Below are 56,429 nucleotides of genomic sequence, written 5' to 3'. Positions count from 1 at the left end.
CTTCTTCAACCGGCACGAACCCTCGCGCCGCCACGTGGTGTGGGACGGGCGCGCCTATGTGGGCAGCTGCAAGTATTGCGGGAGGCCGATCCAGCGGCATGGCAAGCAGCACTGGCGCAAGCGAACGGTCGACGAAGCCGGCCTGCCGCCCGCTTCCTGACGCGCAAAGCGCGCCGCTCAGCCTGCCGCCGTCAGCTGGACGAAGACATCCTCGAGATCGGCCTCGCGGGTGGTGACATCGGCGATCACCAGCCCCTGCGACTGGAGAATGCCGAGCACCTGCCCGGCGTTGAGGCGGTCCTTGTCATAGGTCACCTCGACCGCGCGGGCGCCGTCCCATTCGACCTTGCCGAAAGCCTCGTGCGCGGGCGCGACGGCGAGATCGTCGGCGGCGGTGATCACCACCACCTTCTCGCGCGCCATGCCGACGAGTTCACGGGTCGGCTTGTCGGCGATCACGCGGCCGTGGTTGATGATCGCGATCCGGTCGCACAGCTCCTCGGCCTCTTCGAGGTAGTGGGTGGTGAGCACCACGGTCACGCCCTCGCGGTTGAGCTCGCTGACGAGCTCCCACAGCTGCCGGCGCAGATCGACGTCGACGCCGGCGGTGGGCTCGTCGAGCACCAGGATCGGCGGGGAATGGACCATCGCCTTGGCGACCAGCAGCCGCCGCTTCATGCCCCCCGACAGCGTGCGGGCATAGGCATCGCGCTTGTCGGAGAGCCGAACCGCCTCCAGCAGGGCCTCGGAGCGGCGTAGCGCGGCGGGGATGCCGTAGAAGCCAGCCTGGTTCTCCAGCACCTCGAAGGGGGTGAAGAAGGGGTCGAAGACGATTTCCTGCGGGACGATCCCGATCGAGCGGCTGGCGTTGCGACGGTGCGCATCGATGTCGAAGCCCCAGATGTCGACGCTGCCGGAGGTCTTGTTGACCAGCCCGGCAAGGATGTTGATCAGCGTCGACTTGCCCGCGCCGTTGGGGCCGAGCAGACCGAAGATCGAGCCTTGCGGCACGTCGAAGCTGACCCCGCCCAGCGCCAGCTTGCCCTCGGTCACGGTGCCCTTCGCGCCCTTGGCGGGGGCATAGCGCTTGACGAGGTTGTCGATGCGGATCGCAGGCTCTGTGGACATGGCGCTGACCTAGGCAAGCCCACGAGCAAAGGCAATTGAACTCGTGGCCCGGCGCCTGTATCGGCTGGGGCCATGAGCATTCCCCCACCCGAAACCCTGCTGGTCGAGACCCACCGCGTTTCCTGCGACGGGTCCAGCGGCATCCGCGGCGGCGCGGGCTATCGCCCGGCGGCGCTCGGCCACCCGCGCGTGTTCCTCGAGATCGACGAGCGCGGCTATGTCGATTGCGGCTATTGCGACCGGCGCTTCGTGCTGAAGGGCGGCCCGGCCGACGGCGCGGATCAGGCGAGCCTGCCCGACGTCGCCTCGGGTGCGAGCCCGGCCCACCCGTGACCAGTCCCCATCCCGCTCAGCGCCGGTTAAGGCGACGCGGGGCAGGAAGCGGTCAGGTTGTTCGTGAGGAGAAGTCCGCATGATTCGTCTGACCCACCGCAAGCGCGCGATCATCGGCTGCGCGGCCGCCGCGCTCGCCATTGCCGCCTCGTCCTCGCTCTCGGCGCAGATCCAGGCCGCCGCGCAGGGCGATCTCGAAGCTGACGCGCCCGAAGCGCTGGAAGCTCCCAGTCAGACCCGCGGCGAACAGCGCCTCGCGCGCCTGCTCGAAGGCCGGGTCGCGGGCGAGCCGACGCAATGCATCCGCTCGCTGCCGAGCCAGCGGATGCAGACCATCGACGGCGCGGCCTATGTCTATGGTTCGGGCAACACGATCTGGGTGCAGCGCACCCTCGACCCCGAGCAGATCAGCGACACCGACACGCTGGTGGTGCGCCGCTACAGCGGCTCGCAGCTGTGCCGGTCGGATTTCATGACCACGGTCGACCGCTACAACGGCTTCTTCACCGGCGCGGTGTTCTTCGGCGACTTCGTGCCCTACACCCGCGTCAAGCCCGACGCGAAGGGCGAAGGCTGAACCGCAATCCCGGCGCGCGGCGGGGCCGAGGCCCTGCCGCAGCCAGTTGCCGTGCCGCAGGCGCAGGCTTCGCGCAGGGTTTCCGAGATGCCGCAGGTCGGCTCTCCCATGACGCCGAGATAACGGCACGCCCCGCCTGTCTCGCGCTGCGGATGCAAGGGGCCTAGGACTTCGCCCTCGACCCGCGAGAGCACCTGTTCGGCACGGCGATAGGCAGTGATTTCGGCATGGAGTTCACCCAGCGAGGCCGCACCGGCCAGCGCAACATGGCGCTCCTCGCGCGCGGCCTGCTGGCACGGAGCGGCGGGGGCCGCTGCCGGACGTAGTCGCACAGTGCCATGCGGCACGGCATCAGGACCGGCGAGGTCACCGCTGCCCGGTTCGTCCAGCGCCACCACGCCGCCCTGCCAGCGACCGAGCGCCCACGAGGCGAGCGCCACGCACATCATCATTCCGCCCAGCGCCGCCGGGCCTGCCGAAACATCCATCGTCACCTCCCCGTCCAATTCCGTCCGGGGGAGCCTCCCGTAGCCGCCCCGAAGCACACAGCCTCACGCACGCCACCGATCCCCTCCAGAATCGGTGTCGCACATTTACAAGTGTGCCGTAGTGCGACGGCCCGGAGAATGCGGGGTGTTACCTAGGGATTTTCCCTAGGTGCCGCTTACGGGATTGTCACAGACCGGAAAGGTTTGGGCCCCGGCCTCAAGTAGCGAAGCGGTAGGCCGCCAGCATGCCTCAGGCCCGCGCCATCGCCTGCATCCGGGCGATGATCTCCTCGGCCTGGAGCATGATGCGGTCGATCAGTTCCTGGCAGGTCGGGATGTCGTGGATCAGGCCGGCGACCATGCCGCAGCTCCATGCGCCCTCGTCCATCGCGCCTTCGGTCATGATCTTGGGGTATACCCCGGCGACCTCGGGCAGGATGTCCTGGATGGTGATGGCATCGCCCAGCTCCTTCTCCTTCTGGATCAGACGCTCGACCGCGGCGTTGTTGAGCACGCGCTCGGTGTTCCGCAAGGGCCGCATCACAAGGCGGGTGTCGAGTTCGCTCGCGGCGAGGATCGCCTGCTTCACGTTCTCGTGCACCGGGGCCTCCTTGGTGGCGATGAAGCGGGTGCCCATGTTCATCCCCTGCGCGCCCATCGCGAGGCTGGCGACAAGGCTGCGCCCGTCGGCCATGCCGCCGCTCGAGACGAAGGGGATTTCCAGCTCGTCCGCCGCGCGGGGGAGCAGGATGAAGTTGGGCACATCATCCTCGCCCGGGTGGCCGCCGCATTCGAACCCGTCGACGCTCACCGCGTCGCAGCCGATCTCCTGCGCCTTGAGGCTGTGGCGCACCGAGGTGCACTTGTGGATCACCTTGATCCCGGCATCCTTGAGCGGCGGCAGCAACTCGACCGGGTTGCGCCCGGCGGTCTCGACCACCTTCACCCCGCCATCGATCACCGCCTTCACCAGTCCCGGGTAGTCGGGCGGGGTCAGGGTCGGCAGGATGGTGAGGTTCACGCCGAAGGGCTTGTCGGTCATGTCCTTGCAGCGCGCGATCTCGTTCGCCAGCTTCTCGGGCGTGCCCTGCGTCAGCCCGGTGATGATCCCGAGCCCGCCCGCGTTGGAGACCGCCGCAGCCATCTCGGCAAAGCCGACATAGTGCATGCCCCCCTGGATGATCGGGTGCTGGATGCCGAACATTTCGGTGATCGCGGTCTTCATGGCGTGTCTCTCCCCTCGTGGATGCGTGTTTGCGGCCGAGACAAGCCCACTTGGCGCGCGCTTTCAAGCCCGCTTTTGGGGAGGCGCCCGACCGCGCGCGTGCGCCGTAGCGTCAGGAGCGGGACAAATTTCGCGCGGAGGCGGAAGGGGGGGAACCGGACGGCGGTGATGCGGTGGGATCGGTTCGCTCGCCGGCCGTCCGGCAGGATCGGCAATGCACCCGCGAGCGGCCTATCGCATTGATTCAGAGCAAAGCGCGCCGCCTCAGCCGCGCTTGAACACCAGCGTGAAGGTAACCGGCACCGCCGGCGTGATCGAGGGAAGCTGCGCCAAGGCGCGCAATTCGCCCAGCTCGTCGGTCAGGCCGAACATGTCGGTCGAGATTATGACGGGCGCAGTCGGCACCACCAGCACGCGGTCTTCGGCGGTGCGCGTGACGAGGACGTCGGTCTCGACATCGCTCGATGCGCCCTTGATCGTGACGTTCGCCTTGAGCGGGCGGGTGATGGACTGGCCCACCGCAAGGCCCGCAAAGGCCTTGGGATCGATGGTGGCGGTGACCGTCGCGGTGGGATTGTCGGCGACCGCGAAGAAGATCTCGCGCATCCGTTCGTTGCGGATTTCGACCCCGGTGTTGACCGAGGCCAGGTCGATCTCGAGGCTCGCGGTGCCATCGGCGGTGACCGTGCCGCGCAGCGTGTCGAAGCGGTTGTTCTCGGCCACCTCGCCCGCCTTGATGCTGACATAGCCGAGGCGCGAGGCGGCAGGATCGAGGGTCCAGGCGCTCTCGGTCACCGGCGCGGGCGAGGCCGTGGCATCGGCGACCGGCGCGTCCGCCTCGGGCCCGGCGCAGGCGGCGAGGCCCAGCATGAGGACAGCGGCGAGAGCGAGCGTGCGACGTTTCGGCATGGGATAGGCGATATGCGATTTGCGGGGGCTGCGGAAGAGGCCGATGCACGCAAAGCCCGCTAGAGGCGCTTCCCGATCGTCACCACGTCCTGCAACTCGTATCCCAGCGCATCATAGAAGCCGCGCGCACCCGCGTTGTCGCCGCGCACCATCAGCTGGATCTTCGGGCTGCCGATGGCCGATAGCCACTCCTCGGCGGCGCGCATCAGGCGCCGGCCGATGCCCTGCAGGCGCGATTCCGGTGCGGTGGCGAGGTAATAGACCCAGCCGCGGTGTCCGTCGAAGCCGACCATGACGCTAGCAATGATCGCGCCCTCCTGTTCGGCGAGCAGAACGGCAGAGGTCGCAGTCGCAAGGGCCAAGTCGAAATCGGCGCGCGGATCATTCCACGGGCGCGTCAGTCCGGCAGCCTCCCACAGGGCGACCACGGCCTCGCGGTCCCCTGCCAGTGCTGCGCGCAGGCTTACTCCCACTCGATCGTGCCCGGCGGCTTGCTGGTGTAGTCATAGACCACGCGGTTGATGCCCTTCACCTCGTTGACGATGCGGGTCGCCACGCGGGTGAGGAAGCCGGCGTCGAAGGGGAAGACGTCCGCGGTCATGCCGTCGGTCGAGGTCACGGCGCGCAGGGCGCAGACCGAATCGTAGGTGCGCCCGTCGCCCATCACGCCGACGGTCTTGACCGGCAGCAGCACCGCGAAGGCCTGCCAGATCGCGTCATAGAGGCCCGCATTGCGGATTTCCTCGAGGTAGATCGCGTCGGCCTTCCTCAGGATGTCGCAGCGTTCCTTGGTGACTTCACCGGGAATTCGGATCGCGAGGCCGGGGCCGGGGAAAGGATGGCGGCCGACGAAGGCATCAGGCAGGCCCAGCTCGCGGCCAAGATCACGGACCTCGTCCTTGAACAGTTCGCGCAAGGGCTCGACCAGCGCCATGTTCATGCGCTCGGGCAGGCCGCCGACATTGTGGTGGCTCTTGATCGTGACGCTCGGCCCGCCGGTAAAGGAGACAGACTCGATCACGTCAGGATAGAGCGTCCCCTGCGCGAGGAAATCGGCCCCGCCGATCTTCGCGGCCTCGGCCTCGAACACATCGATGAAGGTCTTGCCGATGAACTTGCGCTTGGCCTCGGGGTCGGTGAGGCCCGCAAGCCCGCCGAGGAACAGCGCCTCGGCCTCCACGTGGACGAGCGGGATGTTGTAGTGGTTCTTGAACAGGCTCACGACCTGTTCGGCCTCGCCCATGCGCATCAGCCCGTGGTCGACGAAGACACAGGTGAGCTGGTCGCCGATCGCCTCGTGGATCAGCACCGCGGCAACCGCCGAATCGACCCCGCCGGAAAGGCCGCAGATCACCCGCTTGTCGCCGACCTGCGCGCGGATCTCGGCGATCTTGGTCTGGCGGAACTCGGCCATCGTCCAGTCACCGCGCAACCCGCAGACATGGCGCACGAAGTTGGCGATCAGCTTCGCGCCATCGGGGGTGTGGACCACCTCGGGGTGGAACTGGGTGCCGTAGAACTTGCGCGCCTCGTCCGCGATCACCGCGAAGGGCGCGCCGTCGGAGGTGGCGACGATCTCGAAACCGGGGGCAAAGGCGGTGACCTTGTCGCCGTGGCTCATCCAGACCTGGTGCCGCTCGCCCACTTCCCAGAGGCCGTTGAACAGCGTGCACTCGGCGGTGACGGTAAGGAAGGCGCGGCCGAATTCGCCGCCCTCGCCGGTCTCGTGGCCGGGCCTGACCTCGCCGCCGAGCTGATGGGTCATCACCTGCTGGCCATAGCAGATGCCGAGGATCGGCAGCCCCGCCTCGAACAGCGCCTGCGGGGCGCGCGGGCTGCCGTCGTCGGGCACGCTCGCGGGGGAGCCGGACAGAATGATGCCCTTGGGCTGCATCCGCCGGAATGCGGCCTCGGCCTGGGTGAAGGGGGCGATCTCGGAATAGACCCCCGCCTCGCGCACCCGCCGGGCGATCAACTGGGTCACCTGCGACCCGAAGTCGATAATCAGGATGGAATCGGTGGCAGCGGACTCGCCGCTTGTGGGGTGCGCGCTCATGGCGGCGGATTAAGGAGCGCGCCCCCGCCTGTCCAGCATCGCCGCGCCCGCATCCGCAATTTTGCGGTGCAGCAGAAAATGCCGCGAGGGATTTCAGCGGGTTCCCGGAAAATCGCATGCATGCCGTTGCAATGATTGGAACCATTTTCGCGCTTTTCGCATTTGCACATCATTCTTGTGCACTGCACCAGAGTTTCAAACAGCAACCGAATGCCGGACAACGGCATCGATTTCCCGAAACCCTCTCTCAACTTTCGGAGTTTTCCCATGCGTTTCACTCTTCCGCTTATCGCTCTCGCCGCGCTTGCCAGTCCCGCCCTGGCCGATGACGTCGTCACCGTCCGCGTCGGTTACGGCGATGTCGACGTGACCACCCCCGAAGGTCGCGCCGCGCTCGAAGCGCGCATCGAGGCGCGCCTGAAGAAGGCCTGCAAGCTCGAAGCCGCCTCGCGCTACACCCACACCCGCAGCGCGGTGGACAGCAAGTGCGTCGCCGACGCTCGCGTGGCCGCCCGCGCCGAGATCGAGCGCGTCGCCGCTACCGAAGCGCGCAGCGGCCGCGAGGTTGCCGCCAACTGAGGCGCCAACCCGTTGATAAACAAGGCGGCCGCCGGAGCGATCCGGCGGCCGTTTTTGCGTCTCATGCATGCTTAATTGTTGCGTTTCATGCAATCGGGGATGGTGTTTTCGCATTTGAAATAGAGCCGCGGCAATACCACTTGGCCCCTTGAGCGATGCGGTGCCGGGCCCTCCTCTCCAACCCGGCAATTCCTAACCGACGCGTCGCCGGCGACACGGGCCGAAAACGGTCTTGTTGCCCGCCTGCCGACCGGTAGGACTGGCCAGCTCCCCCCTGCTTGGCCCTCCTGCCCCGTCACTGTCCGGCCCTGTGCCGGACATGCAGCGAAAGAGACGCGGCCACCGCCCTCCCCCCCCCTGAACTGGTGGCCGCGTCTTGAGCTGTTCCTGCCGATACAGCGCCTGCCCCGACCGCGCGCCGCCGCGCGGTGATTGCCTTTTTCGATTGCGCTGATGAATTATTTTCAGTCTTGTCGAGGATTGATTATTGCGCGCACGTGTTTATATGCTGCGCAGGCCGGAGCGGTCTCCTCTCTCTCCCCCTCCCCAGCGGATCGCTCCGGCTCCCCAACCACAACAAAACAGGGAAACAGAACCATGCGTATGATCAGCGAAAAGGCCGTTGCCTTGCTGCTCGCCGTTGTCATGAGCGGCACCGCGTTCCAGACGTTCATCGTCTAATCGCGCGAGCAGGCACACGCCTCGACCGGCCCGGTTCCTCACCAGAGGAGCCGGGCCGAGCTGTATCTGGAGCGTGATGACAAAAAGCGGGAACCGGTTTTTGTCGGCCGATCGCGCGACCACAAAGACCTAGTCGATCCCGCCGATCCGCTCGGCCTCGGCGCGCAGATCGGTCTTGAGGAGCTTGCCGATATGGCTGCGGGGCATCTCCGCGATCGGGTGCAGCGCCGCGAGCCGCTGGGTCTTGCCGAGCCGCGCGTTGACCGCCGCCAGGATCGCCGCGGGCTCCGCCGCGCCGTCCTTCAGCACCACGAAGCCCACCGGCGTCTCGCCCCAGGCGCGCGAGGGCACGCCGACCACCGCGGCCTCGGCCACGCCCGCCTCCTTCAGCAATTCGGCCTCGAGGTCGCTGGGATAGATGTTGAATCCCCCCGAGATGATCATGTCCTTGGCGCGGCCGACCAGCTCGACGAAACCCTCGGCATCGACGCGGCCGATATCGCCCATGCGCATCCACACCTCGCCCGTCGCGGGATCGGTCCACTGCGCCTCGGCGGTCTTGTCGGGGCGGTTCTTGTAGCCGCTCATCATGGTGAGGCTGCGGCCGACGAGGTTGCCGGGGGTGCCGGGCGGCACCTCGCGGTCCTCGTCGTCGAGCACCTTCAGCTCGCTCCCGGGCGCGGGGCGGCCGACGGTGTGGAGCTTGTCGGGGAATTCGTGGCACGCGAGCAGGCACACCACGCCGCCCTCGGTCATCGAATAGATCTCGATCAGCCCGCCCGGCATCCGCTTGAGCACTTCGCGCTTCAATTCGGCCGAGAAGGGCGCAGAGGTGCAGTATTTGAGCTTGAGGCTGGAGAGGTCGAAGTCGTCGAACCCTGCGAAATCCATCAGCCGCTGGTATTGCACCGGCACCAGCATGGTGATCGTCGTGCGATCGGCCTCGGCATGGGCGAGCCACTTGGCGCAGTCGAACTTGCCCATCACCCGCACGCATCCGCCCGCCAGCAGCACCGGCAGGAAGGCGACCATCGTGGTGTTCGAATAGAGCGGCGTCGAGGCGAGCGAGCGCACTTCGAGGCCTGCGCCGACATAGGACAGCGCGGTTGTCGCGAATTGCCGCCAGCGCATCTGGTGCGAATGGACGATGCCCTTGGGGATACCGGTCGTGCCGGAGGAGTAGATGATGTTGAACGGGTCTTTCGGCCCGGGAACGAAGTCCGGCGCGCGGCTGCCCGGAGGGGCCATCCACTGATCGATGCTTTCCAGCGGCACACGCTGGAGGTGGGCCATGAAATCCGGCCCCAGCTCCGCCGCCTTGGCCGCGTCGATGAAGAGGTGAATCGCCCCCGAATCCTTCGCCATGCCTTCGAGCTGTTCGGGCGACGCGCTGGTGGTGAGCGGCGCCGCCACGCCCCCGGCCCGCACTGCGGCGAGGAACACCAGCGCATATTCGACGGTCGAAGTGCCGAGGATCGCCACCGATTGCCCGCGCTGCAATCCCGTCTCGACCATCCGCGCCGCCAGCCGCTCGACGAGGCCGACCAGCTCGGCCCAGTAAACCTCGCGCTTCTCGTCAACGAGGGCGAGTTCGTCGCCCTTCACGCGGGACCATTGCATCAGGATGTCGGGGAAGTTGCCGAAAGGCTCGGCCAGCGCGGCTTGCGGATCGAAGGTCGTCATGGCGGCGCACTTTATGGCGGCCTGCGCGGTTGTCGAGCCTCAACTCCCGCCCAATGCTCCCAGCCCGAAGGCGAGCACGACGCCCAGAGCGGTCGCGACGCCGGCGAGGTTGTGATCCTCGCGATAGGCCTTGGGGAAGACTTCGGTCGCAAGGCTCGCGACCACGGCGCCTGCGGCAAAGCAGCGGATCGCCGCCAGCACATGCTCGCTCACGCCTTCGAGCGCGAGGTTGCCGATCAGGGCGGCGGCCGAGAGCAGCAGCGCGGTGCCCGCCCACAGCAGCATGATCCTACCCCTGCTCTCCCCCGACCCCGCCATGTCGCGCGCGCTGCCGGCGGCTTCGGGGAGGTTCGAGAGCAGGATCGATCCCGCGAGCGCCGCCACTTCCAAGGGCTGCGCCCCGATCAGCGCGACGCCGAGCGCGAGGTTCTCCGGCACCCCGTCCAACGTGATCGCGGCGAGCAGCCCCCCGCCCGATTGCCCGCCCCATTTCTCGTCGATCAGGTAGTCGATCCCCGCAAAGGTGACCGCCCCCGCCAGCACGCCGAGCATCGCCACCATCACCGAACTGCGCTCGATCGAGGGCTCGATCAGCTCGCTTACGACCGACAGCAGCAGCGCCCCGCCTGCGAGCGCGACGACGAAGCCCTCGGTCTTGCGGCCGAGCTTGCCGTAGAGGCCCCACGCCGCCCCCGCGAGCAGCGCGCCCGACACCACGGCAATCACGATCAGCGTCAGCATCATGGCGGGGTTACACGCGGGCACGCGCAAATGTTGCATGGCCGCGCTCACCCGTGGCAGGAGCCTTGGCGAGGGAGAGAGCCATGATGATCCGCCGTGCCTGCCTGTCCGCGCTTGCTGCGCTGACCGCGTCGCAACCTGCTGCCGCGGATGGCGATGCGCCGAAATCGCACGTGGTGGTGGCCGTCGCCCATCCCGATGACGAGCTGTTCATGGCCCCCGCCATCGCCGCGCTTGCGAGAGAGGGACACCGCGTGACGATCGTCCAGGCGACACCGGGCGATGCCGGGCCCGGGGTTTCCGACTTCTCCAAGGGCGAGGCGCTCGCCGCCGTGCGCCGCGGCGAGGCGCAATGCTCGGGCACGGCGCTCGGGGCGGCCGAGGTCGTCAACCTCGGCTTCGGCGACGGCAAGCTGGCCGAGCACGTGCGCGACGGATCGCTGGCGAAGGCGCTGGCCCCGCATGTGACGGGAGCCGCGACCGTGCTGACATGGGGCCCGGACGGCGGCTATGGCCATGCCGACCACCGCCTCGTGAGCGCCATCGCAACCCAGATCCTGCAGGCCCGCCCCGCCGGCGAGCGCCCCGCGCTGCTCTATGTCGGCATCGCGTCAGGCGCTCTCCCGCAGGTGGCCGAAATGGCCGACTGGGCGGTGACCGATCCGGCGCTGCTGACGCAGACCATCGCCTACACCCCCGCCGATCTCGCCGCCGCCAAGGCCGCCGCGCTGTGCCACGTCACCCAGTTTCCCGAGGCGAGCCGCCAGGGCATGATGGGCCTGTTCGATGCGACCATGTGGCGCGGCAAGGTGCATTTCCGCCCCGCCTTCTAAACCACTCGTCGACCCCTCCCGAACTCCCGTGGAAAAGCGGCCCTCGGGGGCGTCCCGCAGTTGGGTTTCCCTCCTCAAGCCCCTATATGATGGGCCATGGACGAGAACACCAACCAACCCCCCGCAAAGCTGCCCAACGCCAACGAATATGGCGCGGATTCCATCAAGGTTTTGAAGGGCCTCGACGCGGTCCGCAAGCGGCCGGGGATGTATATCGGCGACACCGACGACGGCAGCGGCCTGCACCACATGGTGTTCGAGGTCAGCGACAACGCGATCGACGAGGCGCTGGCGGGGCATTGCGACCTCGTTCTGATCGAATTGAACCCCGACGGCTCGGTCTCGGTCGAAGATAACGGGCGCGGCATTCCGACCGGCATGCACTCGGAAGAGGGGGTCTCGGCGGCCGAGGTCATCATGACCCAGCTCCACGCGGGCGGGAAGTTCGAGAACACCTCGGACGACAATGCCTACAAGGTTTCGGGCGGCCTCCACGGCGTGGGCGTGTCGGTGGTGAATGCGCTGTCCGAATGGCTCGAGCTCACCATCTGGCGCGATGGGCAGGAACACTGGATGCGCTTCGAGCATGGCGACGCCGTCGGTCCGCTCAAGGTCGTCGCCGATGCGCCCAAGTCGGATCGCAATGCAGACGCCAACGGCTTCAAGAAGGGCACCCGCGTCACCTTCAAGGCCAGCCACGAGACCTTCAAGAACGTCACAGAGTTCGATTTCGAGAAGCTCGAGCACCGCTACCGCGAGCTTGCCTTCCTCAACTCCGGCGTGCGCATCAAGCTGCGCGACAAGCGCCATGAAGAGCCGCTGGAACACGATCTCTATTACGAGGGCGGGATCGCCGCCTTCGTGAAGTATCTCGATCGCAACAAGCAGCCGCTGATCCCCGAGCCGATCGCCGTCTCGGCGGAAAAGGACGGGATCGGGATCGACGTCGCGCTCGAATGGAACGATTCCTACTACGAGAACGTCCTCGCCTTCACCAACAACATCCCCCAGCGCGACGGGGGCACGCACCTTGCGGCCTTCCGCGCCGCGCTGACCCGCACGCTCAACAACTATGCCGAGCGGTCGGGGATGCTGAAGAAGGAAAAGGTCAGCCTCTCGGGCGAGGACATGCGCGAAGGTCTCACCGCCATCGTCAGCGTCAAGCTGCCCGACCCCAAGTTCTCCAGCCAGACCAAGGACAAGCTGGTCAGCTCGGAAGTGCGCTCGCCGCTCGAGACGCTGATGGGCGAGAAGATGACCGAGTGGCTGGAGGAAAACCCCAACGAGGCCCGCGCGATCATCCAGAAGATCATCGACGCCGCCGCCGCCCGCGAAGCCGCGCGCCGCGCGCGCGAGATGAGCCGCAAGGGCGCGATGAGCGTCGCCTCGCTGCCGGGCAAGCTCGCCGATTGTCAGGAACGCGATCCGGCCAAGTCCGAACTGTTCCTGGTCGAGGGCGATTCCGCAGGCGGCTCGGCCAAGCAGGGGCGTGACCGCAAGACGCAGGCGATCCTGCCGCTGAAGGGCAAGATCCTCAACGTCGAGCGTGCGCGGTTCGACCGGATCATCTCCTCGAAGGAAGTCGGCACCCTGATCCAGGCGATGGGCACCGGCATCCGCGACGAGTTCAACCTCGAGAAGCTGCGCTACCACAAGATCGTCATCATGACCGACGCGGACGTGGACGGGGCGCATATCCGCACGCTGCTGCTGACCTTCTTCCATCGCCAGATGCCCGAGATCATCAAGGGCGGGCACCTGTTCATCGCCCAGCCGCCGCTGTTCAAGGTCTCGAAGGGCCGCAGCGAGGTCTATCTCAAGGATCAGGCCGCGCTCGATCGCTATCTGGTCGATGCCGGGCTGCAGGGCCGCGTGCTGGAGACGTCCGGCGGCACCCGCGGCGCGGAAGAGCTGCGTTCGCTGGTCGACGGGGCGCTGCGCCTCAAGAACCTCCTCGCCTTCGTGCCGCGCCGCTATGACAGCGGGATCGTGGAGCAGATGGCGCTGGTCGGCGCGCTCGAGCCGGGTCTGGCGGGCGAAGCGCTCGCCGCAGCGCTGAACCGTGCCGCCGGGCGTCTGGGCGCCGGCGACCGCGAGGCACGCTGGTCGGCCTCGCAGCGTGAGGATGGCACCGTGGTGTTCGAGCGCCTATGGCGCGGCGTCACCGACGTCCACGAAATCGACGCGCGCTTCCTCTCCAGTACCGAGGCGCACAAGCTCCACGGTCTCGCCGCCGCGCAGGCCGAAGCCTATGCCGAGCCGGTCAAGCTGGTGCGCGCCGGTGCCGAGGCCGAAGAGCCCGAGCCCGAGGCCGCGCCTGCCTCCGGCGATCCGCTCGCCGGCGAGGTCGAGGAAGCGGCTCCCGCGCCCGTCGCCACCGTCGACGGCACGATCAGCCGCCCGAGCCAGCTGCTCGAGGCGATCTTCGCCGCCGGGCGCAAGGGTCTCTCGATCGCCCGCTACAAGGGCCTCGGCGAAATGAACGCCGAGCAGCTGTGGGAGACCACGCTCGACCCCGAAGCGCGCGTGCTGTTGCAGGTGAAGGTCGAGGATGCCGATGTGACCGACGAAATCTTCACGCGCCTGATGGGCGACATCGTCGAACCGCGCCGCGAGTTCATCCAGGATAATGCGCTCAACGTCGCCAACCTCGACGTCTAGGGCCCGGAAGGACAGCATGGCCGCCCAGCCCAACCGCACCGGAGACCTGCAACAGGCAAGCTTCCTGACCATCCTCGTGGTGGTCAGCCTGCTGATGGCGGTGATCGTCTATCCCTTCGCCCAGCCACTGCTGTGGGCGGCGCTGGCGGCGATCATGTTCCAGCCGCTGTACCGCAATGTCCTGCGGCGGCTGCGCGGGCGCCGGAACCCGGCGGCAGGGCTGAGCCTGCTGATCATCTTCATCCTCGTGCTGGTCCCCGCCGCGTGGATCGCCTCGATGGTGGTGGAGCAGGCGATCGTGCTGATCTCGACGCTCCAGCAGAAGCCGATCGATCTCGCCGCGCTGTTCGACACGGTCTACACTTCGCTCCCGAAATTCGCGCGCGAGGCGGTGGACCGCAGCGGCTGGGCCGATATCGTCATGGTGCAGACCAAGGTGCAGGACCTCCTCACCGAAAGCGCCGGGATGATCGCCAGTCAGGCGGTCTCGATCGGCAGCGGGGCGCTGAGCTTCTTCCTGTCCTTCGGCGTCGGGCTCTACGTCATGTTCTTCCTGCTGCGCGATGGCGAGCGGATCGGGCGGACCGTGCTGTGCGCCGTTCCGGTGGAGCGCAGCATCGCCGACCGGCTGGCGGAGCGCTTCCTCGGCATCGTGCGCGCGACCATCAAGGGCACCGGCGTCGTGGCGCTGGTGCAGGGCGCGCTCGGATGGATCACGCTGCTGATCGCAGGCGTGCCCTCGGCGCTGCTGTTCGGCGTGCTGATGACGATCTTTGCGCTTGTCCCCGTGATCGGCGCGGGGGCGGTGTGGCTTCCAGCGGGGCTCTACCTGCTGGTCACCGGCGCGACGTGGCAGGGCGTGTTCGTGCTGCTGGTCGGCTTCTTCATCATCTCCTCGGCCGACAACGTGCTGCGCCCCATTCTGGTCGGCCGCGACACCGGCATTCCGGACTGGATCATCCTCATCACCACGCTCGGCGGCATCAGTCTCGTCGGCTTCTCGGGCATCGTGCTGGGGCCGCTGGTGGCGGGCCTGTTCCTCGCCAGCTGGTCGATCCTGCGCGAACAGCGCGAGGAGGACGAGGAAGCGCTGCGGCAGGATGACAGCGACATCCACGTCGATGTCTCGGGCCACGCGCCCGATCCGGCCTGACGGCAGTGCAGTACCTCGTCAGACCCGGCTCGCGCGGCGAGGCCATCGGGCGGCTGGTCGTCGCCGGGCTGATCGTGACCATGCTGCCCGCGCTGCCTTTCGGCGAGTTCCTGTCCTATCCCTTTTTCATCCTGACGACGTGGTTCCACGAGATGGGGCACGGGTTGACCGCACTCGCGCTTGGCCAGCATTTCGAGCAGCTGGTGATCTTCCCCAACGGATCGGGCGTCGCCGAGAACCACGTGGCGGGCGACGCACCGCGTTATGTGCAGGCCGTGATTGCCGCGGGTGGCCCGCTCGCGCCCGCAGCCGCCGGGGCGGGGCTGATCGTTGCCAGCGCGCACCCGCGCGCGTGGCGGCCGGTGCTGGCGCTGGTGGCGGCGGTGATAATCGCGAGCACGGTCATCTGGGTGCGTTCGGCCACCGGCTGGTGGGCGCTGCCGCTCGCCGCCGCGATCATCGCTCTCGTCGCGTGGCGCGGTTCGGCCGGCTTCCTGCGCTTCAGCCTCCAGTTCCTCGGCCTGATGGCGGCGCTGAGTGCCTTGAGCGACTGGCACTACCTGTTCACCGAGGAAGTCGTGCTCGGCGGGCAGGCGATGCTGTCGGACACCGGCGCGATCGCGTCGGTCGCGGGGCTGCCGCACTGGATCTGGGCGGGCGTCCTGCTGCTGGTCTCGGCCACCATGACCGGCGCGGCGCTGCGCTATGCCCTCGCCGACAAGCGTCTGGGCCCGCCGCCGAGGAAGCTCCCGGCCAACGTCCTGCAGTTCAAGCGCGATCCCCGTCGCTGAGAGCGTCGCTGACGCTTTGGCCAGTCCCGCAGCGCGCCGCTACGCTGTAGCCTTGCGTCCATGGACCTGACCGAACTCGCCGACCGGCTCGCCATTGCCGAGACTCTCGCGCTCTATTGCCGTGGCATCGACCGCTGCGATCCCGAACAGCTCGCCGCCGCCTTCACGCCCGACGCGGTGATCGACTATGGCGACGGCGCGCGCCCGATTGCCGAGGTGATCCCCGGGCTGATGGCGGGCCTCGGCACGATGCGGCTGACCCAGCACAACATCAGCAACACCGTGATGCGCATCGCCGGAGACAGCGCCAAGGCCGAGACCAACTGCGTCGCGCTCCACATCATCCCGGCACCGGAGGGCGAAGTCGAGATGGTGGTCGGCGGCCGCTACCTCGACACCCTCGCGCGCCGCGAGGGCCGCTGGCTGATCGCCGAGCGGCTCTACGTGATGGACTGGAACCGCACGACGCCCGCCACGATGACACTGGAAGGCGGCCTGTTCGACGGCCTCCAGCGCCGTGGCGCACGCGGCGACGAGGATCCCTCTACGGCGTGGTGGAGCGAGGCTTAGGACGCCACCTTCAGCGTGTTCACGCCCGAGGCATCCGCCCCTGCCTCGCCCGACAGGCCGATGAACATCGTGTCGACGATCCGCGCCAGCTTCTGCTCGGTGAGCTTGTCGCCGAGATAGATCAGTGCGTCAGGCAGGGTGTAGTTGCTGATCATCTGGTTGATCAGCGACAGCGCCTCGTCGATCTCCAGCCCGCCGAAGAAGCCTTCGGCCTGCGCTTCGGCGATCAGCTCGCACAGGTAGTGGTCGGCAAGGTCGACATAGCTGCGCACCCGCTCGAAATTTGCCGCGCCCATCTCGCACAGGATCGTGAAGAAGTGCGGGTCCTCGCGGAAGCGCGCCTGCGAGATCAGGAAGCGGCGACGGAAGAACTCGAACATCTTGCGCTGCGGGGGCAGGCCCGATGCGAGCACCTCCTCCATCACCGCCATGTGCGGGGCGAGCCACGTCTGTGCGACGGCATCGAACAGGTCGTCGTAATCGGAAAACAGCGCTTCGAACCGGGCGCGGGTCAGGCCGCTTTCGGCCATCGCCACGGTCCACGGCACTTCCGCGCCGCGTTCCTTGACCAGATCGAGCACATGACGCGCGATACGTTCGCGCTCGGCTTCCCGGGCCGTGTCGGTCAATGGCATGTCGCTCGCGCCTCCTCGCGCGGAAAGCAACATAGGCCAACCGCGAGCGGGCTTAAAGGGCCGCTCGTCGATTTTTGTGCGACGCAGCAACGGAAATGTCATGTCCGGGAGACGGTTGGCCGCCGTTCCAGTTCCGCGCGATCATGCTTTGGGGGGCATGGGCAGGAAGGCCGAGGTGCGCCGCTTGTACTCGGCGTATTTGTCGCCCTTGGACTTGTCGAGGCCCTTTTCCAGCAGCGTCACGCCCGACCATTTGGTCAGCGTGAAGCTGAGGAACAGCGGGCCGACGACGGTCGCCGCCGCATATTCCCAGCCCGCCGCAGAGCAGGCGATCCAGATGCCCCACCATGCGGCGAAGTCGCCGAAATAGTTGGGATGGCGGGTGTAGCGCCACAGGCCCGTATCGAGCACCTTGCCGTGATTGGCCGGGTCCGCCTTGAAGCGGGCGAGCTGCCAGTCGCCGACCCATTCGAAGAACACGCCGACACTCCACACGGCAAAGCCCACCCACGCCAGCGGCGGGATCGGGGCGGGCGCGCCGCTCGCGAGGATGCCGACCTGCGCGGGGCTCGAGACCATGAACAGCAGCACCGCCTGCATCAGCCAGACCTTGGTCAGCGCGGCCTGGGCGAAGCGCCCGGCCTCGCGGTCCTTCTTGAGGATCATCCGGTAGCGCTTGTCCTCGCCCTCGCGGCGCCAGCGCAGAAAGAGGTAGATGCCGAGCCGGAAGCCCCAGGCGGCGGTCATGGCGAAGATCAGCGTGGCGAGCGCCCCCGGCCCGCCGCGCACGTGGAGCCAGCTCGCTAGCGCGAGGATGCCCATGCCTGCGCCCCAAAAGGCGTCGATGAAGCTGACATCGCCGATCTTCACGCTGATCGCCCACTGGACCAGCACCAGCACGATCAGGATCGCGGCGTTGACCGCGAGGAGTTCAAACATCGTTCTTGCCCGCGATGATGTCGCGCGCCTGCTGTTCCAGCACCTTGAAGCGCTCGTAATCGGGGAGTTTGGAGCGGAACCACTCGGCGATCTTGAGCAGGTCCTCGCCGTAATTGCCGGTCGGGATCATCGGCGGGCCGAAGCTGATGCGCTTCTTCGCATTGTCGGCAAAGGCGGGGACGATCGGGACATTGGCTGCGCGGGCGATGTGGTAGAAGCCCGACTTCCACTTGCCGTCGGTCTTGCGCGTGCCCTCGCAGGCGATCACCAGCGCAAGCTCGTCGCGCGCGGCGAATTCGGCGGCAACCTGCTCGGTGGCGTTGAGGCGGCTGCGGCGGTCGACGGGGAGGCCCCCCATGTCGAGCATGAAGCGCGTCATCGGCCACTGGAACAGCGTGTGCTTGCCCATGAAGTTGGGGCGGATGCCCTCTTCATGGGTGGCGCCGGTGAAGAACACGAAGTCCCAGTTGGAGGTATGCGGCGCGCCGGCGAGCACGAACTTCTTGAGATGCTTGGGCAGCGGGTCCTCGATCTTCCACCCGCGGATGTACCAGATCGCAAGTATGATGCGGCGCACGATGCGCGAAAGGATCGAGGGCGCACGGGCGTGCGCGGCGGCGGTCGGCATATGCGGCAATGTCCCTGCCCTCTCCCAAAAGGCTTGAAGTGCTTGTGGCCTAACTTGGGTTAGCTACGCAAGGGGGTGGGGGAGGGTTTCATGACGCGTCAAACGTGGCTTTAGACCGAGCATGACTTTCCGGCGCATAACCCGAATGTATGCCAGCAGGAACCAGAGCCGGATCATAGCTATCTGCGCCATGAACAGGTAAAAATATAGAAACCCCCTAAGCACTTCCTTAGAAAGTATAAATTTTTCTGAATTTATAATCGCAATTGTAAAAACAAAAGACGCTAAAGCGTACAAAATAAACTGTAATGCTCTTGATCCAAGTACAGCGATAAAAAATGTTTGATCTCTCAAACAGAGCATTCTCATCCGTCTACTCTTCAAAATCTCCCGAATTACAAAGTTTCTACCCCTCTCATGCCAAAGAGAATTTGTAAATCGCCATACAAACTTCACAGCTTCGATCGCGAAGATTATAGATGTAATTGCGCCGCCAATAACCCCCATCTGAACCATCAGATCATAAAGCTCAGATAAGGTCAGCATATCTACATCCTGAATACGCCAAATTTGGGCTGCTCGGCGATAGGTGCCTCAAGGCAGGCCGCAAACGCAAGCCCCAGCACATCGCGGGTCTGCACCGGGTCGACCACGCCGTCGTCCCACAGGCGGGCGGTGGCGTAGTAGGGGTTGCCTTCGTCTTCGTATTTCTGGCGGATCGGCTGCTTGAAGGCCTCGGCCTGCTCCGGGGTCCAGCTTTCGGCGTCGCGGTGCACGGTGGCGAGCACCGATGCCGCCTGCTCGCCGCCCATCACGCTGATGCGCGCGTTGGGCCAGGTGAACAGGAAGCGGGGCGAGTAGGCGCGGCCGCACATCCCGTAGTTCCCCGCGCCGAAGCTCCCGCCGATCACCACGGTGACCTTGGGCACCGTCGCGGTCGCCACGGCGGTGACGAGCTTCGCCCCGTGCTTGGCGATGCCCTCTGCCTCGTATTTCCCGCCGACCATGAAGCCGCTGATATTCTGGAGGAACAGCAAGGGGATGCGCCTCTGGCAGGCCAGCTCTATGAAGTGCGCGCCCTTCTGCGCGCTTTCCGAAAACAGCACGCCGTTGTTGGCGAGGATCGCGACCGGCATCCCCCAGATATGCGCGAACCCGCACACCAGCGTGCTGCCGTAATGCGCCTTGAACTCGTGGAACTCGGAGCCGTCGACCAGCCGCGCGATCACTTCCTTGACGTCGTAAGGCGCACGCACGTCCTCGGGGATGAGGGCGTAGAGATCCTCGGCATCGAACTTAGGGGGGCGCGGGTCCTTGAGCGCGACGTCCTTCGCCGCCCCGGTGTTCGCGCCGAGGTGCGAGACGATGTCGCGCACGATGGTGAGCGCGTGCTCGTCGTTCTCGGCCAAGTGATCGACCACGCCGGACTTCCTGGCGTGCAGGTCACCACCGCCGAGGTCTTCAGCGGTGATCTCCTCGCCCGTCGCGGCTTTCACCAGCGGCGGGCCGGCAAGGAAGATCGTGCCCTGGTTGCGCACAATCACCGTCTCGTCGGACATGGCGGGCACGTAGGCGCCCCCCGCGGTGCAGGAGCCCATGACGCAGGCGATCTGCGGGATGCCCAGGGCGGACATGTTCGCCTGATTGAAGAAGATGCGGCCGAAATGGTCGCGGTCCGGAAAGACCTCGGCCTGATGCGGCAGGTTCGCCCCGCCGCTGTCGACCAGATAGATGCACGGCAGGCGGTTTTCTGCCGCGATCTCCTGCGCCCTCAGGTGCTTCTTGACCGTCATCGGGTAATAGGTGCCGCCCTTCACGGTCGCGTCGTTGCACACGATCATGCACTGCCGCCCCGAGACTCGCCCCACGCCGGTGATGATCGATGCGCCGTTGACGTCGCCCTCATACATCCCGTTCGCCGCCAGCTGCCCGACCTCCAGAAAGGGTGAACCCGGATCGAGCAGCCGCTCCACCCGCTCGCGGGGGAGCAACTTGCCGCGGCTGACATGCCGCTCGCGATGCTTCTCCGGCCCGCCGAGCGCCGCCTCGGCCACCCGCGCGCGGAGCTCCTGCGCGAGGGCATGGTTGTGCGCGAAGCGGGCCTTGGCCTCGGGGCTCTCGCGGTCGAGCTTGGTGGTGAGGGTGGGGGCGGTCATTCTAAATCTCTCCGTCATGCTGAACTTGTTTCAGCATCCATTTCTCGTCTCGCACCGGCTGTTCTTGTCTGTGCGATGGACCCTGAAACAAGTTCAGGGTGACGAGGGTAGTGTCATCTTTCTTCACCGTTTCCGCACAAACTCGGCCCTGAGCACCAGGCCTTTGATGCCGGGATATTTGCAGTCGATCTCCTGAGGGTCGCCGGTCAGGCGGATCGACTTGATCAGCGTGCCCTGCTTCAGGGTTTGCCCTGCGCCCTTGACCTCGAGGTCCTTGATCAACGTCACCGCATCGCCATCGGCAAGGATATTGCCGACCGCATCGCGCACGTCCACCGCGTCCTCCGCCGCGCGCTGGGCCGCAAGCTCGGACGCGGGCGGCCACTCGCCGCTCGCCTCGTCATAGACGTAGTCTTCGTCGGTGCTCATTGCATGAAACTCCGCATGGCAATCACTTGCTCCTCCTGCGCAAAATCTTCGAGGAACCGATATGCTTCGTTTCGGACGTTACCACTCGGATCGGCCAAAGCCTGCTTGAAGAATGGCGCGGCTTCCTCAGGTGTAATGGCTTCCTGCATGATGAGTAGCTGATCAAGAATGCCCAACGTCCAGAGTCTCACGATCTCGTTTTCGCTTGCCATGAACTCGGGGATCCACGCGAGTACACGGCGATCTGAAATCATCTTGAGGACATGAATTGCGTCGCCTGCCTGCTGAGCATCGAGAGGCTCACGGAAGATCTCAAGGCAACGCTCCATCGCAGCCGGTGATTTCAACAGGATCAGGACAGATCGGGCGGCCTCGGCCCCGGGCCCGCCTGACACGGCAAAATCGACAGCATCACGAAGCAGAGAAGCTCCGAGTATTTCTGCAATTGCATCGCATGCGACGCCCGTGCCGCCACGCTCGCTATACCCATGCTCAGTCGAACTGATCGTTCCCAGCTTTTCGGCGATCGCACGCCAATCAACCGGCAAGCTCACCCCGCCGCCCCGATCAATTCGCGCCCGATCAGCATGCGGCGGATCTCGTTCGTCCCAGCGCCGATGTCGAGCAGCTTGGCGTCCCTCATGTAGCGTTCGACCGGCCAGTCGGTGGTGTAGCCCGCCCCGCCCAGCGCCTGCACGCTTTCGGCGGCGACCTTGAAGGCGTTTTCCGACGCCAGCAAAATCACCCCGGCCGCATCGAAGCGCGTCGTCTGCCCCGCGTCGCAGGCCTTGGCGACGGCATAGGTGTAGGCGCGGGCCGATTGCAGGGCGACATACATGTCTGCGACCTTGGCCTGCATCAGCTGGAAGCTGCCGATGGGTTTGCCGAACTGCTTCCTCTCGCGCAGGTAGGGGATCACCGTGTCGAGGCAGGCCTGCATGATGCCGAGCTGCAATCCGGCGAGCACCACGCGCTCGTAATCGAGCCCGCTCATCAGCACCCCGACCCCGCCGTTGACCGGGCCCATGATGCGGTCTTCGGGGATGAAGCAGTCGTTGAAGACGAGCTCCGCGGTGGGCGAGCCCTTCATGCCGACCTTGCTGATCTTCTGGCCGATGGCGAAGCCCTCGTCGCCCTTCTCGATGAGGAAGGCGGTGATACCGCGCGATCCGGCGTGCCCGTCGGTCTTGGCATAGACCACCAGCGTATCGGCCTCAGGCGCGTTGGTGATCCAGAACTTGGTGCCGTTGAGGACGTATCCGCCCTGAACCGCATCGGCCTTCAATTTCATCGAGACCACATCCGACCCTGCGCCCGCCTCGGACATGGCGAGGCTGCCGACGTGCTCGCCCGAGATCAGCTTGGGGAGATACTTCGCCTTTTGCTCGTCATTCCCCCAGCGGCGGATCTGGTTGAGGCAGAGGTTGGAGTGCGCGCCATAGGACAGGCCGATGCTGGCGCTCGCGCGGCTGACTTCCTCGACCGCGATCACGTGTTCGAGATAGCCGAGGCCCAGACCGCCCCATTCCTCTTCCACCGTGATGCCGTGGAGGCCCAGCGCGCCCATCGGCTGCCACAGCTCGCGCGGGAAGCGGTCCTCGCGGTCGGTGCGCTCGGCGAGCGGCATGATCTGCTCGTCGGCGAAGCGCGCCGTGCTCTCGCGGATCATCTCGGCAGCCTCGCCAAGCTGGAAGTCGAAATCGGGGGTGGCGCGCATGATTTGTTCCTCGCCGCGTAATGATTGTTCTGGCAGCCCGCATAGCAAGCCATCGCGCAAACGCCAATCGGAGACGCTGGCGCGGCGTGCCTAACCTCGCTAATCCTTGGCACGAATGGAAACCGCTTCGCCCCTGCTCCGCTTCGACGGGGTGATCTGCCGCTTCGGCGAGGTTACGGCCGTTGGCACGGACGGCGTCGGTGTTTCATGCGACCTTGCCAGGGGCAGCTTTGTCGCGCTGGTGGGCGCATCGGGATCGGGCAAGTCGACGCTGCTGAAGACCGTCAACACGCTGGTCGAGCCCACGGGCGGCCGGGTGCTGTTCGGGGGCGAGGATGTCACCCACCTCAAGCCCGCCCGCCTGCGCCGCCGGGTCGGATACGTGTTCCAGGGCATCGGCCTGTTCCCGCATTTCTCGGTCGCCGAGAACATCGCCATCGGCCCGCGGCTGGCGGGCGAGAAGCTGCCGCCCGAACGCGTCGCCGAACTGCTCGAACTGGTCGAGCTCGATCCGGTCTATGCGACGCGAATGCCCGACGAACTCTCCGGCGGGCAGCGCCAGCGGGTCGGCGTGGCGCGGGCGCTGGCGGGCGGCCCGGAGCTGCTGATCATGGACGAGCCCTTCGGCGCGCTCGATCCCGTCACCCGCGACGCCTTGGGCCGCAAGGTGCGCGAGCTGCACGAGACGCTCGGCCTTACCACGGTGATGGTCACGCATGACATGGCCGAGGCGCTGCTGCTGGCAGACCGCGTGCTGGTGATGGACAAGGGCGCGCTGGTGGCCGACGAGACCCCGCGCGCGCTGCTCGCCGGAGCCGGCGGCACGGTCGCGCAGCGCCTCGTCAGGGTGCCGCGCGAGCAGGCCGAACAGCTTGCCGCGCTTGAAGGCCTGGAGGAGAGCGGCGCCTGATGGGCAGCATCTGGGACATCCTCCCCGGCCTCACCGACAAGCTTGCCGCGCACGTGGTGCTGGCGGCCTGCGCGATCGGGCTGGCGATCCTCATCGCCCTGCCGATGGCGGTGTGGGCGAGCCGTTCGCCGCTGGTCTCGCGCCTCGCGCTGAGCCTTGCGAGCCTCGTCCAGACCATCCCCGCGCTCGCGCTGCTGGCGCTGTTCTTCCCGCTGCTGCTGTCCTTGCGCAGCGTGTTCGGCGAGGGGCTGCCGACACTAGGGTTCCTGCCCGCACTGATGGCGCTGACGCTCTACGCCCTGCTGCCGATCCTGAGAAACGCGGTCACCGCGCAGGCCAATCTCGACGAAGGCGTGCTCGAAGCCGCGGACGGCGTGGGCATGACCAAGTGGCAGAAGCTGGTGCTGGTCGAGGCTCCGCTCTCCGCCCCCTTCATCATGGCCGGTATCCGAACCGCGAGCGTCTGGACCATCGGCGCGGCGACACTCGCCACCACCATCGGCCAGCCGAGCCTCGGCGATCCGATCTTCGCCGGGCTCCAGACCCAGAACTGGGCGCTGGTGCTCGCCGGGTGCCTCGCGAGCGCGGGGCTGGCGCTGGCGGCGGACAACCTGCTCTGGGTGATCGAGGTCGGCCTTGCCCGGCGCAAGCGCTGGATGACGTTCGGGGGCATGGCGATCGTTGCCCTCGGCATCCTCGCCGCGCTGTGGGGCCAGCGCAGCGAGGATGCCGAGCGGCCGATCGTCATCGCCGCCAAGCAATTCTCCGAGCAGTATATCCTCGCGCAATTGATCGGATCGCGGCTGGAGGCGGCGGGTTACCGTGTAGAATATCGCGACGGGCTGGGGAGCGCGGTGGTGCACTCGGCGGTCGCAGCCTCGAGCGTCGACATCTCGGTCGATTACACCGGCACGATCTGGGCCAACTTCATGAAGCGCGCGGACAACCCCGGGCGCGAGGCGGTGTACGAGACGATCCGCGAATGGGAAGCGCGCCAGAACAAGGTGCGGGTGCTCGGCCGATTGGGGTTCGAGAATGCCTATGCCTTCGCGATGCGGCCCGACCGCGCCAAGGCGCTGGGCGTCACCAGCCTCGCCGATCTGGTCGGCGAGGGCGGGAGCCTGACCGTGGGGGGCGATCCCGAATTCTTCGAGCGGCCCGAATGGCTGGCGGTGCGCGATGCCTATGGCCTGCGCTTCGGGCGAACCCGCAATTTCGCGCCGACCTTCATGTATGACGCGCTGCGCTCGGGCGAGGCCGACGTGATCAGCGCCTATACCTCGGACGGTCGGATCGCTGCCGACAGGCTGGTGGTACTCGCCGACCCCAAGGGCGCGCTGCCGAGCTATGACGCGCTGCTGCTGCTCTCCCCCCGCATTGCGGACGACCCGGGCGTTGCCGCCGCGCTGCAACCGCTATTGGGCGCGATCAGCGTCGAGGCGATGCGCGAGGCGAATTACGCCGTGGACCGCGAGGATGCGGGGAAACTGACGCCCAAGCAGGCGGCGGAGGCACTGGCGAAGAAGCTGGGGTTGTGATTCGGGCCCACCCCTAACCCCTCCCGCCAGCGGGAGGGGGACAGGTTGGCGCAATTTCGGGCCGTAGGCCCGCAAGGCCAACCGGCCGCCCGCAGCGACACGGCCGTCAGGCCGTGTGAGCGAGGATATCGCGGGCCGGATGGCCCGCGCAAATCAAGAAGCCTTCCGCCAGACCTGCGCCTGACAGAACGGCCCGACGCAGCCCTTCACTTCCAGCGAGCCATCGGGCTTGCGGCGCACTTCGGCCTTGTAGGTCTTGCCCTTCTTGGGATCGTAGACCTCGCCGTGCCACGCTTCGCCATTGGCGACGAGGCCGGTGAGGATCGCCGTGCCGATCAGCTTGCGGGTGCGCTTGGCCGGGTCGGAATTGTTGACGTCGCGCTGGTCGTTGCCGCCCGCGGGCATGACGAGAAACTTCTCGATCCGCCCGCACAGCGCCTTGCCGCACTTGGCGATCGCGACCACCGCGTCCTTTTCCGCCGTCACCCAGCGGCCGGTGATCGGCTGGGCCGCAAAGGCCGCGGGCACCATCGCCGCCAGCCCGAGCACCGCCGCCAGAATGCCTGCCTGTTTCCTCATCCCTGCTCCCCTCGTTACTGGAACCCCGCCCCGAACGGCCAGCGCCGCCCGCACAGGCCGAGCACCTTGAACAGCCGGCCCATCTCGCTGTCCTTCACCAGCCGGTCACGCTGGCGCTGGAACTTCGGCCGCTCGTAAGGCGAGCGGCGGATGAGCATCTCCATGCGGGTGTCGATCCCCATCTGGATCAGCCACTCGCCCTGATATTGCAGCCCCATCACATCCGCGCCGTGCTGCTGCGCCACGAGCTGGAGCAGCTCGAAATCGACGTGGGCGGTGAGGTCGGCATCGCCCGGATGCGCGAAGACGTCGACCTTCTGGTGCGACTTCAGCGCCTGCAAGGTCGATCCCGAGCGCAGCTCTTCATGGCCATAGTCGATGATCAGCGCCGCCCCGCCCTGCTCCTTCAACCGCCGCGCCAGCTCGGCCATCAGAGCGACTGCGGCGGGGCTGGTCTCGATCAGCGTGCCTTGCGAGGCGGTGACCCAACTGGGCGGGACGAGATGGTCCATCCGCTCCCGGCCGGTGACGAAGGTGAACGCGTCGCCATCCAGCCCCACCAGCCGCGGATACCACCCGTCGGTCGAACGGATCAGGTGCTGCACCGGCAGGGCATCGAAGAACTCGTTGGCGACGATCAGCAGCGGCGCATCGTCGGGCAGGGTCGAGATGTCGTGGTGGTGGATGCAGTCCGGGAAGGCCTCCCGCTGGAGCTTGCGCAGCGTGGCCGAGGTCTCGACGAAGTGGATCTGCGGCTTCAACCCCTGCTTCGCCGCCGCCCCGAGCGCGTCCTTGGCGAGCGTCCCGCGCCCGGGGCCGAGCTCGACATAGTGGATGTATTTGCGCTTGGTCATGCGCGACCACAGGTCGGCGAGCCACACCCCGATCAGCTCGCCGAAAGCCTGGGTGATCTCGGGCGCGGTGATGAAATCGCCCTGCTCGCCCAAGGGATCGCGGCTCGCGTAATAGCGCGCGTTGCTCTCGCCCATGTATTGCGAGAGCGGGATCGGCCCGGTCTCGCGGATCAGGCGCTTGAGGACGGCGGGCACATCGACCTGCGCGCGGGCGAGGACTTCGGCCTCGAGCCGGGCCTGTTCGGCGGCGGCAGCTTCCTCGGCCTCGCGCTTGGCCTGCTCTTCGGCGGCGATGCGGGCGGCTTCCTCGGCAGCCAGCCGCGCAGCTTCGGCAGCAGCGGCCTCTTCGGCCTCGCGCTTCGCCTGTTCCTCGGCCGCGATGCGCGCGGCTTCCTCTGCGGCAAGGCGCGCGGCCTCGGCGGCGGCGGCTTCCTCGGCCTTGCGGCGGGCTTCCTCTTCGGCGGCGATGCGCGCGGCTTCGGCCTTCGCCTTGGCCTCGGCTTCGCGGCGGGCTTTCTCTTCGGCCGCGCGGCGCGCCTTTTCCTCGGCCTCCGCCTTGGCCTTGGCTTCGGCTTCGGCCTTGGCGCGGGCCTTGGCCTCGGCGCGGGCGCGGGCTTCGGCCTCCTTCCTGAGACGCGCTTCCTCAGCCGCGCGGGCACGGGCTTCGGCTTCGAAACGGGCCTTCTCCTCGGCCTCGCGGCGAGCCTGTTCCTCGGCTGCGGCCTTGGCGGCGGCAGCGGCGGCTTCGGCTTCGCGCTTCGCCTGCTCCTCGGCCTCCTTGCGAGCCTTTTCCTCGGCGATGGCGCGGGCCTTGGCTTCCTTGCGTGCCTGCGCCTCGGCGGCAGCGCGTTCGCGGGCTTCGGCTTCCGCGCGGGCGCGGGCCTCGGCTTCGGCGAGCTTCCTTGCGCGGGCCTCGGCCGCCGCCTTCTCGCGCGCTTCGCGTTCGGCACGGGCACGGGCTTCGGCCTCGGCCTTCTCGCGAGCGCGGGTTTCCTTGAGAGCGCGGGCGCGTTCCTCGGCTTCCACCTTGGCCCGGGCGAGCGCTTCGGCCTTCTCGCGCGCGGCGGCCTCGGCGCGGGCCTTGGCCTCGGCACGCGCAGCCTCGCGCGCCTGCGCGGCGGCCGCGGCGCTGGACGGAGAGGCCTTGGTGGTCGGCTCGGGCGAGGGGTCGATCAGCCGTAGCGCACTGCGCCAGACCCCTGCCCCGCCGCTCAGGCCGGCGCTGTCGTACCCGCCGCCAGCGGCTTCTTCCGCAGCGCGTAGATCACGACAATCAATCCAGTCAGGATAAGCGGTATCGTCAGCCATTGTCCCATCGATAGCCCGGTGCGGGCCGCAAAGTCAGCCAGTTGTTGATCCGGCTCGCGGAAAAATTCGTTCACGAAGCGCGAGATGCCCATGCCCACAGTGAACACCCCGGCGAGTAGCCCGGGGCGATAGCGCGCGCGGGTGAGCCAGAACAGCGAGAGCATGATCACCAGCATCGCCAGCCCTTCGAGCCCGGCCTGATAAAGCTGGCTCGGGTGGCGGGCGAGGCCGGTGGGATCGCGCGGGAAGACCATCGCCCACGGCACGTCGGTCGCCCGGCCCCACAGCTCGCCGTTGACGAAGTTGGCGAGGCGGCCGAGCAGCATGCCCATCGGCACGCCGACGCTGACATAGTCGACCACACGGATGAAGTTCAGCTTGTCGCGCCACGACACCCACGCCATCGCCACCGTCACGCCGAGCAGGCCGCCGTGGAAGCTCATGCCGCCGTCCCACAGGCGCAGCAGCTTCCAGGTGATGAAGCCGTCCCCCGCAAAGCCGGTCCACAGGCTCGGGTCGTAGAACATCGCATAGCCGAGCCGCCCGCCGATGATCACGCCGAGCGTGCAGTAGAAGAACAGGTCGTCGGCATGGCGCTGCGCCATCGGCGCGCCGGGCTGCTTCAGCGCCTTGGAGGTGTGCCAGTAGGCAAAGATCACCCCCAGCAGGTAGGCCAGCGAGTAGTAGCGCAGCTGGAACGGCCCGATTTCGAACAGGTAGGGCTTGAGCTTGAGGCTGGCCCACTGGAAGGGTTCGGCAGCAGCAGCGCTTGCGGCAAGTAGTGACAGCACGGAGCGAACCTCTTATTGCAATGATATGCCGTAACGGTGAGCCCGAAACGGCCCCGGTCGCGCTGGCGCTTCTGGCACAGCGGACGGGGCAGGGGAAGGGGCACGGGACACCGCCGGACGCAATGGGACAGGCAACAGGCGCGGGTCGCACCCGGCCGAAGGCCGCAATAAGAGAGAGAGGAAACAACCGCATGCCCACCCAGCTGGACAATGCGCTCGAAGCGATCATCAACGGCCTCACCGCCGAAGGACAGCCCTTTGCCACCGTGCCCTTCGTGCGCGACGGGGTGGAGATGCCGGTCTTCCTCGGCGCGCCGCCGACGCTCGCGCATTATTTCGCCCACTTCGCCAACCAGAACAAGGACCTGCCCTTCCTTGTCGATGGCGACATCCGCCTGACATTCGGCGAGGCCTATGCCGCCGCGACCTGCGTGGCCGAAGGGCTGATCCGGCACCACGGCATCGCCAAGGGTGACCGCATCGGCATAGCCGCGAGGAACTCGGCCAACTGGATGATCGCCTATATGGGCATCATCATGGCGGGCGGCTGTGCGACCCTGCTCAACGGCTTTTCGAGCGGCGAGGAACTCGCCTACGGGATCGATCTGGCCGAGGCCAAGGTGGTGCTCGCCGATGACGGCCGCGCCGCGCGGCTCGAAGGCCATTCGCACCCGGCCAAGGTGGTGCTGTTCAGCCACGGAAACCCGCCCGCCGAAGGCCTCGCCGCCACCTGGGCCGCGCCCGAGGGCACGCCCGCCGCGATCGCGCTGCTCGGCGAACTCGGGCCGGACGATATCGCCACCATCCTCTACACCTCGGGTTCGACCGGCAAGTCGAAGGGCGCCTGGTCGGATCACCGCGGCGTCGTCAACGGCGTGATGAACTATGTCGCCCAGTCGGCAATGGCCAAGGTCCACGTCGAATCGCAGGGCGAGGTCATTACCGACCAGCCCTGCGCGCTCGTCGCCGTGCCGCTGTTCCACGTCACAGGCGAAGTGCCGCTGTTCCTCCAGAGCTTCGCCATCGCGCGCAAGCTGGTGCTGATGCCCAAGTGGGACGCCGGCCTCGCGATCCGGCTGATGGCCGAGGAAAAGGTCAGCTACTTCGTCGGCGTGCCGCTGATGAGCTACGAGATCGCCAACCACCCCGACCGCGAGAAATACGACCTGTCGGCCTGCAAGAGCTTCGCCGCGGGCGGCGCGCCGCGTCCCGTGGAGCACGTGACCCGCATCAAGGAAGCCTTCCCCGGCAGCTTCCCGCTGCTCGGCTACGGCCTCACCGAAACCAACGCGGTGGGCTGCGGCAACTTCAACGAGAACTATCTCGCCAAGCCCGGCTCGACCGGCCGGCCGAGCAAGCCGATGGTCGACATGGCGATCCTCGACGATGCCGGAAAGCCGCTGGCGCAGGGGCAGGTCGGCGAGGTCTGCATCCGTTCGGTCTGCAACTTCCGCGGCTACTGGAAGAACCCCGAGGCGACCGCCGCGGCCTTCACCGACGATGGCTATTTCCGCACCGGCGATCTCGGCTATCTCGACGAGGACGGCTACCTCTTCATCGTCGACCGCAAGAAGGACATCATCATCCGCGGCGGCGAGAACATCTCGTGCATCGAGGTCGAGGACGCGATCTACGCCCATGACGACATCGGCGAATGCTCGGTCTTCGGCCTGCCCGACGAGCGTTTCGGCGAGGTGCCGGCGGCGGTCTACACCATGAAAGAAGGCCACCCCGCGATCACGCCGGGTGAACTGCGCGCCTTCCTGCTGGAGCGGATCGCGCCGTTCAAGGTGCCGCTCGAAGCGCAGATCTGGCTGGTGCACGAAGCCCTGCCGCGTCTCGGCACGCAGAAGATCGACAAGCGCAGCGTCAAGGCCCGCTTCCTCGAGCAGGCCAAGGCCGCGTGAGCCTGACCGAGCGAGCCCGGTGAAGTGAACCTCAAACGCGTCCCCGCCCAGCGCGCGATCATCGACCGGCGCGCGCTGGCCGAGGAGATCGCGTCCTTGCACGAGGCAGGCGGGGCGCGGGCCCGCCCGGCGATCGTCACCGCGCTCAGGATGGCGCTCGACGAGGGACGCGCCGAGCTTTCCCGGAGGCTGATGGAAACACCCTCGGCGGGGCACGACGTCACTGCCGGCTTCAGCTTCCTGATGGACCAGCTGCTGCGGGTGATCCACGATCACGTCACCACGCATCTCTACCCCGTGCCCAACGCGACGCAGGCCGAGCGGCTCGCGATCCTCGCGGTGGGCGGATATGGCCGGGCGGAGATGGCGCCGCATTCGGATGTCGATGTCGCCTTCATCACCCCGGGCAAGCGCGCGCCGTGGTGCGAGCAGGTGATCGAGACGATGCTCTACCTGCTGTGGGATCTCGGCCTCAAGGTCGGGCACTCCAGCCGCACGGTCTCCGACACGATCCGCATGGCGAAGGAGGATCTGACGATCCGCACCGCCCTGCTCGAAAGCCGGCTCGTGTGGGGCGAACAGGCGCTCTATGAAGAGCTGCGCGCGCGGTTCTGGAACGAGGTCGCCAAGGGCTCCGAACGCCAGTTCCTGACCCAGAAGCTCGCCGAACGCGACGCGCGACACAAGCGCATGGGCGACAGCCGCTATGTGGTCGAACCCAACATCAAGGAGGGCAAGGGCGGCCTGCGCGATCTCCAGACGCTCTACTGGATCGGCAAGTATGTCCACCGCGTCGACAGCGCCGCGCAGCTGGTCGATGTCGGGCTGCTCACGCCGAGCGAATATCGCAGCTTCCGCCGCGCCGAGGGCTTCCTGCTGGCGGCGCGCTGCCACATGCACCTGATCACCGACCGCGCCGAGGACCGGCTGACCTTCGATCTCCAGCGGCAGGTGGCCGAGCGGATGCTGTTCGCCGACCGCCCCGGCAAGAGCGCGGTCGAGCGGTTCATGCAGTACTACTTCCTGCAGGTGAAACGGGTGGGCAGCCTGACCGGCGTGTTCCTCTCGCACCTTGACGAGGAGATGGCCAAGAAGCGCCCGCGCACCGGGTTCTTCGCCGGCTGGACCCAGCGTCCGCGCCAGTTCAAGGGCTACACGGTCGAGGCCGGACGCCTGCGCGCGCCGGGCGACGACTGGTTCAAGGCCGATCCCGTGCGCCTGATCGAGGTGTTCCAGCTGGCCGAGGCCGAGGGGCTCGACATCCACCCCGAAACCATGCGGCAGGTCGGACGCGACTCCAAACTGATCGACGGCAAGCTGCGCCGCGACAAGCGCGCCAATGCGCTGTTCCTCGAGCTGCTGTCGGGCCGCAAGGACCCCGAAACCGCGCTGCGCTGGATGAACGAGGCGGGCGTCTTCGGCCGCTTCGTGCCCGATTTCGGCCGCGTCAACGCGCAGATGCAGTTCGACATGTATCACCACTACACCGTCGACGAGCACACCATCCGCGCCATCGGGCTCTTGAGCCAGATCGAGCGCGGGCTGCTGACCGCCGATCACCCGCGCGCCAGCCGCGAGTTCCCCAAGCTCGCCTCGCGCCGCGCGCTCTATGTCGCGGTACTGCTCCACGACATCGCCAAGGGCCGCGGGGGCGACCACTCGGTGCTCGGCGCGGATGTCGCGCACCGCCTGTGCCCGCGCTTCGGGCTCGACGAGAAGGAGACCGATCTCGTCGCCTGGCTGGTGCTCCACCACCTGCTGATGAGCCGCACCGCGCAGAAGCGTGACCTCACCGATCCCAAGACGATCGAGGATTTCGTCTCCGAGGTGCAGAGCCTCGAACGGCTGCGCAATCTCGCGATCCTCACCGCGGTCGATATCCGCGCGGTGGGGCCGGGGACGTGGAACAGCTGGAAGGGGCAGCTGCTGGGCGAGCTATACGATGCCGCGCAGGAACGCCTGCGGTTGGGCCACAAGGGCACCGGACGCAAGCAGCGCGTCACCGCCAAGAAGGACGCGGTGCAGCGGCTGCTGGGCGAGCAGGATCACCTCGTCGATTCCATCGGCGCGCTGCTCGGCGATGCCTACTGGATCGCCGAGCCCGAGGACATCATCGCCAGCAACCTCCTCCAGTACGACGCGGCGATCGCATCGAAGGATCACCTCTCGATCCGCTGCGAGGTCGACGAGACGCGCGGGGCGACGCGGGTGAGCGTGATCGCCGCGGACCACCCGGGCCTGTTCTACCGCATGGCCGGCGGCATCCATCTTGCGGGCGCAAACATCATCGACGCGCGCATCCATACCGCCAAGAGCGGCTATGCGGTCGACAACTTCCTGGTGCAGGACCACAACGCCCAGCCCTTCCGCGAGAAGGGGCAGATGGCGCGCATCGAGAAGGGCATCCGCGACGCATTGCTGGCGCAGGTCGAACTGGTGCCCAAGCTCGCCGCGCGCCCGCTGGCACATTCGCGCGCCAAGGCGTTCGACGTCGCGCCGCGGGTGGGCTTCGACAATGACGCCTCCAACCACTTCACCGTGATCGAGGTGACTGCGCGCGACCGGCCCGCGCTGCTCAACCGGCTCGCCCACGCGCTCTACAAGGCCAACCTCATCGTCCATTCGGCGCATATCACCGCCTATGGCGAGGCGGCAGCCGACACCTTCTACGTGACCGATCTGACCGCGGCCAAGATCAAGGCGCCCGAACGGCTGGCCGAGATCGAAGCGGCACTGCTTTCGGCGGCAAGCGACCAGCGGCAGCAACAACTCGAAAGAGCATGACTGCAACACTCCGGCAGAAAGTCGCAAGGCGCTGACAAAGCTGTCTTGCGGCAGTGCCACACCCTGCGCTACCGCCAAGACACAATAGTCAAAAAAGAGGGGAATGCCTGATGAACACGTTCGCTTCGCTTCGAGCGATTGCGCTGCTTGGCGCCGGTATGGCCTTGCTGCCGCAAGCCGCCTTCGCGCAGGATAACGCTGCCGCCGAAGAAGAGATTCAGCCCGAAAACGTCATCATCGTCACCGCGCAGGGGCGCGCGCAGGCGCTGGCTGACGTGCCGGTCGCGATTTCGGCGGTCAGCTCGGAAACGCTGCTGAACAGCGGCGCGAACGACATCCGCCAGCTCAACCAGGTCGCGCCTTCGCTGCTCGTGTCCTCGACCGGTTCGGAAGCCAACGGCTCGGCCCGTATCCGCGGTATCGGCACGGTCGGCGACAACCCGGGTCTCGAAAGCTCGGTGCCGGTGTTCATCGACGGCGTGTACCGTTCGCGTTCGGGTATCGGCCTCAACGAACTGGGCGAGATCGACCGCATCGAAGTGCAGCGCGGCCCGCAGGGTACGCTGGGCGGCCGCAACTCCTCGGCCGGTCTGATCAGCATCTATTCGAAGAAGCCGGAATTCGACTTCGGCGTCACCGGCGAAGCGACCTACGGCAACTACAACTTCTTCCGTCTCGGCGGCAGCATCACCGGCCCGATCACCGAGAACCTCGCCGCCCGTCTCGACGGGATCTACGTGAAGCGCGACGGTTTCTACAACGATCCGACCAACAACACCGACATCAACGACCGCGACCGGTACTTCCTGCGCGGCCAGCTGCTGTTCGAACCGACCGACACGATCACCGTCCGCCTGATCGGCGACTACACCTTCCGTGACGAGAAGTGCTGCGCGGCGACCTATGTCGACAACAGCGTGAACCCGTTCATCGGCAGCCTCAACAACCCCTCGACCCCGCTGACGCCGCTGTCGCCGAACGGCAACAACATCATCAACGTGCTGCGCGATCTCGGCCAGAACCTCGGCGCGTTCAACCAGGGCTATGACCGCACCGTTTCGGTCACCCGCGGCCGCAGCTATGCCGGCGAGACCAAGGACTACGGCGTCTCGGGCCAGATCGACTGGGATATCGGCGGCGCCACGCTGACCTCGATCACAGCCTACCGCGAATACCGTTCGGGCCAGGCGTCGGACACCGACTACGGCACGGTCGACATTCTCTACCGCGGCGAGAGCGACGAGGCCTACCGCCAGTTCCACACCTTCACGCAGGAACTGCGCCTCCAGGGTGAAGCCTTCGGCGGCACGCTCGACTGGCTCGTCGGCGGCTTCTTCGCCAACGAGAAGCTGACCGTGCGCGACAACCTGCGCTTCGGCAACCAGTACGGCCGCTTCGCCACCTGCCGCATCGTTTCGGGCGGCGGCCTTGCGGGGCTCTATGCGCCGACCGCCGCAGGTTGCGTCAACGGCGGGATCACCAACACCGCCGGCGTTGGCCGCAACACGCTGCTCGCCGCCACCGGCGCTTCGGGTTCGGACATCGTTGCGGCCTTCACCGCGCTCGACGGCCTCAATGACCGCGGCTCGACGATCGACAACTACTTCCAGGATGGGACCAACTGGGCGGCCTTCACCCACAACATCGTCCACATCACCGATCGCCTCGATCTGACCGTCGGTCTGCGCTACACCAAGGACAAGAAGGACTTCTCGGCGCTGTTCGGCAACGACAACACCACCTGCACCACCGTGCAGGGTCTGGTGCTCGACGATCTGAGCAGCACCAACGCCACCGCCCGCGCACTGGCCGGTGCGCTGATCGGCCTGTCCTGCCAGGGCAACTCGACCGCCGAGCTCAACAACGTCCGGATCCGTGACAGCCGCAAGGAAGACGAGTGGACCGGCACCGCGATCCTCTCGTACAAGGCGACCGACGACCTGCTGCTCTATGCCAGCTTCGCGCGCGGCTACAAGGCGGGCGGCTTCAACCTCGACCGTTCGGCGCTCAAGTCGCCGATCGCGCCGTTCGGCGGACAGGCCGGGGCGCAGGCGCTGGTCCGCAACCTCCAGTTCGACCCCGAGCTGGTCGACAGCTACGAACTGGGTGCCAAGTATGCGACCGGCCCGTTCAGCCTCAGCGTTGCCGCGTTCCGTTCGGATTTCAGCAACTTCCAGCTGAACACCTTCAACGGCACGGTCTTCCTGGTGCAGAACGTCAACGGCTGTAACGGCGATCTCGTCGGCGGCCCGAACGCCGATACCGACACCAGCAGCGCCACCGGCGCCTGCGCCGCGGGCGATGTCGGCTACGGCGTGCGCACGCAGGGTGTCGAAATCGAAGCCCAGATGAACCCGTCGGACAACTTCTCGGTGGCCGCGGGTCTGACCTATGCCCGCACCAAGTATCGCAGCGACCTCGTCGGCAATGGCGCCGGCGCGCCGCTCGATGCCGCGCTGCGCAAGCTGCCGGGCGACAACCTGTCGAACGCCCCCGAAGTGGTGGCCACCGGCAGCGTCACCTGGACTCCGGAAATCGGCGACAGCGGCCTTACCGGCCTGTTCTACTTCGACGGCCGTCTGACCTCGGACTTCAACACCGGCTCCGACCTCTTCCCGCAGAAGGAACAGGACGGCTTCGCGCTGTTCAACGCCCGCATCGGTCTGCGCGGTCCGGACCAGAAGTGGTCGCTGGAGCTGTGGGGCCAGAACATCTTCGACAAGGACAACGCCCAGGTCGCCTTCAACTCGCCGTTCCAGGCGGGCACGACCGCGGCGCCCTTCGTCGATCCGCAGTACCCGGGCGGCCGCCAGCTGTTCTCGCAGTTCCTCGCCGAACCGCGCACCTACGGCATCACCGCGCGGTTCAACTACTGAGCCACGCCTGATCGGGAAGAAAGGGGCGCTCCGGCAACGGGGCGCCCTTTTTTATTGGGTGTTATTGTCCGCCTACAGCATAATTTTGCGACGAGGGGCTAGCGCGCTCCGAACAGCGCCGTGCCCACCCGCACATGGCTTGCGCCGAGCATCACTGCGGTCTCGTAATCCCCGCTCATGCCCATGCTGAGGCCGGTCACCCCGTTATCGGCCGCGAGCTTGGCGAGAAAGGCGAAGAACGGCGCGGCCTCGGTGTCGGCGGGGGGGATGCACATCAGCCCTGCGAGCGGGATCGCCGTGGCACGCACCTCGGCAAGAAACGCGGGCAGTTCGGCGATCGGGCAGCCGCCTTTCTGCGCCTCGTCACCGATATTGACCTGCACAAAGCAGGGGACCTGACGTCCGGCCTTGTCCATCGCCTTCGCGAGCGCAGTCAGCAGGCTCGGCCGGTCGAGCGAGTGGATGCAATCGAACAGTGCCACGGCTTCCTCGGCCTTGTTCGATTGAAGCTGGCCGATGAGGTGGAGGGCAATATCGGGATGGGCCTCGCACAGAGCGGGCCACTTGCCCTGCGCCTCCTGCACGCGGTTCTCGCCGAAGACGCGCTGGCCGGCGTCGATCACCGGCTGGATCGCGTCCGCCTGATGGGTCTTGCTCACTGCGATCAGCGTCACGTCTTCGGGCTTGCGCCGCGCGGGCTTGCAGGCGCGGGCGATGTTGCTGCGGACGGCGTCGAGGCGGGAGGCTGCACTTTCCATGGGTCTGCCCTATAGCGGCTGCGTGGCCCGCGCAAAGACCCTCCCCGCCCTGTGGCTGATCTCGGACGCACGCAACGACGCGGGGCTCGAGCGCGCGCTCGCCCGGCTGCCGCGCGGGTCGGGGCTGATCTACCGCCACTATCACCTTGATGGGCCCGAGCGGCTGGCCCGCTTCCGCGCCCTGCGACGAGCAGCGAAGGCGCGGGGGCACGTGGTGGTGCTCGCCGATTCGGCACTGACCGCGCGCGAGTGGGGGGCGGACGGCATCTATGGCGCACCCCGCGCGCTGTGGCCGCGGAGGGCGGACCTGCTCCACCTCGCGACCGCGCACGATCTGGCCGAGCTGGGGCTGGCGGCAAGGCTCGGCGCGGATGCGGCGCTGCTCTCGCCGGTGTTCCCGACCCGCTCGCACCCCGGAGGCGCGACGCTCGGGCCGGTGCGGTTCCGGCTGCTGGCGCGGCAGTCGCGGCTCCCGGTAATCGCGCTGGGAGGAATGAGCGCCCCCAAAGCGCGGGCGCTGAAATGGCCGCGCTGGGCCGCCATCGACGGGCTCAGCTGATGGTCGACACACGCGACGACGACCAGCTCTACTGGCAGGCCTGCCAGTTTGTTATCAGCGGCGGGCGGCCGAGCGCCTCGGTGCTCCAGCGCCACTTCAATGTCGGCTTCTATCAGGCCTGGCGCTGGATCGAGCGGATGGAGGAAAACGGGATCATCAGCATTCCTCCGGATCGGCTCCATTGACCGCGGCCGAGGGCGAAAAGATTTGACCCGCTGCGGGTGAGGATTCATGGTGTGTTCCGCTCAGGAGAACCCCCATGGCCAGCCGCGCGGCCCAGTCCGTCAAACCCGTTCGCCAGACCGACGCCGAATGGCGCGCCGGCCTTCGCCGATCGATGCGCCGCATCGCGCAGATGACGGGCGCCGGGCTGCTGCTGGCGCTGTGCGTCTTCCTCGCGCTCGCGCTGGCGAGCTACACCCAGACCGATCCGAGCCCCTCGACCGCGGCTGACACTGCCGTGGTGCGCAACTGGATGGGCGCGGCCGGTGCATGGGCGGCTGACCGCGTGTTGCTGGTGTTCGGCCTGCCCGGCACCCTGCTGCTGCCGCTGCTCTATGTCAGCGCGCGCAAGCTGTGGCGCGATGTCGAGAACGGGGACGAGCCCGAGACCACCGCCTGGTGGATGCCCACCGCGCTGCTGCTGATCGCGATGACGCTGATCGCCACCGTCCTCAGCCTCGCCTTCGAAGGGCCGGGCGGCACGCTGCCCGCGCAAGCCGGAGGCCTTGCCGGCCTGCTCGGCGCGGGCGCGATCCAGGCGGTCGCCGCGCGCTTCGGCGAAGGAGCGGAAGGCTGGGTGATCCTCGGTCTCGCGCTCACGAGCCTTGCCACAGGCGTCGCGCTCCTCACCCGCATCTTCGCGATCGACTGGCGGGTGCTGATGAGCCTGCCCGATTTCCTCGGCGGCGGATCGCTCGCCGGGCTGCTGCGCCGCGTTCCGCTGCCGTGGGGCAAGGGCGGGCAGGACAAGCTCGCCTTCGATGGCGACATGGACGATGACGCCGTCGATGCTCCCGCCCGCCCGCCGCGTCCCTCGCGGCCCAAGAGCGGTGCGCTGGCAGACAGCGCCGATCCGCCGCGCCGTCCGCCCGAAATCTCCGATCCCTCGGCCCCGCCCAAGCCCGCCGCCGCCGCGAAGACCGCGCAGCGCGACATGTTCGCGGCCTTCAACCTCCCCAGCCTCGACCTCCTCGTCGAGCCGCCGGTCGACAAGGCGCCCAAGCTCGACAAGCTGGCGCTGGAGCGCAATGCGCGCCTGCTCGAGAACGTGCTCGACGATTTCAACGTGAAGGGCGAGATCACCGCGGTTCGCACCGGCCCGGTGGTGACGATGTACGAGCTCGAGCCCGCGCCCGGCATCAAGGCGAGCCGCGTGATCGGCCTTGCCGAGGATATCGCCCGCAACATGAGCGCGATTTCCGCGCGCGTCTCGCCGATCCCGGGGCGCACCGTGATGGGCATCGAACTGCCCAATCAGGATCGCCAGACGGTGATGCTGAAGGAGCTCGCCGCCTGCGCAGCCTTCGCCGATGCCAAGGGCAACCTGCCGATCATCCTCGGCAAGGACATCGCGGGTGAGCCGGTGATCGCCGACCTTGCCGCCATGCCGCACCTGCTGGTCGCGGGGACCACCGGCTCGGGCAAGTCGGTCGGCCTCAACGTGATCCTGCTCTCGCTGCTCTACCGCTTCACGCCCGAGGAGCTGCGCCTGATCCTGATCGATCCCAAGGTGCTCGAGCTCAAGACCTATGACGACATCCCCCACCTGCTCTCGCCGGTGGTGACCGAGCCCGCCAAGTCGGTGCGCGCGCTGAAGTGGGCGGTCGAGGAAATGGAGCGGCGTTACCGGATGATGAGCGCGATCTCCTCGCGCAACATCAACTCCTTCAACGAGAAAGTCAGCGCCGCGATCGCCAAGGGCAAGCCGCTCGGGCGCCGGGTGCGCAGCGGGTTCGATCCCGAGACCGGCGACGAGCTGTTCGAGGAAGAACAGCTCGATTACGAACCGCTGCCGCAGATCGTGCTGATCGTCGACGAGCTGGCGGACCTGATGGTCACCGTCGGCAAGGAGATCGAAGTGCTGATCCAGCGCCTCTCGCAGAAGAGCCGCGCGGCGGGCATTCACCTCATCATGGCGACGCAGCGCCCCTCGGTCGACGTCATCACCGGCGTCATCAAGGCCAACCTGCCGACCCGCATCAGCTTCAAGGTGACGAGCCGGATCGACAGCCGCACCATCCTCGGCGAGCAGGGCGCGGAGCAGCTGCTGGGCCGCGGCGACATGCTCTACAAGCCCAACACCGGCGCGATGGTGCGCGTCCACGGGCCGTTCGTCTCCGACGAGGAGGTCGAGGCGATCGCCGATCACTGGCGCGCGCAGGGCTCGCCCGCCTATGTCGATGCGGTCACCGAGGAGCCGGAGGAAGGCTTCGGTGGGTTCGGCTTCGACGATGACCTCACCGCCTCGGACAATCCGGAAGAGCGCAAGTACCGGCAGGCCTGCCAGATCGTGTTCGAGAACCAGAAGGCGAGCGGGAGCTGGCTCCAGCGCCAGATGGGTGTGGGCTACAACACCGCGGCCAAGTGGATCGAGCGGATGGAGGAAGACGGCTTCGTCGGCCCCGCGAACCACGTCGGCCGGCGCGAAATCTACCGCGACAAGGACGGCAATCCGCTCTGACGAGCGCCCCGTCCCTGCGTGGCGCAATAAAGCGGCACAAGGCAGCGGCCTTGCTTTTCAGCGACTTGCGGAAATCCCCTAGTCCTGTGTCAAATGTTTCTAACCACGGTTAGAATTTTCTAAACGAAGCCCCCCGTAAGCCTTGCATGGTTAACGGGGGCTTCATCATGTTTTCGAGCGCAAATCGGCGAAATTCTGCGCCTGCCCGCAAGGCGTGGCGGGTGGTTCTGGCTGGCCTTTTGGGTCTGGCGGCGACGCCTCTGGCGGCGGCCGGGGAGGAGGAGAAAGGCTGGCGGCTCGAACCCGACGCCCGCATCGATCTCCAGACGGTCAGCGCCCAGACCACCACCCGCGACGAGGATCTGGTGATCGACGGCGAGGCGCTGTCCGTGCGCGGGCAGGTCGGCCTCGGGATCGAAAGCAAGCGCACCCGCGTGCGGCTCGAAGCGGACCGGATCGAGGTGTTCCGCCTCGGCAACGGTCGCCGCGATGTCTCGCGCGACCGGCTGACCGCGAGCGTCGAGCAGGATGTGACCGATACGCTCGAACTGCAGGCGCAGGTGCGGCGCTACGACGATCTCGTCACGGTCGAATCTCCCGATACCGACGCGTGGGAGTATTCCGCCCGCGCAAGCTACGAGCCCACCCGCGAAAACCGCTTCCGCCTGTGGGCGACGTGGCGCGACCGGCAATACGACAACGGCGCAGGCCCCGCGACCACCGGCGATGGCGCGCGCTTCGATGCGCAATACCGCCGCCGCTTCGGTGCCTACCACTACCTCACCTTCGACCTGCGCACCGAAAGCATCCGTTCCGGCGATGCGCAGCGCGGCTACGAGCGCGATTCCGCCGGGGTCTCCTACACCCGCCCGATCGGCCCCGACCTGCGGGTGCGGCCGGCGGTCGAGGTGATCAAGACCCGCTTCGATGGCCGCATCGCCGATGATGGCGCGCTGCGCCGCGACCGTCAGGTGGTGCCCGAAGTCGAGCTGCAATGGTGGCCCGGCAAGTGGCGCGTCGAGGCCGAGGCGAAATACGTGTTCTTCAAGAGCAACGAGAGCGCGCGCGAGCGCGAGGGTTATCGCCTGACGCTGTCGGTCGGATACGTCTTCTGAGATGATCGCCCGCGTCGGCCAGATCTGGGCGAACGCCACACCGCAAGTCCGCCGCCCGTTCTATGTCGGGCTGGCGGTTGCGGTCGTGCTCGCCATGCTGGTCGGCCTCGGGGTCGCCAATACCGAGAGCTTCCTCGCGCTGCCTTCCACCTTCGAAGGCGTGGCTGCTTCGCAGGCAATCTGGGGGCTCAAGCCCTCGAACCTGCTGATGGTGCTCCCACTGGGTTCGTTCCTGGTGGTGCTGGCGCGGAGCTTCATCGGCCTCAAGGCCTTCGGGCTGTTCACCCCGATGCTGATCGCGCTGGCCTTCTTGCAGATCGGGCCGGTGATGGGGCCGATCGTGCTGTGCTCGTCGGTGGCGGTGGGGATGATCGTCACGCCCAGCCTGCTCAAGCTGCGCATGACCCGCGTCGGCTTTCTGGGCGTCCTCATTTCGCTGATCGTGCTGGTGCTGGTGGGCTTGCAGATGATGCTCGACACCAATCTTCAGGTCGATGCTTTCCCCGTGATCGTCTGCGCCTTGTGCGTGGAGCGGTGGTGGAAGCAGTGGGGCAAGGACGGGGCCAAGCCTGCCGCCAAGATGGCGATGAACACCTTCGTGCTCGCCATCGTGATCGAATTCGTGATGGTGTCGGACCTCGCGATGGCGCTGATCGAATGGTCGCCGCTGCTGATGCCCGCCACCGCCGCGATCGCGATTGCGATCCTCGGGCGCTATCGGGGGCTGCGCCTGTCGGAAATCGGCCGCTTTGCCCCGATCTGGCTCGAGCGGCGGCGGCGCGCGAAGGCGCTGGCTGCCGCGGCCGCCGCCGAGGAATTGCCCGAGGGCGTCACCGAGGATCGCCGCAAGGGCCTGCCCGATACGCGCCGGGTGCCCGAGCCGGAACCCGAGCCGGTGCCGGAGCCGGTCGCGCTCCCCCCGCCGCTCCCTGCGCGGGCGGTGTACCGCAGACCGCAGCTCGCGAGCCTCAACCGCAACCACGGCATGGTCCTCGCCGCTCTCGCCGGACGCGCTCCGGCGCTTCATGGCATGTGGGTGATCGGATCGGCCGAGGAGCTCAAGCCCGGGGCGCGCCGCCGCGTGCCGCAGACCTTCCCCGAGCGCGAGGCCCGTGCGCGGCCTCGCCTTGTCGCATCCGGGGGCCGCGTGCTCGAGGACTGGTCGGACGTCTGGACCGAGCGCCGCCCACTGGTTCACAACGCATGGGTCATCCGCAAGGTGGAGGACGTCTAGAGCCGTGTTCAAGGCATTCAACCGCTGGCTCGGCCTTGGCGAAGGCGGGCTGATCGAGGGCGAGATCCTCGGCATCAACATGCGCAACGCGCTGATCCAGAAATACAACCCGCGCCACGCAATCGAACGCGCGCGCGACAAGGTGGCGGCCAAGCGCGCGCTGGAGGCGGCGGGGATCGCCTGCACCGGCACTGTCGCGGTGCTCGAGGATCACCAGCAGGTCGCCGATTTCAAGCCGACGCGCGACATGCCCGATGCCTGGGCGATCAAGCCCGCGCGCGGATCGCAGGGGGACGGCATCCTGCTGGCGGTGCGGCGGGAGGGGAACACCTGGTACAAGGGATCGGGCACGCCGCTGCCCGAGGACATGGTGATGCACCACATCCAGAAGGTGGTCGACGGCGGCTTTTCGGGCGATTCCGCGGCCGAGGACGCCGCGCTGATCGAGCCGCTGATCATCGCCGATCCGGCGCTCTCGCGGATCGTGCCCGAAGGCCTGCCCGACCTGCGCGTCATCAGCCTCCACCACACGCCCTTGATGGCGATGGTGCGTCTCCCGACCGTCGAGAGCGACGGGAAAGCCAACCTCCACCAGCGCGCAATCGGGGCGGGGATCGACATGGAGACCGGCAAGATCACCCGCGCCGTGGTCAAGGGCACGCCGATCACGCACCACCCCGACACCGGCGTCAATCTCATCGGCTTCGAGATTCCGGGCTGGAAGCGCGTGCTGGAGCTGGCGTCGAAATGCGGGCCAGCGGTCGGACTTGGCTATTGCGGGGCGGACATCGTGCTCGACGTCAATGACGGCCCGCTCGTGATCGAGGTCAACGCCCACCCGGGGATCGAAATCCAGAACATCAACCAGGCGGGCCTCAAGTCGCGCATCGCCGCGACGGGCGAGGATTTCCGCTGAGCCGCCCCCGGCGATGCAATTCGGCAACGTCCCGAAACCGTAAATCCGCCGTAACGCGCGCGTCACCGCGGCGTCGCTGCGCCGTCACCATCGGGTGCCACGGCGAGGGCCTCTCCATGCAACAGGGAACGCCCGACCATGACCCGCACGCCTCTCACCCGCACCTCGCTGATCGCGCTCGCCGCGACGCTGGCCGCCGTGCCGCACGCCGCCTTCGCGCAGGATAGCGCCGCCGCGCCCGAGGAAGACCCCGCCGCTTCGGGCAACGAGATCATCGTCACCGCCCAGAAGATCGAACAGCGCGCGATCGACGTGCCGATCACCATTTCCGCCGTCAGCGGCGAGCGCATCCGCGAGCTGGGCGTCAATGATCTCGACGAGCTGTCCTATTACACCCCGGGCCTGCTCATTCAGGAGCAGAGCGCCAACAACCCCGGCGTCGTGATCCGCGGGATTACCTCGGACAGCGGCTCGGCCCAGCAGGGCCCGCGCGTCACGCTCTATTACAACGGCGTCGACATCTCGCGTTCGCGTGGGAGCTATCAGGCGATCTACGATCTGGAGCGGGTCGAGGTCATCAAGGGGCCGCAGGCGACCCTGTTCGGCACCGCCAGCGCGGTGGGGGCGATCAGCCTCGTCTCGGCCAAGCCGAAGCCCGGCTTCTCGGCCGAAGTGCGCGGCGGGTACGGCAATTTCAACCAGACCCTGCTGGGCGGCTTCGTCAACGCGGGGAGCGATACGCTCGCCTTCCGCCTCGCAGGCGAGTGGCGCACCCGCGACGGCTATGTCGAGAACCTGTCGCCCAATCAGGACGAGGAGCTCTACGCGCAGGACCAGCTCGGGCTGCGCGCTTCGGTGCGCTGGCAGCCGACGAGCGATCTGACGGTCGATCTGGTGGGAACCTATGACCAGCAGCGCAATGGCGGCACACCCTTCGTCTCGGGCCGCTTCCCCGCCTTCACCGGCGCGCCGGGCGGGGCGGCCAACGCCTTCCGCGATGCCAACCTAGGCGGCAATCCGGCCGGCGCGGCGGCGCTGGGCGACGACCAGCTCGGCCTCAACCGCGAGGTCTATGACATCAACCTCACCATCGACCACCAGTTCGACACCGACTGGAGCTTCACTACGGTCAACGGCTACCGCGAGTTCGACAGCGCCGAGGTGTTCGACGCCGACGGCAGCGCTGCGCCCTTCCTCGAATTCGCCGAGATCGCCGATGGCTGGCAGGCGAGCCACGAGGGGCGCTTCACCTATTCGGGCAAGAAGCTGCGTTCGAGCTTCGGGTGGAACGCCTTCATCGAGGACGGCCGCCAGAACGTGCCCTTCGCGACCGAGGAAGGCACCTTCCTCCAGTGCCTCAGCTCGCTGTTCGGCGCGCCGCTGGTGCCGGGCGTGGCCTGCGTCGCGCCCAATGGCTCGGTCCCCGCGAGCGGCGTGACCGCGATCCTGACGCAGGGCGCGGCGACCGCCATCCCCTACTCCTCGGTGTTCGAGAACCGCGGCCGCAACGAGACCTATTCGCTGTTCGCCGATGCGACCTGGACCCCCTTCGATGCGCTCGAGCTGACCGCGGGCGTGCGCTGGCTGACGGAGTATCGCCGCTCGGCCTATTTCGCCCGCGTGCCCAACTCCACTCTCAGCCGCGCCGCGCTGATCCCGGGCCAGATCGACACCGCCGGCCAGACCTACGAGGCCAGCAAGTGGTTCCAGGCATGGCTGCCGCGCTTCAACGCGCTCTACCGCATCTCGGATGACGTCAACGTCTTCGCGACCATCTCCAAGGGCCGCCGCTCGCCGGTGCTGCAGGTCAATGCCGCGCGAAGCGGCGGTCGGCCGGTGTCCAACGTTCAGACCATCGCCGAAGAGAACGTCTGGAACTACGAAGGCGGGCTGAAGCTGGCGACGGGCCGGGTCTCGGGCTCGGTCGGGGTCTATTACCAGGTCTACAGCAACTTCCAGGTCTCGGTCGCGCAGCTCGATGCCAATGGCAATCCGACCGGCGCCTTCGTCACCCAGAGCGCGGGCAAGGCCTCGAACCTCGGGGTCGAGGCGGAGCTGGCGGTGGACGTGACCGATTGGCTCAATGTGTTCGGCAACTTCGGCTATATCGATGGCGGGATCGACCGGAACGGCGCCTTCTCGCCCGCCTTTTCGGGCGCGCGCTTCCGCTTGCAGCCGGAATGGCAGGCCTCGGGCGGGATCACGATCGACAAGGAGTTCGGAAACGGCCTGCGCTTCTTCGCCACGCCGAGCGTGACCTATCGCAGCCGCATCTTCTTCGAGGTGCCGAACAACCCGCTGATCTCGCAGAAGAAGGTGACGCTGGTGAACGCGCGGGCGGGGGTCAGCTTTGCGGACAAGAAGTACGAGATCGCCGGCTTCATCCGCAACGCAACCGACGAGAACTACCTGCTCGATGCGGGCAACACCGGCGGGGCCTTCACCATCCCGACCTTCATCCCGGCAGAGCCGCGCTTCTACGGGGTGGAGCTGACCGCGAAGTTCTGATGCGCAGGGCGGCGGGCGGAGGGCACGGCCTTCCGCCCGCCGCTTACTTGTCCATCACCGCCGGCGGCCCGAGCGGATCGAAGGGCGATAGCGGCGCGTCCGGCGGCGCATCGCGTTCGGCAATCTCGGCGGGCGTGAGCGGGCGGAAGCGGATGCTTATGGGAGTGAAGCTCCCGTCCTCGCGCTGGCGGATCGTCACGATCCCGCGCTGGTCGCGGTTGCGGAGCTGCTCCTGAAGCTGCGCGGCGCGCTCCTGCCCGATGTAGAGGCGGCCGCGCCTCAGGCCATCCCAGCCATAAACGGTATCGATGGTGCTCTGCACGGGGTGAGCGCAGGGCTGCGCGTCACGCACCGCCTTGGCGATCACGGGCGCCTTGCCCTCAAGGCACAGCACCGAAGGCGCATCGCCCCTGAATTCGTCGTAACCCGGCCAGTCATACTGGAACTCGGCATAGTGCCCGCGCAGGTAATCGCGCGGGTCGTAGCCCTGGATCGGCACCTCCCATTCGGTGCCGGTGTGGTAGGTGCGATCGCTCTGGAGCCACAGGGCGGCAAGGCCGAGGACGGGGGCCACCACGGCAGCGAGACGGGCGGCGCGGATCATGCCTCGGGCTCCTCGCGCGGAGCGAAGCGCTTGGACACCCGCACGGCGACCCATGCCACGCCGAGGATCATCAGCCCGGAAAGGATTAGCCCGAAGCCGCTCGTCAGCAGATCGGCGGCGAGTTCGAAGCTGAGGATGATGAGCCTCAGCGCGATGACGCCGACCGCGAGCTGGAACACGCCGCGCCACTGCGCCCTCAGCGCGGCGGCGGCGATGCCGGCCCACAGCACGAAGAACAGCAGCGCGGCGGGGACGGTCGAATCATTCGCCCCTACCGCCATCGCGATCGCGAGCCCTGCCTCGGTGATGATCGTCGCCGCCATCTGTCCCGAGATGCCCGGGCGGACAGCGAAGTGGGCAATCCCGGCGAGCGCGATCACCATGCCGCAGGTAAAAGCCGCCGTGCCGCCCTCGAACAGGCTCGACCCGTCCAGCCCGTCGGCACTCGCGAGCGCGCAGGCGAGCGAGGCCAGCGCGACGGCATAGGCAAGCGCGAGCTGCTCTGTCCGGCGCCAGAAGTCAGGCCGCGCGCTGCGGGCGCGCATCCATCCGCCCGCCAGCGCAAGAACCGCGGGCAGGGCCACTGCCGTGCCCAGCCACACCAGCCACACCGTGCCCGGATCGCGCGCCGCGCCGTAGCCGGTCATGTAGGTGGCATATTCCCACGCGGTCCACACCGCCCCGCCGACCACGGCAAGCGCCGTCGGCCAGCCGCGCCCGGTCAGCAGCAGCAATGGCGCGAACAGCGCGAACCACACGGCGAGCGGCTGCCACAGCGGCGAGGAGGTCTGGTAGACCTGCCCGAGATGCCCGAAGAAGGTGAGGCCCAGCGCTGCGGTGATGAAGGCCAGCGCCTCGGTCGCCCAGGGGGACCGGGCCGCCAGCCGCTCCTCGCGCAGGAACAGCAGGGCGAGCAGTCCGGCGATCAGCGCCAGATGCAACCCGAGGCGCACAAGCCCCGGAATATCCTCCCAGTTCGCCGCAACCACCGACACGAAGCCGAGCCCGATCGCGAGCGCGCCGATGCCCCACACCGCCCACAGCAAAAGCGGGCGGGCGTGGTCGGCCTCGTAGGCAAGCAGACGGTCGCGCGTTGCCGCGTCGATGACGCCGGCCTCATGCCACTGGGCGATCTTACGCGCGCTCATGGCAGCGAGACTAGAGCCAATCCGGATGCGCTGGCAACAGACCCGTCCCCCGCAAAGCGAAAGCGGCCGACCCCGAGGGGCCGACCGCTTCTCTCTGGCGCCATCGGGGGCGCCAATCTTTCACGCCCTCAAGTAGCGAAGCGATAGGGCGTCAAGGACTCTTACTTGGCCTCGAGCTCGGCCTTGGTCAGCACCGGCATGGTATCGACCTTGGCAGCGTTGGCGGTCATCGCTTCGGGCGGCATGGCGACCATGCCGATCTTGGCGAGCGGGCCGTCCTTGCCCCAGCTCTTGGCCCATTCCTTGATGAAGTCCTGCAGGCCGGGGATCGCGCGCATGTGCTGCTTCTTGATGTAGACATACAGCGGACGCGCGCCCGGGTACTTGAAGCTGGCGATGTTCTCGTAGCTCGCCAGCACCCCGTTCATCGGCAGGTCCTGCACCTTGTCGAGGTTTTCCTCGAGGTAGGAATAGCCGAAGATGCCCACGACCTTGGGATTGCCCTCGATCTTCTGGACGATGAGGTTGTCCTGCTCGCCCTGGTCGACATAGGCACCGTCGTCGCGCACTTCGGTGCAGATCTGCTTGTACTTGTCCTCGTCGCTCTCCTTGAGAGCCTTCATCGCCGGGTCGGCCTTGCAGCCCGCTTCGAGGATCAGTTCCTTGAGCGCATCGCGCGTGCCCGAGGTGCTCGGCGGGCCATAGACGAGGATCGGCTCGGCGGGGAGCGCGGGGTCCACATCCTTCCAGGTCTTGGCGGTCTGCGGCTTGCCATAGGGCTGCGCGGCGAGCGCCTTGTAGACCGTCTCGGGCGTGAGGTTCAGCATGATGCCACCCTTGGCCGAGGCGAAGACGATCCCGTCGAGGCCGACCTGAAGTTCAATGATTTCATCGACCTTGTTGCTGGCGCAGGTGTCGAATTCGCTGGGCTTCATCCGGCGCGAGGCGTTGACCATGTCCGGGGTGTTGGGGCCGAGGCCCGAGCAGAACAGCTGGATGCCGTTGCCGGTGCCGGTCGATTCGATCAGCGGCGAGCGCATGTCGGGGAAGCTGCGCGAGAAGTTCTCGGCGACCAGCTTGGCGAAGGGATAGACCGTCGAGGAGCCGACGGCGTGGACCGACTGCGCGCCCGCGCTGCTGGTGTCGTCGCAGGCAACGAGGGTGGTTGCGGCAAGCGCCAGAGCGGCGCCGGTCTTGAGAAGTGCGGTGATGCGGTGTGCCATGATCTGTTCCATCCCCCTCCAGGAAGCGGAGAGGCCCTGTAAACCCCCCGCTAGGGCCAATTTGTGACACGTCTGTGACTGTCATTTGACCGCTCGCTGGCGCGGCTTAAAGCCTCAGGCAGGACGTTAACCCAGGTTGCCCCAACCCCCTGATAACGTTTCCAATTATATCCAATCCGGATGTTTCGCGCTTAACAGCATCGTAAGGGCTTGCATGATATGCGGTCCGCCATGGCATTTTTGCGCCTCCTTTCCCGGCTCGGCATGGTCGCCGTCGTGCTGGTACTGCTGGCTGCGAGACCCGCATCGGCAGACGACCACACGGTCCCGACCTTCGCCCCGGCCTGCCACGCCGCGACCGGCGCCGACCGCGGCGTCGAGGCGCTGCGTCCGCGCGCGCAATGGACCTGCGACAGCAGCGGATGGGCGGCGGACGAGCCGGCGGTGTGGCTGCGCTTCGAGGCCGAAAGCTGGCGCGGCGAGAAGCTGCCGCAATACTTCTTCAGCCGCATCGCGCGCTTCAAGTCGATCACCTTCCACGCCATCGACGCCGACGGCACCACCCGCACCACGCGCAGCACCGAGCGTGACGGCAAGCCTTTCGCTGCCGGCCCGGTGTTCCAGCTGCGCCTGCCCGAGGTCACCCCCGCGACCACCATGGTGCTCGCCCGGATCGAGGCGCCGCATTCCGTCCCGCTGCTGACCGAGGCGCGCATCACCCATGATCCGGGCAAGGCCGACTGGGCGCAGATCGACATGATGCTGCTCGCCTTCGTGGCCGGGATGCTGGTGCCGCCGCTCTTGTTCGACATCAGCTTCTTCCTCGTGCTGCGCGAACGCTTCGTGCTGATCTACGCGGCGATGGTGAGCGCGATGATGGTCTATGTGATGACCGCGGGCGGCCTCGCCTCGTCCTTCCTCGCGCTGCCGCTGACGCTGATGGCGGTGCTGGCACCGCTGTCCTACGCCATCGGCGGCGGGCTTTCGCTCCTGTTCCTTGTCGCCTTCCTCGAACGCGGCGCGCAATCGCGGCTGATGCGGCGGCTGACCTACGCCACGGGCTGGTTCACGATCATCGTGCCGGGCCTGTGTGCCCTCCAGCTCGATGCCACCCACGGGCTCGACGACACCGGCTATTTCATCGCCTTCCTGCCCTGCATCGCGGTGATCAGCGCCGCGGTGATCGAGGCGGTGATCCGCGGCAGCCGCTCGGCCCGCTTCATCGCGATCGCGTGGCTGCCGATCATCACCGCCTCGGTCGAGCGGCTGCTGCGCGGGCTGGGCCTCCATGTCGGCCCCTCCAGCCTCGACCAGATGCTCTATGTCGCGGTCGGGATCGAGGTGATCGTGATCTCGCTCGCCATCGCCGACCGCTTCCTGGCCCTGCGGCGCGAGCGCGACGCGGCGCTGACCGAAGCGCGGATGCTCGAGCAGATCTCGACCCGCGATTCGCTCACCGGCCTGATGAACCGCCGCGCCATCGAAGCCCGCTTCGACGAGCTGCTGGCGCAGGGCTTCGATACCTTCGCACTCGTCGATCTCGACCGTTTCAAGGCGATCAACGACCTTCACGGCCACCAGGTCGGCGATGCCGCGCTGGTCGCCTGCGCGAGCGCGATCCGCGCGAGCGGCGACCGCGATGCGGTCGCGGTGCGGCTGGGCGGCGAGGAATTCGTGGTGCTGCTGCGCGGCCCGCGCACGCTAGAGCGCGCCGAGGCGCTGCGGCAGGCGATCCCGATGCGGATCGCCAAGGAAGTGCCCGGGCTCGACCTCCCCGTCACCGCCAGCATGGGCGTGGTGATGCTGGGCGAGGCGAACCGCCACAAGATGGCCTTCGCCGAATTCTACGCCCGCGCCGACGCGCTGATGTACGAAGCCAAGGCGAGCGGCAGAAACCGGCTCGCCTACGAACGCCTCACCGTGTTCCGATCGGCCCCCGAAGGGCGCAAGGCTGGCGAGGGGCGGGCAGCTTAAGAAGATCGCGACATCATTTCCCGTTCGCCTCGAGCGAAGTCGAGAGGCCGGTTCGCAGGTGTCTCGACTGCGCTCGACACGAACGGAATCAGGAAAACGCCGCCAGCACCTCCGGCCGCACCCGCGCCAGCCTGCCGGTGGCGCGGTCGAGCATCGCCCATGTCGTCGCCGCGCTGACGAGGCGCTTGCCCTGCGCATCGGTGAATTCCACCCGCCGCACCGACTTGGCCCCTTGGGCGGGGCCTTCGATCCATGTCTCGGCGTGGACTTCCGCGCCCTCGGACACGTTCCCGCGATAGTCGATCTCGTGCCGCACCACGACCCAGAAGAACGCCGCCCGATCCTCGGGCCGCGCGACCGCGTCCCAGTGGGCGGTGGCCATGTCCTGAATCCACTGCACCCACACGGTGTTGTTGACGTGGCCGAGCTCGTCGATGTGCTCGGCGCGCGCGGTGAAGGTGCGGGTGAAGCGGTTGGTCATGGCGCAGACCAGTCTTCCATGAGTGTGATTTTGCGCAAGGCCCCGCCCTCGAACTCGTAGTGCCAGGCCCGCGCCCCGAACGTGAGTTTCGCCCAGCTCAATACCCGACCCAGAAACTCGATGCCCTCGTTGGATGAGAACTCGCAATCCATCGTGTCACTTGCACGTCTGACGTCGTCGAACGAATTAAGGATCGGCACGCCAATGATCTCTCGATCAACCGCAGCGATCCCGCCTTCTGCGCTTATGTAGCAGAAGACCGTTCTGACCTTCTGGTTCTCGTCGAGGCGCATCTGGAAGCCAGCGGCGGCGTCGGTAATGTTATACTCGTCCGGCGAACCTTCGTGAAACCGGTCGAAACTATAGATGACCTCGAGTTCGTGCGCCTCCAGCAGATCGATCATCTCGTCCGACTTGAGGTCTTTGCCGAGGTAATCGACCAGCTTCATTCCGCCATCTCCACGACGAGCCTCTTCACGGACAACTGCCTGTCAGCACGCAGCCCAGCGTCATCAGCAGGTAGAGCGCGACAGGCACCAGCACCACGACCGCGACGATGGCTATCGCAATGATGCCGACGCCGCGGTCGTAGTCGGGCGCCTTCACTCGCCCTCGCCCTTGGGGGCCATCCCCATCTGCCACAGGATGAAGGCGAATTCCTCCGCGGTCTCCCTGAGGCTGTTCCAGCGCCCGGACTGCCCGCCGTGGCCTGCGCCCATGTTGGTCTTGAGGAGCAGCAGGTTGTCGTCAGTCTTCAGCTCGCGCAGCTTGGCGACCCACTTGGCCGGTTCCCAATAGGTGACGCGCGGGTCGTTGAGGCCGGCGGTCACCAGCAGCGGCGGGTAGGCCTTGGCGGTCACCTGGTCATAGGGCGAGTAGGACAGCATATAGGCAAAGGCCGCCTTGTCGGTGATCGGGTTGCCCCATTCCTGCCACTCGCCCGGGGTGAGCGGCAGCTTCTCGTTGAGCATGGTGTTCACGACATCGACAAAGGGCACGTGGGCCACGACCGCGCCATATTGCGCGGGGTCCTGGTTGATGATGGCCCCCATCAGCTCGCCGCCGGCCGAGCCGCCGCTGGCGGTCACCTTGCCCTCGGCCGTGTAGCCGCGCGCGATCAACCCGCGGCCCGCGTCGACGAAATCGTTGAAGGTGTTGGTCCGCTCGAACAGCTTGCCCTGCAGATACCAGCGCCGCCCGAGATCGTCGCCGCCGCGGATGTGGGCGATGGCATAGGCAAAGCCGCGATCGACGAGGCTGAGGCGCGTGGTCGAGAAGCCCGGCGGCACGGCATAGCCATAGGCGCCGTAGGCATAAAGGTGGAGCGGCCCCGGCCCTTCGATCCCCGCCTTCTTGAGGATCTCCGCCCGGTCGCGCCGCATCAGCACGCTGACGGGCACCTGCGTCCCGTCACGCGCGGTGATGGTCAGGCGCTCGGAGACATATTTCGAGGGGTCGTAGCCGCTCGGGATCTCCTGCGTCTTCAGGGTGGTGAGCTTGCCCGTCTTGACGTCGTAGTCATAGACCGTCCCCGGCGTCACCATCGACTGGTAGGACAGGCGCAGCACGCTCATGTCATATTCGGGGTTGTTCGAGAGCCCCGCGGTGTAGCTCGGCTCGGGGAAGGTCACGGGGGTGATCTTCGCCGGGTCCGAATATTGCCGCAGCTGGATCTGGTCGAGCCCATTGAGGCGGCCCTCGGTGACGAGGAAGTCCTTGAACAGGTCGAAGCCGGTCAGATAGAAATCGTCCGAGCCGGGGATGACGGTCTGCCACTCGCCGGGCGTTTCCAGCTTCGCCTTGGCGAGGCGGAAGTTGATGTGCTCGTCATTGGTCCACACCCACAGCTCGCCGTCGCGCACGTCGACCGCATATTCGACGCCCTTCTTGCGCGGCTTCACGAGAATCGGCGTCGCGGTCGGGTTGGCGGCGGGAACGAGGCGCACTTCGCTGGTCTCGTTGTCGCCGGTGGCAATGATCAGCCAGTCTTCCTGCGCCGTCAGTCCGGTGCCGACGCCGAAGGACTGGTCTTCCTCCTTGTAGAGCGTGACGTCGCTCGCGGTCGGCGTGCCGATCACGTGGAGCTTGGCCTCCAGCGTGCGCCACTCCTCGGTCGAGGGGCCATAGACAAGCGCGGTGTCGTTCGCGACCCAGGTGAGCCCGCCGCGCAGGTTCTCGATCACGTCGGGCAACAGCTCGCCGGTCTGGAGGTCCTTGATCCGCGCGGTGTAGCGCTCCGAGCCGGTGGTGTCGGTGGAGTAGGCAAGGAAGCGCCCGTTCTGGCTGACCGAAGCCGCGCCGAGGCTGAAATATTCCTGCCCTTCGGCGAGCTGGTTCTCGTCGATCAGCAACTCCGGCTCACCACCCGCGACGGGCTTGCGGTAGTGCTTGCGATACTGCGCGCCTTCCTCGAACTCGCTCCAGTAGAGGTAGTCGCCGTCCTTCTGGGGAACCGTGGAGTCGTCCTCCTTGATGCGCGCGCGCATCTCGGTGAACAGCGCTTCGGTGAAGGCCTTCTGGCCCTCCATCTTCGCTTCGAAATAGGCGTTCTCGGCCTTGACGTGGTTCAGCACATCCTCGTCGTCCACGGTGGGATAGGACTTGTCGTAGAGCCAGTCATAGGGGTCTTCGACCGTGATGCCGTGCACGGTGTAGGTGTGCGGGCGCTTTTCGGCGACGGGGGGCTTGATGTCGGTCTTCGAAGACGTGGTCACGCGGGCAGAATCCTCTCGGGTCTCGGCCAGAGCGGCCGATGCAAAGGTGGTGGCGGCAAGTGCGGTGGCAAGAGCAAGACGGCTGATCGGGCGAAGCATGGATGATAAAGTCCCTGTGGCGATCCGGCCTGCCGCGCGCGGGTGGAAAGACGCGCGCGCAGGGCCTATGATGGCGGTTCTAGTGACACAATCCTGCGCGGCAAGCCTCGCGCGGGCATCCGAGGATCGACAAGATGCTGATGCAGCCCCATGAAGCCCGCCTTGCCGCCCTGCGCGAGGAGCTGAAGCGCCGCGGGCTCGACGGCTTCATCGTCCCCATCTCCGACGAGCACATGAGCGAATATGTCGGCGACTATGCCCAGCGCCTCGGCTGGCTGACGGGCTTCGGCGGCTCGGCGGGGTTCGCCGCGGTGACGCTCACCCACGCCGCGATCTTCGTCGACGGGCGCTACACCGTGCAGGTGCGCGAGCAGGTCGACGGCAATCTGTTCGAATACCGGAGTGTCCCCAAGGACACCCTCGCCGGCTGGCTGTCCGACGTGTGCGAGAGCGGCGCGAGGATCGCCTACGATCCCTGGCTCCACACCTGGGCCTGGGTCGAGGCGCTGGAGAAGCGCGTCGCCGCCAAGGGCATCGTGATGGTTCCCGCCGAGAGCAATCCGGTCGATGCCGTGTGGGCCGACCAGCCCACCCCCTCGCCCGCCATTGCGATCCCGCACGCGGACGATTTGGCAGGCCGCTCCTCGGCGGACAAGCGCGCGGCGGTGGCCGACTGGCTTGCCAAGGAAGGCCACGACGCCGTGGTGATCCCCGCGCTCGATTCGGTCGCATGGCTGCTCAACATCCGCGGCTCCGACGTGTCGCACACCCCCGTCGCGCTCTCCTATGTCATCGCGCACAAGGACGGCAGCGCCGAGCTGTTCATCGCGCCCGAAAAGGTTACGCCGGAACTTACCCGCCACCTCGGCAACGCGGTGACGATCCGTGACCGCGCCGCCTTCGAGGGCGCGCTCGGCTCCGCCTTTGCGGGCAAGAGCGTCGCGCTCGATCCCGATTTCGCGGTGGTCGGCATCGCGCAGGCCTTGCGCGCCGGCGGGGCGAGCTTCGCCTTCAAGCAGGACCCGACGATCCTCGCCAAGGCGATCAAGAACCCCGCCGAACAGCAGGGCCACCGCGACGCGCAGGCGCGTGACGGGGCGGCGGTGAGCAAATTCCTGCGCTGGCTGGAAATCGAGGGGCCGAAGGGCGGGGTAGACGAGCTCTCCGCGGCCGCGAAGCTCGCCGCTTTCCGCGCCGAGGACCCCGGCCTGCGCGACCTCTCCTTCGACACCATCTCCGCCGCCGCCGGCCACGCCGCGCTGCCGCACTACAAGGTGGACGAGGACAGCAATATCCCGATCCCGCCCGGCTCGATCTACCTCGTCGATTCGGGCGGGCAGTATCCGGGCGGCACCACCGATATCACCCGCACCGTGTGGGTCGGCCCGGGTGAACCGACTCAGGAAATGCGCGACCGCAACACCCGCGTCCTCAAGGGCCACATCCAGCTCGCCCGCGCGGTCTTCCCGCAGGGGACGGCGGGCGGCCAGCTCGATGTGCTGGCGCGGCAATATCTGTGGGAAGCGGGGGTCGATTACGCCCACGGCACCGGCCACGGGGTGGGCAGCTTCCTCGCGGTCCACGAAGGCCCGCAGCGCATCGCCAAGCCTTCGGGCGGGCAGGCCGGGACGGGGCAGGAGCTGTTCGCCGGGATGATCCTCTCGAACGAGCCGGGCTACTACAAGCAGGGCGCCTTCGGCATCCGCATCGAAAACCTCGTGCTGGTCGAGGAGCGGCAGATTGCGGGGCAGGAGGGGACCTATCTCGGCTTCGAGACGCTGACCTTCGTGCCGCTCGATCGCAAGCTGATCGACACGGGCCTGCTGACGGCGGAGGAAATCGCGTGGGTCGATGGCTATCACGCGCAGGTGCGGGCGCTGCTCAACCCGCGCCTTAGCGGTGATGATCTGGCGTGGCTGGAGCGGGAAACCCAACCCCTCTAACCTCCCCCCCC

The 56,429-nt window shown here is 67.2% G+C and carries 51 protein-coding genes (1 of these 51 running past the window's edge); 24 read left to right on the top strand and 27 right to left on the bottom strand.

Annotated elements, in window-relative coordinates; all coding sequences use genetic code 11:
- Positions 1-160, top strand: the 3' portion of a protein-coding gene (locus tag BZF57_RS15595) for a hypothetical protein (RefSeq protein ID WP_143738520.1). The gene continues 26 nt to the left of window position 1, outside the view; 160 of the gene's 186 nt are visible here — the last part of the coding sequence; its start codon lies off the left edge, out of view; its stop codon occupies positions 158-160.
- Positions 161-177: 17 nt separating this feature from the next.
- On the opposite strand, the gene BZF57_RS15590 is transcribed toward BZF57_RS15595, so the two are convergent.
- Positions 178-1,128: an ABC transporter ATP-binding protein gene (locus tag BZF57_RS15590; protein WP_086739688.1), complete on the bottom strand. Its 951-nt coding sequence runs from the start codon at positions 1,126-1,128 to the stop codon at positions 178-180.
- 72 nt (positions 1,129-1,200) lie between these two features.
- Between BZF57_RS15590 and BZF57_RS15585 the strand changes: the two genes are divergently transcribed.
- On the top strand, positions 1,201-1,461 hold the full coding sequence (locus tag BZF57_RS15585) for a zinc-finger domain-containing protein (protein ID WP_086739686.1): 261 nt from the start codon (positions 1,201-1,203) through the stop codon (positions 1,459-1,461).
- A 79-nt stretch (positions 1,462-1,540) separates the two neighbouring features.
- On the top strand, positions 1,541-2,038 hold the full coding sequence (locus BZF57_RS15580; RefSeq protein WP_086739683.1) for a hypothetical protein: 498 nt from the start codon (positions 1,541-1,543) through the stop codon (positions 2,036-2,038).
- Here the strand turns inward: BZF57_RS15580 and BZF57_RS15575 are convergent.
- The 5 genes from BZF57_RS15575 to guaA form a co-directional block, all read right to left on the bottom strand.
- Positions 1,999-2,526 (bottom strand): hypothetical protein, encoded by a 528-nt coding sequence (locus tag BZF57_RS15575; protein WP_086739681.1) that lies wholly within the window; start codon positions 2,524-2,526, stop codon positions 1,999-2,001. The two genes, BZF57_RS15580 and BZF57_RS15575, sit on opposite strands and share 40 nt — an antisense overlap.
- 250 nt (positions 2,527-2,776) lie before the next feature.
- Positions 2,777-3,751, bottom strand: a complete 975-nt coding sequence (locus BZF57_RS15570; protein ID WP_086739679.1) for an NAD(P)H-dependent flavin oxidoreductase — start codon at positions 3,749-3,751, stop codon at positions 2,777-2,779.
- 264 nt (positions 3,752-4,015) lie between these two features.
- Positions 4,016-4,660 carry a YceI family protein gene (locus BZF57_RS15565; protein WP_086739676.1) on the bottom strand — a complete coding sequence of 215 codons (645 nt, stop codon included), beginning with the start codon at positions 4,658-4,660 and terminating at the stop codon, positions 4,016-4,018.
- A gap of 59 nt (positions 4,661-4,719) precedes the next feature.
- Complete coding sequence (locus BZF57_RS15560; RefSeq protein WP_086739673.1) at positions 4,720-5,133, bottom strand: GNAT family acetyltransferase; 414 nt, start codon at positions 5,131-5,133, stop codon at positions 4,720-4,722.
- Positions 5,124-6,716, bottom strand: coding sequence for a glutamine-hydrolyzing GMP synthase (gene guaA, locus BZF57_RS15555; RefSeq protein ID WP_086739671.1), 1,593 nt, complete (start codon positions 6,714-6,716; stop codon positions 5,124-5,126). The genes BZF57_RS15560 and guaA overlap by 10 nt, the downstream gene beginning before the upstream one ends.
- Before the next feature lie 267 nt (positions 6,717-6,983).
- On the opposite strand from guaA, the gene BZF57_RS15550 reads away from it, so the two are divergent.
- Together BZF57_RS15550 and BZF57_RS20865 are read left to right on the top strand one after the other, a co-directional pair.
- Positions 6,984-7,295 (top strand): UrcA family protein, encoded by a 312-nt coding sequence (locus BZF57_RS15550; RefSeq protein WP_162291029.1) that lies wholly within the window; start codon positions 6,984-6,986, stop codon positions 7,293-7,295.
- Between the two features lie 453 nt (positions 7,296-7,748).
- The gene (locus tag BZF57_RS20865) at positions 7,749-7,976 is read left to right on the top strand and encodes a hypothetical protein (protein WP_143738519.1); all 228 of its coding nucleotides are present in this window, start codon (positions 7,749-7,751) and stop codon (positions 7,974-7,976) included.
- Between the two features lie 129 nt (positions 7,977-8,105).
- Here BZF57_RS20865 and BZF57_RS15545 read toward each other — a convergent pair whose 3' ends face one another.
- Together BZF57_RS15545 and BZF57_RS15540 are read right to left on the bottom strand one after the other, a co-directional pair.
- Positions 8,106-9,659, bottom strand: a complete 1,554-nt coding sequence (locus BZF57_RS15545) for a class I adenylate-forming enzyme family protein (RefSeq protein WP_086739666.1) — start codon at positions 9,657-9,659, stop codon at positions 8,106-8,108.
- Positions 9,660-9,698: 39 nt separating this feature from the next.
- Complete coding sequence (locus BZF57_RS15540) at positions 9,699-10,439, bottom strand: ZIP family metal transporter (protein WP_240506013.1); 741 nt, start codon at positions 10,437-10,439, stop codon at positions 9,699-9,701.
- A 44-nt stretch (positions 10,440-10,483) separates the two neighbouring features.
- Here BZF57_RS15540 and BZF57_RS15535 point away from each other — a divergent pair, with 44 nt between their 5' ends.
- The 5 genes from BZF57_RS15535 to BZF57_RS15515 all read left to right on the top strand — a co-directional run bounded on the left by BZF57_RS15535 (position 10,484) and on the right by BZF57_RS15515 (position 16,408).
- Entirely contained in the window at positions 10,484-11,233 is a 750-nt protein-coding gene (locus BZF57_RS15535; protein WP_086739662.1) for a PIG-L deacetylase family protein, read from the top strand.
- A 96-nt stretch (positions 11,234-11,329) separates the two neighbouring features.
- Positions 11,330-13,894: a DNA topoisomerase (ATP-hydrolyzing) subunit B gene (gyrB, locus tag BZF57_RS15530; protein WP_086739660.1), complete on the top strand. Its 2,565-nt coding sequence runs from the start codon at positions 11,330-11,332 to the stop codon at positions 13,892-13,894.
- A 16-nt stretch (positions 13,895-13,910) separates the two neighbouring features.
- Positions 13,911-15,047 carry an AI-2E family transporter gene (locus tag BZF57_RS15525; protein ID WP_086739649.1) on the top strand — a complete coding sequence of 379 codons (1,137 nt, stop codon included), beginning with the start codon at positions 13,911-13,913 and terminating at the stop codon, positions 15,045-15,047.
- Positions 15,048-15,052: 5 nt separating this feature from the next.
- Positions 15,053-15,838, top strand: coding sequence for a M50 family metallopeptidase (locus BZF57_RS15520; RefSeq protein WP_086739647.1), 786 nt, complete (start codon positions 15,053-15,055; stop codon positions 15,836-15,838).
- Between the two features lie 60 nt (positions 15,839-15,898).
- Positions 15,899-16,408 carry a nuclear transport factor 2 family protein gene (locus BZF57_RS15515; RefSeq protein WP_086739645.1) on the top strand — a complete coding sequence of 170 codons (510 nt, stop codon included), beginning with the start codon at positions 15,899-15,901 and terminating at the stop codon, positions 16,406-16,408.
- On the opposite strand, the gene BZF57_RS15510 is transcribed toward BZF57_RS15515, so the two are convergent.
- The 8 genes from BZF57_RS15510 to BZF57_RS15475 all read right to left on the bottom strand — a co-directional run bounded on the left by BZF57_RS15510 (position 16,405) and on the right by BZF57_RS15475 (position 22,912).
- Positions 16,405-17,043, bottom strand: coding sequence for a TetR/AcrR family transcriptional regulator (locus BZF57_RS15510; protein ID WP_086739643.1), 639 nt, complete (start codon positions 17,041-17,043; stop codon positions 16,405-16,407). The genes BZF57_RS15515 and BZF57_RS15510 overlap by 4 nt on opposite strands.
- Positions 17,044-17,184: 141 nt before the next feature.
- Positions 17,185-17,982, bottom strand: a complete 798-nt coding sequence (locus BZF57_RS15505) for a DUF1295 domain-containing protein (protein WP_086739641.1) — start codon at positions 17,980-17,982, stop codon at positions 17,185-17,187.
- Entirely contained in the window at positions 17,975-18,610 is a 636-nt protein-coding gene (locus tag BZF57_RS15500) for a lysophospholipid acyltransferase family protein (RefSeq protein WP_086739639.1), read from the bottom strand. The genes BZF57_RS15505 and BZF57_RS15500 overlap by 8 nt, the downstream gene beginning before the upstream one ends.
- 63 nt (positions 18,611-18,673) lie before the next feature.
- Positions 18,674-19,156 (bottom strand): hypothetical protein, encoded by a 483-nt coding sequence (locus BZF57_RS15495; RefSeq protein ID WP_086739637.1) that lies wholly within the window; start codon positions 19,154-19,156, stop codon positions 18,674-18,676.
- A 2-nt stretch (positions 19,157-19,158) separates the two neighbouring features.
- Positions 19,159-20,766, bottom strand: coding sequence for a carboxyl transferase domain-containing protein (locus BZF57_RS15490; RefSeq protein WP_086739634.1), 1,608 nt, complete (start codon positions 20,764-20,766; stop codon positions 19,159-19,161).
- A 123-nt stretch (positions 20,767-20,889) separates the two neighbouring features.
- The gene (locus BZF57_RS15485) at positions 20,890-21,195 is read right to left on the bottom strand and encodes an alkylphosphonate utilization protein (protein WP_086739632.1); all 306 of its coding nucleotides are present in this window, start codon (positions 21,193-21,195) and stop codon (positions 20,890-20,892) included.
- Entirely contained in the window at positions 21,192-21,749 is a 558-nt protein-coding gene (locus BZF57_RS20860; RefSeq protein WP_143738518.1) for a HEAT repeat domain-containing protein, read from the bottom strand. Before BZF57_RS20860 ends, BZF57_RS15485 begins: the two co-directional genes overlap by 4 nt.
- Positions 21,746-22,912 (bottom strand): isovaleryl-CoA dehydrogenase, encoded by a 1,167-nt coding sequence (locus BZF57_RS15475; protein WP_086739628.1) that lies wholly within the window; start codon positions 22,910-22,912, stop codon positions 21,746-21,748. Before BZF57_RS15475 ends, BZF57_RS20860 begins: the two co-directional genes overlap by 4 nt.
- Before the next feature lie 115 nt (positions 22,913-23,027).
- Here BZF57_RS15475 and BZF57_RS15470 point away from each other — a divergent pair, with 115 nt between their 5' ends.
- Both BZF57_RS15470 and BZF57_RS15465 read left to right on the top strand, forming a co-directional pair.
- The gene (locus tag BZF57_RS15470) at positions 23,028-23,822 is read left to right on the top strand and encodes an ATP-binding cassette domain-containing protein (RefSeq protein WP_086739626.1); all 795 of its coding nucleotides are present in this window, start codon (positions 23,028-23,030) and stop codon (positions 23,820-23,822) included.
- Positions 23,822-25,360 (top strand): ABC transporter permease/substrate-binding protein, encoded by a 1,539-nt coding sequence (locus BZF57_RS15465; protein WP_086739623.1) that lies wholly within the window; start codon positions 23,822-23,824, stop codon positions 25,358-25,360. Before BZF57_RS15470 ends, BZF57_RS15465 begins: the two co-directional genes overlap by 1 nt.
- Before the next feature lie 153 nt (positions 25,361-25,513).
- On the opposite strand, the gene BZF57_RS15460 is transcribed toward BZF57_RS15465, so the two are convergent.
- Genes BZF57_RS15460 through lgt form a run of 3 tightly spaced genes read right to left on the bottom strand, consistent with a single transcriptional unit; the run spans position 25,514 to position 28,892 of the window.
- Positions 25,514-25,939 carry a DUF2147 domain-containing protein gene (locus tag BZF57_RS15460; protein WP_086739620.1) on the bottom strand — a complete coding sequence of 142 codons (426 nt, stop codon included), beginning with the start codon at positions 25,937-25,939 and terminating at the stop codon, positions 25,514-25,516.
- A gap of 14 nt (positions 25,940-25,953) precedes the next feature.
- Positions 25,954-28,101, bottom strand: coding sequence for a class I SAM-dependent methyltransferase (locus BZF57_RS21765; protein ID WP_338029945.1), 2,148 nt, complete (start codon positions 28,099-28,101; stop codon positions 25,954-25,956).
- Positions 28,005-28,892 (bottom strand): prolipoprotein diacylglyceryl transferase, encoded by an 888-nt coding sequence (lgt, locus tag BZF57_RS15450; RefSeq protein WP_086739618.1) that lies wholly within the window; start codon positions 28,890-28,892, stop codon positions 28,005-28,007. Before lgt ends, BZF57_RS21765 begins: the two co-directional genes overlap by 97 nt.
- Positions 28,893-29,083: 191 nt before the next feature.
- Between lgt and BZF57_RS15445 the strand changes: the two genes are divergently transcribed.
- The 3 genes from BZF57_RS15445 (at position 29,084) to BZF57_RS15435 (ending at position 36,459) form a co-directional block, all read left to right on the top strand.
- Complete coding sequence (locus BZF57_RS15445) at positions 29,084-30,799, top strand: class I adenylate-forming enzyme family protein (RefSeq protein ID WP_086739615.1); 1,716 nt, start codon at positions 29,084-29,086, stop codon at positions 30,797-30,799.
- 24 nt (positions 30,800-30,823) lie between these two features.
- Positions 30,824-33,583, top strand: coding sequence for a [protein-PII] uridylyltransferase (locus BZF57_RS15440; protein WP_086739612.1), 2,760 nt, complete (start codon positions 30,824-30,826; stop codon positions 33,581-33,583).
- 110 nt (positions 33,584-33,693) lie between these two features.
- Positions 33,694-36,459 (top strand): TonB-dependent receptor, encoded by a 2,766-nt coding sequence (locus BZF57_RS15435; RefSeq protein WP_086739610.1) that lies wholly within the window; start codon positions 33,694-33,696, stop codon positions 36,457-36,459.
- Positions 36,460-36,557: 98 nt separating this feature from the next.
- Here the strand turns inward: BZF57_RS15435 and BZF57_RS15430 are convergent, their stop codons facing one another.
- On the bottom strand, positions 36,558-37,217 hold the full coding sequence (locus BZF57_RS15430) for a YggS family pyridoxal phosphate-dependent enzyme (protein WP_086739607.1): 660 nt from the start codon (positions 37,215-37,217) through the stop codon (positions 36,558-36,560).
- On the opposite strand from BZF57_RS15430, the gene BZF57_RS15425 reads away from it, so the two are divergent.
- The 7 genes from BZF57_RS15425 to BZF57_RS15395 all read left to right on the top strand — a co-directional run bounded on the left by BZF57_RS15425 (position 37,216) and on the right by BZF57_RS15395 (position 46,232).
- Positions 37,216-37,776, top strand: coding sequence for a thiamine phosphate synthase (locus tag BZF57_RS15425; protein WP_086739604.1), 561 nt, complete (start codon positions 37,216-37,218; stop codon positions 37,774-37,776). The genes BZF57_RS15430 and BZF57_RS15425 overlap by 2 nt on opposite strands.
- Positions 37,776-37,961, top strand: coding sequence for a DNA translocase FtsK (locus BZF57_RS15420; protein ID WP_162291028.1), 186 nt, complete (start codon positions 37,776-37,778; stop codon positions 37,959-37,961). The genes BZF57_RS15425 and BZF57_RS15420 overlap by 1 nt, the downstream gene beginning before the upstream one ends.
- 74 nt (positions 37,962-38,035) lie before the next feature.
- Positions 38,036-40,459, top strand: coding sequence for a DNA translocase FtsK (locus BZF57_RS15415; protein WP_086739599.1), 2,424 nt, complete (start codon positions 38,036-38,038; stop codon positions 40,457-40,459).
- Positions 40,460-40,626: 167 nt separating this feature from the next.
- Positions 40,627-41,574: a hypothetical protein gene (locus BZF57_RS15410; protein ID WP_143738517.1), complete on the top strand. Its 948-nt coding sequence runs from the start codon at positions 40,627-40,629 to the stop codon at positions 41,572-41,574.
- 1 nt (position 41,575) lies between these two features.
- Positions 41,576-42,808, top strand: coding sequence for a 7TM domain-containing protein (locus BZF57_RS15405; protein ID WP_086739595.1), 1,233 nt, complete (start codon positions 41,576-41,578; stop codon positions 42,806-42,808).
- A gap of 4 nt (positions 42,809-42,812) precedes the next feature.
- Entirely contained in the window at positions 42,813-43,724 is a 912-nt protein-coding gene (locus tag BZF57_RS15400; protein WP_086739593.1) for a sugar-transfer associated ATP-grasp domain-containing protein, read from the top strand.
- A gap of 138 nt (positions 43,725-43,862) precedes the next feature.
- Positions 43,863-46,232: a TonB-dependent receptor gene (locus BZF57_RS15395; protein WP_086739591.1), complete on the top strand. Its 2,370-nt coding sequence runs from the start codon at positions 43,863-43,865 to the stop codon at positions 46,230-46,232.
- 43 nt (positions 46,233-46,275) lie between these two features.
- Here the strand turns inward: BZF57_RS15395 and BZF57_RS15390 are convergent, their stop codons facing one another.
- The 3 genes from BZF57_RS15390 to BZF57_RS15380 form a co-directional block, all read right to left on the bottom strand.
- Positions 46,276-46,836: a GDYXXLXY domain-containing protein gene (locus BZF57_RS15390; RefSeq protein ID WP_162291027.1), complete on the bottom strand. Its 561-nt coding sequence runs from the start codon at positions 46,834-46,836 to the stop codon at positions 46,276-46,278.
- The gene (locus BZF57_RS15385) at positions 46,833-47,984 is read right to left on the bottom strand and encodes a DUF2157 domain-containing protein (RefSeq protein WP_086739587.1); all 1,152 of its coding nucleotides are present in this window, start codon (positions 47,982-47,984) and stop codon (positions 46,833-46,835) included. The genes BZF57_RS15390 and BZF57_RS15385 overlap by 4 nt, the downstream gene beginning before the upstream one ends.
- Before the next feature lie 161 nt (positions 47,985-48,145).
- On the bottom strand, positions 48,146-49,207 hold the full coding sequence (locus BZF57_RS15380) for a substrate-binding domain-containing protein (RefSeq protein WP_086739773.1): 1,062 nt from the start codon (positions 49,205-49,207) through the stop codon (positions 48,146-48,148).
- Positions 49,208-49,438: 231 nt separating this feature from the next.
- On the opposite strand from BZF57_RS15380, the gene BZF57_RS15375 reads away from it, so the two are divergent.
- Positions 49,439-51,181, top strand: coding sequence for a sensor domain-containing diguanylate cyclase (locus BZF57_RS15375; protein ID WP_086739583.1), 1,743 nt, complete (start codon positions 49,439-49,441; stop codon positions 51,179-51,181).
- Positions 51,182-51,269: 88 nt separating this feature from the next.
- Here BZF57_RS15375 and BZF57_RS15370 read toward each other — a convergent pair whose 3' ends face one another.
- From BZF57_RS15370 to BZF57_RS15360, 4 genes are read right to left on the bottom strand one after another with little or no spacing between them, the layout of a single operon-like run.
- On the bottom strand, positions 51,270-51,662 hold the full coding sequence (locus BZF57_RS15370) for an acyl-CoA thioesterase (RefSeq protein WP_086739581.1): 393 nt from the start codon (positions 51,660-51,662) through the stop codon (positions 51,270-51,272).
- Positions 51,659-52,111 (bottom strand): hypothetical protein, encoded by a 453-nt coding sequence (locus BZF57_RS15365; RefSeq protein WP_086739579.1) that lies wholly within the window; start codon positions 52,109-52,111, stop codon positions 51,659-51,661. Before BZF57_RS15365 ends, BZF57_RS15370 begins: the two co-directional genes overlap by 4 nt.
- A 25-nt stretch (positions 52,112-52,136) precedes the next feature.
- Positions 52,137-52,268, bottom strand: a complete 132-nt coding sequence (locus BZF57_RS21735; RefSeq protein WP_276206637.1) for a hypothetical protein — start codon at positions 52,266-52,268, stop codon at positions 52,137-52,139.
- On the bottom strand, positions 52,265-54,475 hold the full coding sequence (locus BZF57_RS15360) for a S9 family peptidase (RefSeq protein ID WP_086739577.1): 2,211 nt from the start codon (positions 54,473-54,475) through the stop codon (positions 52,265-52,267). The genes BZF57_RS21735 and BZF57_RS15360 overlap by 4 nt, the downstream gene beginning before the upstream one ends.
- A gap of 134 nt (positions 54,476-54,609) precedes the next feature.
- Between BZF57_RS15360 and BZF57_RS15355 the strand changes: the two genes are divergently transcribed.
- Positions 54,610-56,418: an aminopeptidase P family protein gene (locus BZF57_RS15355; RefSeq protein ID WP_086739575.1), complete on the top strand. Its 1,809-nt coding sequence runs from the start codon at positions 54,610-54,612 to the stop codon at positions 56,416-56,418.
- Positions 56,419-56,429 lie beyond the last annotated feature (11 nt).

Origin of the sequence: Erythrobacter colymbi (genome assembly GCF_002155685.1) — a bacterium.
GTDB lineage: Bacteria > Pseudomonadota > Alphaproteobacteria > Sphingomonadales > Sphingomonadaceae > Erythrobacter > Erythrobacter colymbi.
The sequence above is the reverse complement of the archived record's forward strand: the minus strand, read 5'-3'. Positions and strand labels throughout refer to the sequence as shown.

Coding starts and splice junctions, on each gene's coding strand:
- BZF57_RS15430 (WP_086739607.1), bottom strand. CDS start 37,217: ATGGAAAGTGCAGCCTCCCGCCTCGACGCCGTCCGCAGCAACATCGCC.
- BZF57_RS15360 (WP_086739577.1), bottom strand. CDS start 54,475: ATGCTTCGCCCGATCAGCCGTCTTGCTCTTGCCACCGCACTTGCCGCC.
- guaA (WP_086739671.1), bottom strand. CDS start 6,716: ATGAGCGCGCACCCCACAAGCGGCGAGTCCGCTGCCACCGATTCCATC.
- BZF57_RS15500 (WP_086739639.1), bottom strand. CDS start 18,610: ATGCCGACCGCCGCCGCGCACGCCCGTGCGCCCTCGATCCTTTCGCGC.
- BZF57_RS15580 (WP_086739683.1), top strand. CDS start 1,541: ATGATTCGTCTGACCCACCGCAAGCGCGCGATCATCGGCTGCGCGGCC.
- BZF57_RS15490 (WP_086739634.1), bottom strand. CDS start 20,766: ATGACCGCCCCCACCCTCACCACCAAGCTCGACCGCGAGAGCCCCGAG.
- BZF57_RS15445 (WP_086739615.1), top strand. CDS start 29,084: ATGCCCACCCAGCTGGACAATGCGCTCGAAGCGATCATCAACGGCCTC.
- BZF57_RS15575 (WP_086739681.1), bottom strand. CDS start 2,526: ATGGATGTTTCGGCAGGCCCGGCGGCGCTGGGCGGAATGATGATGTGC.
- BZF57_RS15435 (WP_086739610.1), top strand. CDS start 33,694: ATGAACACGTTCGCTTCGCTTCGAGCGATTGCGCTGCTTGGCGCCGGT.
- BZF57_RS15565 (WP_086739676.1), bottom strand. CDS start 4,660: ATGCCGAAACGTCGCACGCTCGCTCTCGCCGCTGTCCTCATGCTGGGC.
- BZF57_RS15545 (WP_086739666.1), bottom strand. CDS start 9,659: ATGACGACCTTCGATCCGCAAGCCGCGCTGGCCGAGCCTTTCGGCAAC.
- BZF57_RS15405 (WP_086739595.1), top strand. CDS start 41,576: ATGATCGCCCGCGTCGGCCAGATCTGGGCGAACGCCACACCGCAAGTC.
- BZF57_RS15515 (WP_086739645.1), top strand. CDS start 15,899: ATGGACCTGACCGAACTCGCCGACCGGCTCGCCATTGCCGAGACTCTC.
- BZF57_RS15395 (WP_086739591.1), top strand. CDS start 43,863: ATGACCCGCACGCCTCTCACCCGCACCTCGCTGATCGCGCTCGCCGCG.
- BZF57_RS15425 (WP_086739604.1), top strand. CDS start 37,216: ATGGGTCTGCCCTATAGCGGCTGCGTGGCCCGCGCAAAGACCCTCCCC.
- BZF57_RS15495 (WP_086739637.1), bottom strand. CDS start 19,156: ATGCTGACCTTATCTGAGCTTTATGATCTGATGGTTCAGATGGGGGTT.
- BZF57_RS15510 (WP_086739643.1), bottom strand. CDS start 17,043: ATGCCATTGACCGACACGGCCCGGGAAGCCGAGCGCGAACGTATCGCG.
- BZF57_RS15535 (WP_086739662.1), top strand. CDS start 10,484: ATGATGATCCGCCGTGCCTGCCTGTCCGCGCTTGCTGCGCTGACCGCG.
- BZF57_RS15375 (WP_086739583.1), top strand. CDS start 49,439: ATGGCATTTTTGCGCCTCCTTTCCCGGCTCGGCATGGTCGCCGTCGTG.
- BZF57_RS15525 (WP_086739649.1), top strand. CDS start 13,911: ATGGCCGCCCAGCCCAACCGCACCGGAGACCTGCAACAGGCAAGCTTC.
- BZF57_RS15460 (WP_086739620.1), bottom strand. CDS start 25,939: ATGAGGAAACAGGCAGGCATTCTGGCGGCGGTGCTCGGGCTGGCGGCG.
- BZF57_RS15540 (WP_240506013.1), bottom strand. CDS start 10,439: ATGCAACATTTGCGCGTGCCCGCGTGTAACCCCGCCATGATGCTGACG.
- BZF57_RS21765 (WP_338029945.1), bottom strand. CDS start 28,101: ATGGCTGACGATACCGCTTATCCTGACTGGATTGATTGTCGTGATCTA.
- BZF57_RS15410 (WP_143738517.1), top strand. CDS start 40,627: ATGTTTTCGAGCGCAAATCGGCGAAATTCTGCGCCTGCCCGCAAGGCG.
- BZF57_RS15475 (WP_086739628.1), bottom strand. CDS start 22,912: ATGCGCGCCACCCCCGATTTCGACTTCCAGCTTGGCGAGGCTGCCGAG.
- BZF57_RS15470 (WP_086739626.1), top strand. CDS start 23,028: ATGGAAACCGCTTCGCCCCTGCTCCGCTTCGACGGGGTGATCTGCCGC.
- BZF57_RS15485 (WP_086739632.1), bottom strand. CDS start 21,195: ATGAGCACCGACGAAGACTACGTCTATGACGAGGCGAGCGGCGAGTGG.
- BZF57_RS15420 (WP_162291028.1), top strand. CDS start 37,776: ATGGTCGACACACGCGACGACGACCAGCTCTACTGGCAGGCCTGCCAG.
- BZF57_RS15585 (WP_086739686.1), top strand. CDS start 1,201: ATGAGCATTCCCCCACCCGAAACCCTGCTGGTCGAGACCCACCGCGTT.
- BZF57_RS15570 (WP_086739679.1), bottom strand. CDS start 3,751: ATGAAGACCGCGATCACCGAAATGTTCGGCATCCAGCACCCGATCATC.
- BZF57_RS15370 (WP_086739581.1), bottom strand. CDS start 51,662: ATGACCAACCGCTTCACCCGCACCTTCACCGCGCGCGCCGAGCACATC.
- BZF57_RS15550 (WP_162291029.1), top strand. CDS start 6,984: ATGCGTTTCACTCTTCCGCTTATCGCTCTCGCCGCGCTTGCCAGTCCC.
- gyrB (WP_086739660.1), top strand. CDS start 11,330: ATGGACGAGAACACCAACCAACCCCCCGCAAAGCTGCCCAACGCCAAC.
- BZF57_RS15390 (WP_162291027.1), bottom strand. CDS start 46,836: ATGATCCGCGCCGCCCGTCTCGCTGCCGTGGTGGCCCCCGTCCTCGGC.
- BZF57_RS15365 (WP_086739579.1), bottom strand. CDS start 52,111: ATGAAGCTGGTCGATTACCTCGGCAAAGACCTCAAGTCGGACGAGATG.
- BZF57_RS15465 (WP_086739623.1), top strand. CDS start 23,822: ATGGGCAGCATCTGGGACATCCTCCCCGGCCTCACCGACAAGCTTGCC.
- BZF57_RS20865 (WP_143738519.1), top strand. CDS start 7,749: ATGAATTATTTTCAGTCTTGTCGAGGATTGATTATTGCGCGCACGTGT.
- BZF57_RS15355 (WP_086739575.1), top strand. CDS start 54,610: ATGCTGATGCAGCCCCATGAAGCCCGCCTTGCCGCCCTGCGCGAGGAG.
- BZF57_RS15505 (WP_086739641.1), bottom strand. CDS start 17,982: ATGTTTGAACTCCTCGCGGTCAACGCCGCGATCCTGATCGTGCTGGTG.
- BZF57_RS15415 (WP_086739599.1), top strand. CDS start 38,036: ATGGCCAGCCGCGCGGCCCAGTCCGTCAAACCCGTTCGCCAGACCGAC.
- BZF57_RS15385 (WP_086739587.1), bottom strand. CDS start 47,984: ATGAGCGCGCGTAAGATCGCCCAGTGGCATGAGGCCGGCGTCATCGAC.
- BZF57_RS15380 (WP_086739773.1), bottom strand. CDS start 49,207: ATGGCACACCGCATCACCGCACTTCTCAAGACCGGCGCCGCTCTGGCG.
- BZF57_RS15590 (WP_086739688.1), bottom strand. CDS start 1,128: ATGTCCACAGAGCCTGCGATCCGCATCGACAACCTCGTCAAGCGCTAT.